Annotated in this window: 44 protein-coding genes (2 of these 44 running past the window's edge); 37 read left to right on the forward strand and 7 right to left on the reverse strand. The window is 33.6% G+C overall.

Annotated elements, in window-relative coordinates:
• The 29 genes from ACXX80_RS08365 to ACXX80_RS08505 all read left to right on the forward strand — a co-directional run.
• Window positions 1–571 carry the 3' portion of a hypothetical protein gene (locus tag ACXX80_RS08365; protein ID WP_458552782.1) on the forward strand. It extends 701 nt beyond the left edge of the window, so the window shows 571 of its 1,272 coding nt (coding positions 702–1,272); its start codon lies beyond the left edge, outside the window; it ends in the stop codon at window positions 569–571.
• A gap of 6 nt (window positions 572–577) precedes the next feature.
• Complete coding sequence (locus tag ACXX80_RS08370; RefSeq protein WP_458552783.1) at window positions 578–1,747, forward strand: glycosyltransferase; 1,170 nt, start codon at window positions 578–580, stop codon at window positions 1,745–1,747.
• Between the two features lie 30 nt (window positions 1,748–1,777).
• Entirely contained in the window at window positions 1,778–2,950 is a 1,173-nt protein-coding gene (locus ACXX80_RS08375) for a glycosyltransferase (protein ID WP_458552784.1), read from the forward strand.
• Window positions 2,950–3,492 (forward strand): LbetaH domain-containing protein, encoded by a 543-nt coding sequence (locus tag ACXX80_RS08380; RefSeq protein ID WP_458552785.1) that lies wholly within the window; start codon window positions 2,950–2,952, stop codon window positions 3,490–3,492. The genes ACXX80_RS08375 and ACXX80_RS08380 overlap by 1 nt, the downstream gene beginning before the upstream one ends.
• A 42-nt stretch (window positions 3,493–3,534) precedes the next feature.
• On the forward strand, window positions 3,535–4,377 hold the full coding sequence (locus ACXX80_RS08385) for a glycosyltransferase family 2 protein (RefSeq protein WP_458552786.1): 843 nt from the start codon (window positions 3,535–3,537) through the stop codon (window positions 4,375–4,377).
• Window positions 4,378–4,453: 76 nt separating this feature from the next.
• Entirely contained in the window at window positions 4,454–5,395 is a 942-nt protein-coding gene (locus tag ACXX80_RS08390; RefSeq protein WP_458552787.1) for a UDP-glucuronic acid decarboxylase family protein, read from the forward strand.
• A gap of 59 nt (window positions 5,396–5,454) precedes the next feature.
• Window positions 5,455–6,201 carry a glycosyltransferase family 2 protein gene (locus tag ACXX80_RS08395; RefSeq protein ID WP_458552788.1) on the forward strand — a complete coding sequence of 249 codons (747 nt, stop codon included), beginning with the start codon at window positions 5,455–5,457 and terminating at the stop codon, window positions 6,199–6,201.
• 175 nt (window positions 6,202–6,376) lie between these two features.
• Window positions 6,377–7,732: an undecaprenyl-phosphate glucose phosphotransferase gene (locus ACXX80_RS08400; protein WP_458552789.1), complete on the forward strand. Its 1,356-nt coding sequence runs from the start codon at window positions 6,377–6,379 to the stop codon at window positions 7,730–7,732.
• Between the two features lie 187 nt (window positions 7,733–7,919).
• Window positions 7,920–8,699, forward strand: coding sequence for a polysaccharide biosynthesis/export family protein (locus tag ACXX80_RS08405; RefSeq protein WP_458552790.1), 780 nt, complete (start codon window positions 7,920–7,922; stop codon window positions 8,697–8,699).
• 7 nt (window positions 8,700–8,706) lie between these two features.
• Entirely contained in the window at window positions 8,707–11,085 is a 2,379-nt protein-coding gene (locus tag ACXX80_RS08410) for a GumC family protein (protein WP_458552791.1), read from the forward strand.
• Window positions 11,086–11,492: 407 nt separating this feature from the next.
• Window positions 11,493–13,919, forward strand: coding sequence for an SLBB domain-containing protein (locus tag ACXX80_RS08415; protein ID WP_458552792.1), 2,427 nt, complete (start codon window positions 11,493–11,495; stop codon window positions 13,917–13,919).
• Between the two features lie 123 nt (window positions 13,920–14,042).
• Complete coding sequence (locus ACXX80_RS08420; protein WP_458552793.1) at window positions 14,043–15,110, forward strand: Wzz/FepE/Etk N-terminal domain-containing protein; 1,068 nt, start codon at window positions 14,043–14,045, stop codon at window positions 15,108–15,110.
• Window positions 15,111–15,649: 539 nt separating this feature from the next.
• Window positions 15,650–17,002: an oligosaccharide flippase family protein gene (locus ACXX80_RS08425; RefSeq protein WP_458552794.1), complete on the forward strand. Its 1,353-nt coding sequence runs from the start codon at window positions 15,650–15,652 to the stop codon at window positions 17,000–17,002.
• A gap of 107 nt (window positions 17,003–17,109) precedes the next feature.
• A complete protein-coding gene (locus ACXX80_RS08430) occupies window positions 17,110–17,997 on the forward strand; it encodes a glycosyltransferase family 2 protein (protein ID WP_458552795.1) in 888 nt (295 codons plus the stop codon).
• A gap of 101 nt (window positions 17,998–18,098) precedes the next feature.
• A complete protein-coding gene (locus ACXX80_RS08435; RefSeq protein ID WP_458552796.1) occupies window positions 18,099–19,070 on the forward strand; it encodes a WaaS/CpsH family glycosyltransferase in 972 nt (323 codons plus the stop codon).
• A 548-nt stretch (window positions 19,071–19,618) separates the two neighbouring features.
• Window positions 19,619–20,254 carry a hypothetical protein gene (locus ACXX80_RS08440; RefSeq protein WP_458552797.1) on the forward strand — a complete coding sequence of 212 codons (636 nt, stop codon included), beginning with the start codon at window positions 19,619–19,621 and terminating at the stop codon, window positions 20,252–20,254.
• Window positions 20,255–20,262: 8 nt separating this feature from the next.
• Window positions 20,263–21,282: a glycosyltransferase gene (locus ACXX80_RS08445; protein WP_458552798.1), complete on the forward strand. Its 1,020-nt coding sequence runs from the start codon at window positions 20,263–20,265 to the stop codon at window positions 21,280–21,282.
• On the forward strand, window positions 21,279–21,875 hold the full coding sequence (locus tag ACXX80_RS08450) for a DapH/DapD/GlmU-related protein (RefSeq protein ID WP_458552799.1): 597 nt from the start codon (window positions 21,279–21,281) through the stop codon (window positions 21,873–21,875). The genes ACXX80_RS08445 and ACXX80_RS08450 overlap by 4 nt, the downstream gene beginning before the upstream one ends.
• Window positions 21,876–21,882: 7 nt before the next feature.
• Window positions 21,883–23,016 carry an NAD-dependent epimerase/dehydratase family protein gene (locus ACXX80_RS08455; protein ID WP_458552800.1) on the forward strand — a complete coding sequence of 378 codons (1,134 nt, stop codon included), beginning with the start codon at window positions 21,883–21,885 and terminating at the stop codon, window positions 23,014–23,016.
• A 1-nt stretch (window position 23,017) separates the two neighbouring features.
• Window positions 23,018–24,037: a WaaS/CpsH family glycosyltransferase gene (locus ACXX80_RS08460; RefSeq protein ID WP_458552801.1), complete on the forward strand. Its 1,020-nt coding sequence runs from the start codon at window positions 23,018–23,020 to the stop codon at window positions 24,035–24,037.
• 7 nt (window positions 24,038–24,044) lie between these two features.
• Window positions 24,045–24,953: an NAD-dependent epimerase/dehydratase family protein gene (locus ACXX80_RS08465; protein WP_458552802.1), complete on the forward strand. Its 909-nt coding sequence runs from the start codon at window positions 24,045–24,047 to the stop codon at window positions 24,951–24,953.
• 104 nt (window positions 24,954–25,057) lie between these two features.
• Entirely contained in the window at window positions 25,058–25,609 is a 552-nt protein-coding gene (rfbC, locus tag ACXX80_RS08470) for a dTDP-4-dehydrorhamnose 3,5-epimerase (RefSeq protein WP_458552803.1), read from the forward strand.
• The gene (gene rfbD, locus ACXX80_RS08475; RefSeq protein WP_458552804.1) at window positions 25,602–26,462 is read left to right on the forward strand and encodes a dTDP-4-dehydrorhamnose reductase; all 861 of its coding nucleotides are present in this window, start codon (window positions 25,602–25,604) and stop codon (window positions 26,460–26,462) included. The genes rfbC and rfbD overlap by 8 nt, the downstream gene beginning before the upstream one ends.
• Before the next feature lies 1 nt (window position 26,463).
• Window positions 26,464–27,510, forward strand: coding sequence for a dTDP-glucose 4,6-dehydratase (gene rfbB, locus ACXX80_RS08480; RefSeq protein ID WP_458552805.1), 1,047 nt, complete (start codon window positions 26,464–26,466; stop codon window positions 27,508–27,510).
• A gap of 110 nt (window positions 27,511–27,620) precedes the next feature.
• Window positions 27,621–28,490, forward strand: coding sequence for a glucose-1-phosphate thymidylyltransferase RfbA (gene rfbA, locus ACXX80_RS08485; protein WP_458552806.1), 870 nt, complete (start codon window positions 27,621–27,623; stop codon window positions 28,488–28,490).
• Between the two features lie 78 nt (window positions 28,491–28,568).
• Entirely contained in the window at window positions 28,569–29,522 is a 954-nt protein-coding gene (locus ACXX80_RS08490) for an MraY family glycosyltransferase (protein WP_458552807.1), read from the forward strand.
• 138 nt (window positions 29,523–29,660) lie between these two features.
• Entirely contained in the window at window positions 29,661–30,152 is a 492-nt protein-coding gene (locus ACXX80_RS08495; protein ID WP_458552808.1) for a sugar transferase, read from the forward strand.
• Window positions 30,153–30,244: 92 nt separating this feature from the next.
• Window positions 30,245–31,384 carry a DegT/DnrJ/EryC1/StrS family aminotransferase gene (locus tag ACXX80_RS08500; protein ID WP_458552809.1) on the forward strand — a complete coding sequence of 380 codons (1,140 nt, stop codon included), beginning with the start codon at window positions 30,245–30,247 and terminating at the stop codon, window positions 31,382–31,384.
• Window positions 31,385–31,533: 149 nt separating this feature from the next.
• A complete protein-coding gene (locus ACXX80_RS08505; protein ID WP_458552810.1) occupies window positions 31,534–33,501 on the forward strand; it encodes a polysaccharide biosynthesis protein in 1,968 nt (655 codons plus the stop codon).
• 76 nt (window positions 33,502–33,577) lie between these two features.
• On the opposite strand, the gene ACXX80_RS08510 is transcribed toward ACXX80_RS08505, so the two are convergent.
• On the reverse strand, window positions 33,578–34,318 hold the full coding sequence (locus ACXX80_RS08510; protein ID WP_458552811.1) for a tyrosine-protein phosphatase: 741 nt from the start codon (window positions 34,316–34,318) through the stop codon (window positions 33,578–33,580).
• A gap of 110 nt (window positions 34,319–34,428) precedes the next feature.
• Window positions 34,429–35,067, reverse strand: coding sequence for a sugar-binding protein (locus tag ACXX80_RS08515; RefSeq protein ID WP_458552812.1), 639 nt, complete (start codon window positions 35,065–35,067; stop codon window positions 34,429–34,431).
• Between the two features lie 841 nt (window positions 35,068–35,908).
• On the opposite strand from ACXX80_RS08515, the gene ACXX80_RS08520 reads away from it, so the two are divergent.
• From ACXX80_RS08520 to ACXX80_RS08550, 7 genes are all read left to right on the forward strand, one after another.
• Complete coding sequence (locus tag ACXX80_RS08520) at window positions 35,909–39,238, forward strand: SusC/RagA family TonB-linked outer membrane protein (RefSeq protein WP_458552813.1); 3,330 nt, start codon at window positions 35,909–35,911, stop codon at window positions 39,236–39,238.
• Window positions 39,239–39,249: 11 nt separating this feature from the next.
• Window positions 39,250–40,788: a RagB/SusD family nutrient uptake outer membrane protein gene (locus tag ACXX80_RS08525; protein WP_458552814.1), complete on the forward strand. Its 1,539-nt coding sequence runs from the start codon at window positions 39,250–39,252 to the stop codon at window positions 40,786–40,788.
• Between the two features lie 30 nt (window positions 40,789–40,818).
• Window positions 40,819–41,475 carry a fasciclin domain-containing protein gene (locus ACXX80_RS08530; protein ID WP_458552815.1) on the forward strand — a complete coding sequence of 219 codons (657 nt, stop codon included), beginning with the start codon at window positions 40,819–40,821 and terminating at the stop codon, window positions 41,473–41,475.
• Window positions 41,476–41,589: 114 nt separating this feature from the next.
• The gene (locus ACXX80_RS08535) at window positions 41,590–42,687 is read left to right on the forward strand and encodes a hypothetical protein (RefSeq protein WP_458552816.1); all 1,098 of its coding nucleotides are present in this window, start codon (window positions 41,590–41,592) and stop codon (window positions 42,685–42,687) included.
• 696 nt (window positions 42,688–43,383) lie between these two features.
• Complete coding sequence (locus ACXX80_RS08540) at window positions 43,384–44,685, forward strand: DUF3472 domain-containing protein (protein ID WP_458552817.1); 1,302 nt, start codon at window positions 43,384–43,386, stop codon at window positions 44,683–44,685.
• Window positions 44,686–44,784: 99 nt separating this feature from the next.
• Window positions 44,785–46,164: a Gfo/Idh/MocA family protein gene (locus ACXX80_RS08545; RefSeq protein ID WP_417951956.1), complete on the forward strand. Its 1,380-nt coding sequence runs from the start codon at window positions 44,785–44,787 to the stop codon at window positions 46,162–46,164.
• Between the two features lie 362 nt (window positions 46,165–46,526).
• The gene (locus ACXX80_RS08550; RefSeq protein WP_458552818.1) at window positions 46,527–48,164 is read left to right on the forward strand and encodes a beta-N-acetylhexosaminidase; all 1,638 of its coding nucleotides are present in this window, start codon (window positions 46,527–46,529) and stop codon (window positions 48,162–48,164) included.
• A gap of 312 nt (window positions 48,165–48,476) precedes the next feature.
• On the opposite strand, the gene ACXX80_RS08555 is transcribed toward ACXX80_RS08550, so the two are convergent.
• The 5 genes from ACXX80_RS08555 to ACXX80_RS08575 form a co-directional block, all read right to left on the reverse strand.
• Window positions 48,477–51,470 (reverse strand): endo-alpha-N-acetylgalactosaminidase family protein, encoded by a 2,994-nt coding sequence (locus ACXX80_RS08555; protein ID WP_458552819.1) that lies wholly within the window; start codon window positions 51,468–51,470, stop codon window positions 48,477–48,479.
• Between the two features lie 97 nt (window positions 51,471–51,567).
• Window positions 51,568–53,496 (reverse strand): glucosamine-6-phosphate deaminase, encoded by a 1,929-nt coding sequence (gene nagB / locus ACXX80_RS08560; RefSeq protein WP_458552820.1) that lies wholly within the window; start codon window positions 53,494–53,496, stop codon window positions 51,568–51,570.
• Between the two features lie 43 nt (window positions 53,497–53,539).
• Window positions 53,540–54,922, reverse strand: coding sequence for a sugar MFS transporter (locus ACXX80_RS08565; RefSeq protein ID WP_458552821.1), 1,383 nt, complete (start codon window positions 54,920–54,922; stop codon window positions 53,540–53,542).
• 18 nt (window positions 54,923–54,940) lie between these two features.
• Window positions 54,941–55,816, reverse strand: a complete 876-nt coding sequence (locus ACXX80_RS08570; RefSeq protein WP_458552822.1) for a sugar phosphate nucleotidyltransferase — start codon at window positions 55,814–55,816, stop codon at window positions 54,941–54,943.
• A 2-nt stretch (window positions 55,817–55,818) separates the two neighbouring features.
• A complete protein-coding gene (locus ACXX80_RS08575; protein WP_458552823.1) occupies window positions 55,819–56,919 on the reverse strand; it encodes a mevalonate kinase family protein in 1,101 nt (366 codons plus the stop codon).
• A gap of 311 nt (window positions 56,920–57,230) precedes the next feature.
• On the opposite strand from ACXX80_RS08575, the gene ACXX80_RS08580 reads away from it, so the two are divergent.
• Window positions 57,231–57,671 carry the 5' end (the start) of a LacI family DNA-binding transcriptional regulator gene (locus tag ACXX80_RS08580; RefSeq protein ID WP_417953226.1) on the forward strand. It continues 600 nt past the right edge of the window, so the window shows 441 of its 1,041 coding nt (coding positions 1–441); its start codon is at window positions 57,231–57,233; its stop codon lies beyond the right edge, outside the window.

Raw genomic sequence — 57,671 nt, forward strand, 5'->3', positions numbered from 1 at the left:
AAGTCAGCCCGGTTTTATAAAACGAATGACCCAATTATTGGCTGGATTTGTAGCACTGTTTATAGTACTTTCAAATGTAGATTCATTAAATACCCAAATTGAGACATTTACGGATCGATTTACCAATGCAAATGAATCAGAAGGAGGCTTGAATGGTGTTTTAATAGATCGTTTTTTAGGAGGAATGGTAGGTGCATTCGAAAATATTGATGATTCTCACGCAGTTTTTGGACAAGGCATAGGAATGGGTACCAATGTGGGATCACAGTTGCTTTCAGGGAAAGTTATTTTTTTAATTGCAGAAGAAGAATGGGGAAGAGTAATTGGAGAGAGTGGCATTCTATTTGGGTTGTTTATTATTTTAATTCGAATCGGTATGACCTTCAAGATCACTGCTTTGTGTTATAACCGTTTCAAACTTGGCGATGCTTTACCGTGGATGTTATTGAGTTTTGGTTTTTTAATATTGTTACAAGGTGGTTGGTCGCAACCTACTCTTTTAGGATTTTATGTATTAATAGGCGGATTAATTTTGGCTTCCTTAAACGAACCCGAAGAAATCATAGATTAAATATAAATGGAAATTATACTATTTCTTCATCCCTCTTTTTTAGGTTCACAAAGTATGCCTCGCTATGCTACTATGCTGGCAGAGGGTATGAAACAAAGAGGGCATCATGTTCAACTATGGACGCCTAAATCCCGTTTTTATAACCTACCGCTAAAAGGAGCTTTTAAAAAATGGTTAGGGTATGTAGATCAATATATCGTGTTTCCATTGGAAGTAAAATTTAAGTTAAAACATTGTGGAACCGATACGCTTTTTGTATTTGCCGATCAAGCCTTGGGGCCTTGGGTACCTTTAGTTCGTAATAAGCCTCATGTGGTACATTGTCATGATTTTCTCGCTTTAAATTCGGCTATAGGAAAAATACCAGAAAATCCCACAAGTTTTACCGGTAAAATGTACCAGAATTTCATCAGAAAGGGTTTTTCGAAAGGAAAGAATTTTATCTCGATATCGCAAAAGACAAAGCATGATTTGGATTTGCTTCATCAAAGAAATATTGAAACTTCAGTAGTTTGTTATAACGGACTGAACCGACCGTTTAAAGTACTCGATAGCGATTTAGCTCGTACTGTTTTTGGGAGCGAAATAAATCTTAACCTTGTAAATGGCTATTTGCTGCATGTTGGTGGCAATCAATTTTATAAAAACCGGAAGGGTGTGATTGAAATTTACACAGCCTGGCGATCTAATACGACAGTCAATTTACCGCTGTTACTCATTGGTTCTGTTCCTTCCGAAGAATTGGAGGCGACATATCAAAATTCTGCCTTCAAAAAAGACATTCATTTTATTACAGGTCTGCCTGATGCTTTTATCAATGAAGCCTACTCAGGTGCCAGTTGTTTATTGTTTCCTTCCTTGGATGAGGGTTTTGGCTGGCCCATTGCCGAAGCGATGGCATGTGGCTGTCCAGTAATTACAACTGATGCAGCTCCAATGACAGAAGTTGTAGGCGATGCTGACTTTTTTTTGATACCGAGAAGACCATTTGACGATTTGTTGGTGCAGGAATGGGCTGTGGATGCGTCCCAAAAAATTTCAAAAATTGTCCAACTATCGGATGAACAAAAAAAAGTTTGTTTAGAAGCTGGATTTGAAAATATAAAACGATTTGATGCTAATCTTTCATTGGATAATATAGAAAAAGTGTACCAATCAATTTTACCTATTAAATAAAAAAATAAAAATTTCACCCCTTTACTTTATATGAAAATATTACACGTCATCACCTCCATGGATCCTAAAACAGGAGGACCATCACAAGGCTTACGTAATTTAAGTTCCTTTAATCTTAAATTAGGGCTAGACGTTGAGGTTGTTTGTCTGGATGATGTTAACCAGGATTATGGCATAGATGAAAAAGTTTTTATTAATAAATTAGGGAATGGGAAGACTTCTTTTCAATACAGCTCTGTTCTTTTAAGATGGCTACTCTTACATTTAGAAAGATTTGATTTTGTGAGTGTTCATGGGATATGGCAGTATCATAATTATGCTGTATATCGAGCGGTTAAAATTCTTAAAAAGAACCATAAAAAAGTTCCCAAAGTGGTCATAATGCCGCACGGAATGCTGGATCCTTATTTTCAGAAAGCGACTGACCGGAAAATGAAAGCGCTGCGTAATGAAGTTGTTTGGCGCCTGACTGAAAAAAGAGCGATTAATGCTGCTGATGCCGTTTTTTTTACCTGTGAGGAGGAATTGTTGCTGGCCAGAACTACCTTTAAGGGATACCAGCCCAAAAAAGATATCAATGTAGGGTATGGTATTCAGAGACCACCCGTTTATTGTACTGACATGAAAACCGCTTTTGAAAAACTATGTCCACCAATAAAAGCTAAAAAATATTGGCTCTTTCTCAGCAGAATTGATTCTAAAAAAGGAATCGATGTATTGATTGATGCGTATAATCAATTGATTGCTGAGAACCATTTGTTACCGGAACTTGTTGTTGCCGGTCCTACTGACAGTGGGTATGCGAAAAAAATGATACAAAAAGCGAGTACGAACAGCCATATTCATTTTACGGGAATGCTGACGGGAGACAGTAAATGGGGCGCTTTTTATGGGTCTGAAGCCTATTTGTTACCCAGTCATCAGGAAAATTTCGGGATCGCCATTGTGGAGGCTATGGCCTGTGAAAAACCAGTTCTTATCACCAAAAACATTAATATCTGGAGGGAAATTGAAGACGGAAATGGGGGATGGATACTCGATGAGGTTAGTGAGCGCTACATTAAAAAAGAACTTTTAAGTATGGTTGGTTTAACGGATAACGCGCTTAAAATTAAAGGAAAACATGCTTTTACTACTTATGAAAATAAATTTGATGTTGAATTGCGGGCACATGTATTCATAGATACTTTAAAAAACTTGTAATGCAAACCGATATTCCCAAATACATAGATACTATCCCTAAATCAGATAAATTGTATCGTCTGAGTTGGAGGATCATTTCCTTGTTTTTTTTTAAACCTTTCTCTTTGCCTTTTTTTAATAGTTGGCGCATTTTTTTATTAAAATGTTTTGGTGCTGAGCTAAAAGACAATTGTACTATTTATGCTTCAGCTTATATTCCATCTCCAAGAAATTTAACGATGGGAAGGCATTCGACCTTAGGACCGGAAGTAAAGTTGCATTTTGGAAAAACAAGTATTGGAAATAAGGTGACAGTATCCCAAAGAACCTATTTGTGTAGTGCCACGCATGAGACTGGTTCTATAAATATTCCTTTTATTGCAGGAGAAATAGTAATAAAAGATTTTGCTTGGATTGCAGCAGAAGCCTTTATTATGACTAATGTCATTATTGGGGAAGGTGCTGTGGTTGGTGCTAGGGCAGCAGTCTTTAAAGATGTTGACGATTGGACCATTGTTGGAGGTAATCCCGCAAAATTCTTAAAAAAAAGAAAAATAAACTAATAAATTTTACTTCTAAGTAAAGAATAGTTAAAAATTATAATAATGAAATTACCCCTTAATATCACCATCGCTATCCCAATTAAAAATGAAGCTACGCTTTTGCAAGGTTGTATTGATGCCATTGGAACTGACTTTGCAGAAAAGATCATTATCCTTGATTCCGGCAGTACGGATGGTTCTATAGAAATTGCTAGAAACAATAATATTGAGGTATTGGATTTTAAATGGAATGGACAATTTCCTAAAAAAAGAAACTGGTATTTACAAAATCATACCCCAAAAACAAAATGGATTCTTTTTTTGGATGCTGATGAATATTTAAGTGAGCCATTTAAAAACGAAGTAAGAAATAAAATTGAGGATGAAAGTTTAGTAGGATTTTGGTTGAGTTATACCCGCTATTTTCTCGGTAAAGAATTAAAGGGCGGTTATCCTTTACGTAAACTAGCTTTATTTAAAGTAGGTGCGGGGGAATACGAAAGGATTGAAGAAAACAATTGGAGTAAACTCGATATGGAAATTCATGAGCACCCTATTCTTGAAGGTAAAATGGGGGTTGTCAAAAGTGAAATCGATCACCTTGATTTTAGAGGTATTTCTCATTATGTAACTAAACATAATGAATACTCCAGCTGGGAAGCAGAACGGTTTGTAAAAACAAGCACGAATCCTGAGGTAAAAAAAATGTGGACTTGGAAACAAAAAGTTAAATATAAATTAATACGAAGTTCTTTTATGGGGCCAGTTTATTTCTTAGGTAATTATATACTATTGGGTGGTTTTCGTGATGGTTCCAGAGGATTGGCTTTTTCTATCTTGAAAGCCTCTTACTTTACGCAGGTTACTTGTAAAATAAAAGAGCTTATGCTTAATGAAAGGAAATAATAAATTAAATTCTTGATTTCATCGCTACTTAAAAATCCAATTTTTAAGTGCTATAATAAATTATAAAATAGGCATAATGAAAAAAATTCTAATTACAGGTGGTGCCGGTTTTGTGGGGTCTCATTTATCTAAAAGATTATTAAACGAAGGTAACGAGGTCATTTGTCTCGATAATTATTTTACAGGAAATAAAAACAATATTATCCAATTGTTGGACAACCCGCACTTTGAGATGGTAAGGCACGACATCACTGAGCCCTATTATGCTGAAGTAGATGAAATTTATAATTTAGCCTGTCCCGCTTCCCCGGTTCACTATCAATACAACCCCATAAAGACAATTAAGACCTCTGTAATGGGAGCCATTAATACATTGGGTTTAGCCAAAAGAGTTAATGCTAAAATTCTTCAGGCCAGTACCAGTGAAGTCTATGGGGATCCACAGGTACATCCACAGCCTGAAAGTTATTGGGGGCATGTGAATCCTATAGGGATACGTTCCTGTTATGATGAAGGAAAGCGTTGTGCGGAAACTTTATTTATGGACTATTATAACCAAAATAATGTAGCCATTAAAATTATTAGAATTTTTAATACGTATGGACCTAATATGAATCCTGCTGATGGAAGAGTGGTTTCTAATTTTATCGTGCAAGCTTTAAAAGGGGAGAATATTACTATTTTCGGCGATGGATTGCAAACGCGTTCTTTTCAATACGTAGATGATTTGGTTGAAGGGATGATCCGCATGATGAATAGCGATCGCTCTTTTTTGGGGCCGGTAAACATTGGGAACCCTAATGAGTTCACGATGCTCGAATTAGCGCAGGCCGTTATTGAATTAACAGGTTCCAATTCTAAAATTATTCATCTTCCTTTGCCGCAAGATGATCCTAAACAACGTCAGCCCGATATTTCTCTGGCTAAAGAAAAATTGCAGGGTTGGGAACCAAAGGTGCAATTAAGAGAAGGGTTACTTACAACGATTAGTTATTTTGATGATTTATTAAAAGATTAAAATAGATAACCAATTTTTTTAAATTTTTACTTTTCATATTTTTTAAATTTCGTCAATACATGCTTGTTTCTATTATTACTATTTGTTACAATCGCAAAGCCACTATTGCAAAAGCAATAGAAAGTGTTTTGAATCAGGACTATCCCAATATAGAATATATTGTAATTGATGGAAATTCTAACGATGGGACCAAGGATATTATTGAAACCTATTCAGGAAAAATTGTGAATTATATTTCTGAACCAGACAGTGGCATGTATGATGCTCTTAATAAAGGATTGAAATTAGCTACTGGACATATAGTAGGTTTGATGCATTCTGATGACGAGTTTTATGATACCACTACAGTCTCAAAAATTGTTGACGCTTTTACAAAGACTCCAAATACGGATGCTGTCTATGGTAATGGGGTGTATATCAGTAATGATGAAAAAGAAAAAGTTGTTAGAAATCGAATAGGAGGGGCGTATGATTTCGAAAAATTAAAATCAGGATGGTTGCCATTGCATCCAACTGTTTATATAAAGAAATCAGTAATGGATAAATTAGGCTATTATGATTTATCATTCAAGATAGCATCAGATACCGAGTTTCTACTCCGCTATTTATATAAACATAAAATAAAGATGACTTACCTCAATGCGTATATTGTAAAAATGAGAATGGGAGGATTAAGCACCAGTTATAAAAGGGCTTTCGAAGTATTGTATGAGGATTATCGAATTTATAGATATCATCATCTTTCGGGAATACGAACTGTTTTCCTTAAAAAAATACAAGCAATAGCTCAATATATAAATAAATAATAAAAGCCACTGAACAGTCTAGTACCTATTATTATTAGTAAATATAAACATTCTCTTATTTTACCTAATTTCAATTAAACTCTAAAAATAAAACAAATATGTTATTTTTTATATGTCACTTTTAAAAGAACTTGCCGCTTACCGATTTTCGCGTTATTTTAAACTTTGTTTTCTTATGTGGGACATCGTTTTATTGAATGCAGCTATTATTTTTTCCTTTTTATGTCGTTATGATAGTTTGAATCGATTGGACTTGCAAGAAGTACGTACTATTTCATTATTGTCCAATCTTTTTTGGATTATATTGTTACTTTATAAGGATTCCTACAGGATTATAAGAATTGAACGCATTGAAACTATACTGATGCGAACCATTCGGATGATACTGATCCATGTTGCTCTAATTGTTGGGTTTATAGTTCTTTTAAAATATTCTGAAATTTCCCGTTTACGCCTGTTGTATTTTTATTTACTATTTTTTGTATTTCTTTTTGTTTCACGTGTGCTTTTCATGAAAGTCTTAAAGTACATTCGGTTTCAAGGATACAATTTTAAGAATGTAATTATTGTAGGAGCGAACGATACGGGGGAACATATGCGCAAGATTTTGTCGAAAGATCTTACCTATGGCTACAGAGTGTTGGGATTTTTTGATGATAAGGTGGATCCTTTTGCCTTTATATCGTCTCCTCTATTAGGCGGGTTTGATGCTATTCCCGATTATATCATCAATGAAAATGTTGACGAAATGTATATTGCTTTGCATATTGATAATATAAAAATAATCAATCAACTGACCGAGCTCTGTGAGCGCTATATGGTGCGTATTAAATTTATTCCTGATTTTCAGTTGTACACGAAGTCGCGTAAGGTTGAGATTAGTTTCTACGAAAATACTCCCATCTTAATGCTTAGGAAGGAACCTTTAGAGGTCACCTTCAATCTTTTGATGAAAAAAGTGTTTGATTTAGGTTTTTCTATCCTCGTGATTGTACTAATTTTTCCATGGCTTTTTCCAATCTTGATGATTTTAATTAAGTTTGACTCCCCTGGGCCAGTTTTTTTTATGCAAGAGCGTTCCGGTAGAGACAATCGTGCATTTGGCTGTTTGAAATTTAGAACAATGCGAGTAAATGCCTCAGCCGATAAATTACAGGCTACACTAGGCGATAAACGGGTTACTAAAATTGGAGCGTTTATGCGCCGAACCAATATGGACGAATTGCCACAGTTTTTAAATGTCTTTTGGGGTAATATGTCAGTAGTGGGACCACGTCCACATATGTTGATGCATACAGAACAATACTCGGAATTGATTAATAATTATCTTGTGCGTCATTATGCCAAACCAGGAATTACAGGCTGGGCACAAGTGAATGGTTTTCGAGGTGAAACCAAAGAATTGATCCACATGAAAGACCGTGTGGATTATGATATTTGGTATATTGAAAATTGGAGTTTGTTACTGGATTTGAAAATTATTTATAAAACGATTCTTAATGTATTCAAGGGAGAAAAAAATGCATATTAATCTTTAAATCATTTTCAATCGAAATCTCAGTACTGCTGATTAAATATAGAATATTATAAACGCTTCTTTCAATTCCGTTATTTGTTAATGCTGATAAATATTGGATTAAGTTTATCAGTGCTTCTAGTTTTTAAACCTTAATGAGACTTTTAATCTCTATATTTGCAACTTTTAAAATTTAATTCTTATGAAATGTTTTTCTTTACTAAAAAAAATAGTGCCTTTATTTATAGCAATCATGCTATTTTCTTGTGCTTCAAGAACGGATGTGGTTTATTATCAAAACATTGACACTATTAATTCGCAAGAAAAATCCAGTTCCTATGAAATTAAAATTCAACCCGATGATTTATTAAGTATTACAGTTTCTGCAGAAGATCCAGAAGTAGCTATACCTTTTAATTTGGGTTCAACTTCCGGTTCTAATGTATCTTCGGGGCAGCAATCAGTACAGTCTTATTTGGTAGATTCTAATGGTGCTATTGATTTTCCAATTTTAGGGCAATTAAAAGTAAGTGGTTTAACCCGCTCTGAGGTTCTGAAAATGTTACAAGATAAAATTTCTGTTTATGTTAAAAAACCAATTATTAATCTTCGCATCATGAATTTTAAAGTTTCTGTACAAGGTGAGGTTAATTCTCCGGGTACTTATAATGTACCATCAGATAGAATCACGTTGATTGAGGCCATAACGATGGCAAAGGATTTAACTATTTATGGTAAAAGGAATAATATTTTAATAATACGAGAAATTGACGGTGTGAAATCCTATAACCGAGTAGATATTACTAAAGCTGATTTCATTCATTCCTCTTTCTATTACTTGGCACAAAATGATGTGATTTATGTTGAACCAAACAAAAGTAGAATCAGCTCAGCGGCTGTAGGAGCAAGTACAGGGTTAATTTTGTCTGCTACTTCTATTTTGATTACTTTGATTACATTAATAATTACGACTACAAAATAAATTTCGAATGAAAAATAATAGATTTGACGACGGTTTGCAGAAAGATTTTGAATTAAAAGCCTTTCTTGATAAATACTTATTCCATTGGAAATGGTTCGTATTAGTAACTTGTACTTGTTTATTTGGTGCTTATCTATATTTAAAATACACTTTGCCTCAATATCAGGCTACCACCACAATTCTAGTGAAAGATGAAAGCAAGGGAGGGATGCTTTCTGAGTTATCTGTTTTTGAGGATATGGGCCTGGGAACGGGTATGAAGAGTAATTTAGATAATGAAATTGAAATACTAAAATCTAGATCTTTAGTTGAGAATACTGTGAAAAAGTTAGATCTAAACACGAGCTTAATCGTTAAAGGAAAAATAGTTGACAGGGAAATTTATCAGAATACTCCAATTGAAGTGTTTTTTACTGAAAAAACAAATCGCTTTTACGAAAGTTCTATTGCTTTAAACTTTACTGTATTAAGCGAAAATTCTTTTAGGTTAGAAGACATATCAAGCCCCGATTCTTCATCTGTAATTTTAAGTACTAAAAATGAGTTTAGGTATGGAGAGCAAATACCAACTAAATATGGTGATTTGATTATTAATAAAGCAAAATTAAAAGAGAATCAATTTCAGAACGGTTCACAGAAGATGCTTACTATATTAGTGCGTCCTCTTGATAATGTTGTTTCTAGTTTTAGAGCTCGTTTAAAGGTGGAGCCAGTTAATAAATCAAGCAGTGTAGTTGGGATTTCTATTACAGATCCTTTAACGAATAAATCTGAAATTTTCTTAGATAATTTGGTTCAGATTTATAATCAGAACGCAGCAACCGATAAAAACTTTATATCAGAAAATACTTCTGTATTTATAGCCAACAGATTAAAACTAATTACGCAAGAACTGGATGGAGTAGAACAAGACGTAGAGAGTTTTAAAAAGTCTAATAAGGTAACTGATATTGAATCAGAAGCTAAGATTTACATAGAGGGTTCTAATGAGTATGATAAACAAAGTGTGGAAGCTGAAATTCAATTGAATGTTGTTTCTTCGATGTTGGATTTTATCAAGAAAAGTACTAATTCTGATTTATTGCCAACAAATATTATTTCGGGTGAAGGAGATGCTTCTGGATTAATTAATTCGTATAATCAATTGGTCTTAGATCGTAACCGAATTTTGAAATCAGCTACAGTGTCTAACCCTTCTGTAGTTAAAATGGATCAGCAAATTCTATCCTTAAAAAATACTGTAGTTTCCAGTCTTAAACGAATGCAATCCAGTTTGACTATTCAAAAAAGGGATTTTAATAGAAATGAAGGGATCTTAAACACTAAAATTGGTAAAATTCCAGTACAGGAACGACAGTTTAGAGTAATTGCCAGACAGCAGAAAGTAAAAGAGGAGTTGTATTTGTACTTGTTACAAAAAAGAGAGGAAACAGCTATTTCTTTGTCGGCTACAGAGCCCAATGCCAGAGTTGTTGATCCAGCAAAAACTAACAAAAGTCCTATTTTCCCCAAAAAAAACACTACTTATTTAGTTTCATTATTGATGGGTCTATTACTTCCTTTTGTAGTTATATACACAAATGATTTATTAGATACAAAAATTAAAAGTAGATTGGATTTAGATGAAAAAACAAATATTCCTTTTATTGGGGATGTACCTACTTCTGAAACCCCATCAGAAATTATCAAATCAGAGAGCAGAAACAGCTCAGCTGAGGCTTTACGAATTATAAGAACAAACCTGGAATTTATGTTAAGTAAAGTGCCAGATGGTGTTGCTAAAACCATATTTTTGACTTCCACTTTTCCTAAGGAAGGGAAGACCTTTGTTTCAGCAAATTTAGCTGCTACTTTTGCATTGTCCGGTAAAAAAGTATTATTGATAGGAATGGATATCAGGAATCCAAGGTTGGATGAATACTTGACTTTGCCAGATCGTGGGGTTACTAATTTTTTGTCTTCTAAAGATTTAGTTTTGGAAGATTTAATCGTTAAATATGACGGTTATGAAGATTTTCATGTTTTACCTGCGGGTGTTATTCCTCCTAATCCAGCTGAGCTATTGATGAATAAAAGAGTTGATGTTCTTTTTAAAAATATTAAGGCGCAATATGATTATATCATTGTTGATACTGCTCCAGTGAGTTTAGTTGCTGATACTTTGTTGATAGCTAATAATGCTGATTGTTTTATTTATGTTGCTCGTGCTAATTTTTTAGAAAAACGTATGCTTACTATTCCAAATACATTATTTAAAGAACAAAAATTACCAAACATGTGTATGCTTTTGAATGATACAGATTCAACAAAAGGTTATGGTTATGGTTATGGTTATGGAGTAAAGGTAGAAAAAGAGCCTTGGCATAAAAAAATATGGAAGTTGTAATATTATAATTGTTGCATTAAATAGAAAAAAGTTTGCCTGATATTTTTATTTTGTAAACTTTTTTTTATTTAATATCATTTATTCTTATGGAATTCACGGATTTTTGCCATTTAAAAGCATTTGTTCTTATTTTCGCAAAAGAAAGCAAGATTGTTGTGCGGTACTTTAGTTAAAATCAATCAAATGACTTTTTTGATTTATATTTCCTACCGAAACTATAGATTTTACTATAATTTTACTCTAGCTTTGTAGAAATTTTAAAAAAAGAAGGGTAGGTCTATTATGTGACTTACTCTTGCGTAGCTGTGCGTACTTTTTAATACTAACAGATTGTATATATTTTGATTTAAAAAATAATATACAGTTAACAGATTAAGAATTGAATACAATTTAATTTTATAATAGACATGAAAAAAATAATTATTGCTCTTGTATTGTTTGTAGCTCTTTTTCAATCGTCAACCTTGATGGCGCAAGATTTACTTAAAAGTTCTGATTTAAGTACTCTGAAAGTAGATTATTTGTCAGATAGTGATATTGCAAAAATAAAAGCACAGTTATTAACAAATAATATGACAATTGAGCAAGCAGAACCTATGGCCTTAGCCAAAGGAATGCCTGCACGCGAATTTACTAAGTTAAAATTACGTTTACAGGGTAATTCAAGCTTGTCAAATCCTGATAAAAAAGAAGACTTAAATGGTGAAATTGAAACAAAAGAGCTCACCAGAAAGCAGGAGAAAGTAGTCAATGCTAAAGTAAAAGATACTATTAATGCCTTAATTTTTGGGTCCGAACTTTTTGATAATCCCACTTTAAATTTTGAGCCCAATTTAAAATTAGCAACACCAGTGAACTATGTTTTAGGTCCTGGAGATGAATTACAGATTAGTGTATATGGTATACAGGAGTTTAATGCCAGTGTGCCTGTCACCATGGAAGGTAAAGTGAATATTCAATATGTTGGTCAAATTCCAGTATCCGGAATGACAATCGAAGCGGCTACACAGAAAATAAAAGGTGCTATAGCTAGAGTGTATAGTACAGTAGCTTCAGGGCAATCTCAAGTTGGCGTAAGTTTGAGTCGCATTAGAACTATTAGAGTGACTATAATTGGTAGCAGACAACCGGGTAATTATTCGATATCTTCATTGGCAACAGTTTATAATGCTTTGTTTTTAGGAGGAGGTCCGGGTAAAAATGGGAGTTATAGAAATATAGAATTGTTAAGAGATAATAAAGTATACAGAAACATTGATATTTATCGATTCCTTGTGAATGGAAACCAATCAGATAATGTGGGTTTGAAGGATAATGATGTTATTAGAATTCCGGCATACAACCAACGCGTTACTGTTGAAGGGCAGGTAAAACGTCCTGGTATTTTTGAGATGAAAAAAGGGGAAACATTTTCTGATCTGTTATCCTTTGCCTCAGGTTTTAACGAATCAGCTTATACTGCTTCTGTAAATGTATTGCAAAAAACGGATAAAGAATTTAAAGTAATAGACATTAATAGTTCAGCGTTTACTTCTTATAAACCACTTTCTGGGGATGTTTTTAGAGTATCTAAAATTTTAAATAGATTTGAAAACCGTATTAAAATTGAAGGAGCTGTTTTTAGACCTGATACCTATTCCTTTTATGAAGGTATGCGTATTTCTGATTTGATTACTAAGGCTGATGGCTTGAAAGAAGATGCTTATAGTAATAGAGCTAGAATCATTAGATTACAATCTGATTTGACTACGGAAATTGTTAACGTGAATTTAGGGAAAGCTTTAAATGGTGATCTTGAAGCAGATGTGCCTCTAAAAAAAGAAGATATTGTAACAGTATATTCTGTTTTAGATTTTGTTGAAGATTATAAAATAACTATTGACGGAGAGATCAAAAAACCGGGAGAATATCCTTATTATGAAAATTTAACTTTGAATGATTTGTTGGTTCAAGCAGGTGGTTTGACTGGTTCAGCCTCGAAAAGAGTTGAGATAGCCCGAATGATTATGTCAGAAGAGATTGATGATGCTAACCCTAGTAAAGCATTATTATTTGATATTGAAATTACGGCTAATAATAATGAGCAATTGAAAAATTTTGAATTGCAGCCTTTTGATGTAGTAAATATCCGTAAAATGGCAGTTTATGAAAAACCAGAATCGGTTACTATAACCGGTGCTGTTAATTATGCAGGAAAATATGTTTTAGCAAATAAAAAGGATAGGGTCTATGATATTGTTCAAAGAGCTGGTGGTTTGACTTCTTTGGCTAACATTGAAGGAGTTAAAATTAAGCGTCCTATTCTAGCAAAGCAAATTGAAGATCTTGAAAATGTAAATCTGAACTTGGGTACAAAAGATAGTGTTCAAAATAAATTGAAAAAAAAATTAAAAGAGGATTTGAAATTTGCTACAATACCTGTAGATTGGAAATCTATAGTTAATAATCCAAAAAGCAATACTAATGTCACTTTGTTTCCAGGAGATGAAATTGAAGTCGTTGCCTTCAATGAAGGGGTTAAAGTGACTGGAAATGTGTTGTTGACTTCGGAGATTCCATATGACCGCAACAAAGGATTCCGTTATTATATTAATGCTGCCGGTGGTATTGATGCAAAAGGTTGGAAGAAGAAAGCGTATGTTATTTATCCAAATGGAAAAGCGGATGTTGCGAGTTCTTTCTTGTTTTTCAAAAATTACCCAAAGGTGACTCCGGGGTCTCAGATTATTGTTCCTGAAAAACCAGAGACCAAAAAGATGAGTACAGGAGAATTTGTAAGCATAGCGGGAGTTTTAGCGAGTTTGGCTGGAGTTATTATTGCAATATTGAGATAGGATAAAATAAACTGTGCTCAGTGAGGGGTTACTAGTAGATTTTTCGTCTTGTGTCCTATTATCTATCGCCCAGCGAAAAGTGATGCCGAACAATGAACATTGACTATCGAATAATAAAAATATATGAACGAAAAATATACTAACGACGAAATATCGTTAAAAGAACTTATTGAAAAAGGAAGGGAATGGTTTTCTTATTTACTTTCGCAATGGAAGATTATTGTTTTGGCGGTGATTGTAGGCGCCGGATTGGGTCTGGCCTATTCATTTCTGAAAAAACCTGAATATACGGCTACTTTATCTTTTGCTTTAGAAGATGAAAAAAGTGGTGGTGGTTTAGGTGGTGCACTTGGTTTGGCCAGTTCGCTTGGCTTGGATCTAGGAGGCGGCGGTGGAAGCATATTTACTGGCTCTAATTTGACAGAATTGTTCAAATCCCGTGCGATGGTTGAAAACACTTTATTAAGTAGTATAATCGATACTGATGGTAAGCCGATTACTCTAGCGGAATTATATATCCTTAACAACGAGTGGAGAGATAAATGGGAAGGAAAACCCAAATTAGCTAAGATTCAATTTTTGCCTAATGTCAAGCGCACCTATTTCACTCGTGTACACGATAGTATTTTAGGAGAGATCTATGATGAACTGTCCAAAACTGGTTTATCGGTGGCACAAAAAGACAAAAAAATTGCAATCATAAACATAGATGTGAAAGATAAAAATGAGCTCTTTGCCAAACATCTTTGTGAAAATCTGGTCAAAACAGTTTCTGATTTTTACGTTACCACTAAAAGCAAGAAAGCTAAAATGAATATGGATATATTGGTTCGTCAAACTGATTCAATTCGTAGGGAATTGAATGGCGCCATTACGGGTGTTGCTGTTGCTAATGACAATACTTTTGGATTAAATCCAGCAATGAATGTACGTCGTGCGCCTTCAGCACGCAGACAGGTCGATGTACAAGCGAATACCGCCATATTAACCGAGTTGGTGAAACAAACCGAACTAGCTAAGGTAACTTTGCGCAAAGAAACGCCATTAATTCAAGTTATTGACAGGCCTATTTTACCTTTAAAGAAAGAAAAGTTTGGGAAGGCAAAAGGGATAATGATGGGAGGTTTTTTAGCAGGGTTTTTGATTCTAATCTTTTTAATAGTAAGAAAAATTTTAAAACAATTGATGTAGATAGGGAGTGTAAAACAATATGAGTTGGAATAACATTTAGTACCTTCAAGTTGTTTAATGCGGGGCATTCGAAAAAAAAACCTGAAAGAAGTTAATAGACACTGTTATCATTTAATTGTTGCTTTACAAACTCATCCTAGCTTGGATAAGACTACTAAAAACCAACGGGCACATACTATAGTTGAGCGATTCATACAAGTGAAAGGTTGTAGTTTGTAGGTGAAATAGTTCCGTAAGCCATCCAGCAGATTTTAGAAGATATTTTACGAACTTTAATTTATTGTTCGAATTGTAGGTGATTAATATCGATATCAAATTTTTACCAGTAGAATATACTGCGAAGGCAAAGGCATTTTGTAGTACTTTAATACCACTGACCATCGGTTTTCGGGTGCGGGGCTTGAGGAGAGAAGTGTATCAGAAAGATATGAAAATTGGTAAATTGGTAGCTGCGTTTTCTAGTAATAGTTTTAGACGTAAAGTATGACGCCACCATTTTAAATTTAGTTGGGGGAAATTTATTAATTTTGAAGTTACATATGCATTTTAGTAAATTATTAAATAAGTTCAAAGGAGGAGATGAAAGAACAATCATTGCTAAGAAAAATGTTTTTTATTCTTTTTTTATCAAAGGATTTGGTATTTTAATATCGTTGTTAATTATTCCTTTGACTATTAATTACTTAAATCCTACTGAATATGGCATATGGCTAACACTTAATTCAATTTTGATGTGGGTAAATACTTTCGATATAGGGTTAGGTAATGGACTTAGAAATAAATTGTCGGAATCGCTTGCTCAAGGCGATTATGTTAAAGCCAAAATTTACGTATCAACATCTTATTGCGTTGTATTTGTGCTAATGATAGTAATTTTTTTACTTTTTCAAATTATTAACATGTACCTAGATTGGCACGATATTTTGAATATAAATATTGATTTAGTTCCCAATTTAAATGCAATAGTATTAATGTCCTTTGCTTTATTTTGTTTAAATTTTGTTCTTAAACTTATTGGAAATATACTATTGGCAATTCATAAAACAGCTTTAGAAAATTTATTAATATTGTCTGGACAATTGTTATCATTAATTGTGATTTATGTTTTAACATTTTTTTCGAAGGGTGATTTATTTAAAGTTGCATTAGTTTATTCTGTTTCACCTGTGATTGTTTACGCAATTTCTTACCCTTTTGTTTTTAGGAATCAATATCAGGCAATTACCCCTAATTTTAATTTTTTTAGAAAAGAATATGTTAAATCATTAATAGGATTGGGAAGTAAATTTTTTGTCTTGCAAATTGCGGGTCTTGTCATTTTTTCAACTGCAAACTTGTTAATTTCTAATATGTTCGGGCCAGAAAAGGTTACTACTTATAATGTTGCAGCAAGATATTTTAATATCATACCCATGCTTTTCTCCATCGTCCTAGCGCCGATATGGTCAGCAACAACAGATGCTTATGTAAAACAAGACTACGAATGGATTAAGAAAAGTTTGAAAAAAGTCAATAGATTGTTAATAATTGCTTTTTTTGTCTTGCTCGTTATGGTTTTATGTTCAAATTTTGTGTACCATATTTGGATTGGTAATTTGATAGTTGTGCCTAAAGAATTATCAGTGTTAATGGCTATTTATGTGTTTGTTCTTGTTGCAAGTATGAGCTACTCCTCATTTCTTAATGGAATCGGAAAATTACGGATTCAAATGCTTAATATTTTGTTTTGTTCAATCATTTTTTTACCCTTAACTTATTTTTTTGCAGGTAAGTTTGGAATAAATGGAATAGTAGGAGCTCTTATTTTAGTGAATCTTTCAGGCTTGGTCTTAAATTACATTCAATTTAATTTTTTGATAAATACCAAAGTAAGAGGGATTTGGAACAAGTGATCAATATTAAATACTTTGTAGTAAAAGATTTGTTAAGAATGTAGTTTTAATATGACTTTTTTATTAGATATCCAATAGTAATTAAGTTTTTACATAATTGAAGAAAAATGTCAGAAAATAAAAATAAAGTTAGTGTTGTACTCTGTACGTATAATGGGAGTAGATATTTAGAAAAACAGTTAAATTCCATACTAAATCAAACCTATGATATTGAAGAAATAATTATAGTTGATGATTGTTCAACAGATTCAACAAGAGAAATTCTTAATAAATATCATGATAAATACAATAAAATTAAGCTCTTTTTTAACGATAAGAATTTAGGGTCAAATAAATCATTTAAATATGCAGTTTCATTAGCCAATAATGATTATATGGCTTTGTGTGATCAGGATGATATATGGTATACAAATAAAATTGAAATTCAAATGAATTCTATTTTGAATTCTAATTTTTATGGAGATGAAAAGCCTTTAGTAGCTTTTCATGATTTATGTTTGATTGATCAGAATGGTATTGTTACTAATAAATCATTTTGGGAATTACATAAATTTAATCCTCATGAATTCAATTTTAAAAAGTCGCTTATTTTTAATATTGTAACAGGATGCACGTGTATCATTAATAAAAAGATGATGCAAGAAATGATTAAATCTGATATGAAAGACATCATTATGCATGATTATCTTATTGCATTAATAGGATATGGTTTTGGGAACACCATTTATTTAAACGAACCATTAATGTATTATCGTAGCCATATTGGTACTGTTACCGAAAAAGAAAGTATTTCTATTGCAAATAGACTTAAAAGTTTTATATATAGAGTAAAGAACGGTAATTATTTAATGCCTAATATCCTTCAAATTCAAAAATTCAATGAGCTTTATGGAAATTATCTTGATGACGGTAAAAAAAAATTAGTGGATAATTTAATTGAATTGAAGGATAAAAAAATAATTCATAGGATGATTTATAAATGGCTAATAAATTAATGTTTATAACTAAGTAATTTCAATGGTTAGTAATGTATTTGTTCAGATGCAGACAGTTTTTTTGAATATATGTCTCTAAATATGTAAGTTAAAGTAACAAAATGAATTTTAAAGAAAAAAAAATTTTATTTATCGGCCCTAAATTTCATAATTATGAAATCATGATTAAAGAACAACTTGAGGCGATGGGTGCTTCTGTTGATTTTTTTTCTGAAAGATCTTATAAGTTTGATTTCAATATAGTTAATAATTTTTGTAGTTCTTACATGAGTGAGTTCCAAAATAAACATTATAATAAAATATTAAAATCTATAGCAAACAAAACGTACGACTATCTATTCGTCATTAGAGGTTATATGATGCCTATTTCTTTTTTGAAAAGTTTTAAAAAACATAATCCTGATAGTAAGGCTATTATGTATCAATGGGATTCACAACGTACCAATCCTTTTAACCATCTTATTGAGTCATTTGACAACGTCAAGACATTTGATTTTGAAGACAGTAAAAACTTGAAATTGAAATATATTCCTTTATTCTACACTCATGATGTCGAGCATTACCGGAGTACTAATAAATCATATGAATACGATTTCTTTTTCATGGGATTTTTCTTCGAAGAAAGGTATGAAGGGGTATTAAAATTCAAAGAATTCTGCATCCAAAATGGATTTAAACTAAAGCCTTTTTTATATATGCCGTTTACTACCCGAGTTAAGTATTATTTACAAAGAAAAAAATTAGATAAAACTATAGTGTCCTTTAAGCATATGGATAGACCTGAATACTTAAACATTCTATCTAAGAGTCGTATAATGGTAGATGTTAGTAATCCGAGGCAAACAGGTTTGGCAATGCGGGTTATTGAGTCTTTGGCATGTAATACTAAGGTGGCAACAAATAACGTTTTTTTTGAAAATGATGAACTTATTGCGAATTCCGGGATGGTTTGCCTATTTGATTTGAATAATATATCTATTAAACAGGATTTTTTTGATTTTGAATCAAAGCAAAATGAACAAATAGTATTTTCTTTGGAAGAGTGGTTAAAACAGATTTTCTCTGAAGGATGAAGCATAAAATATTATACCTTCCTTGCTTTGTATATGCAATTTCTTTTGCTTCAATTTTATTGTTGTATCAAATAGGTTGGTCAGATTTATATCCAAAATTGAATGGATTCTTGATGTTTTTTTTATTTTGGACGATTATTTTATCATTAATTTTATCGTTTTTGCAAAATAGATATTTAGTGATTAGAACTGCTGATGTTGATCTCAAGCCAACATTTATAAACAGGTCAATGTATTTTCTTTGTATTGGTTATCTATTGGAGTTTTTATACGAATTTAGTGTACCCATTGTAAGTACTTTTTTAAATCCGTCATACTCTTACGACGACTTTAATGGGATACCTACTTTTCATGTAATATTAGGAACGTTTAATATTTTTTTTTCCATATTAATGTTTAATTTTTATTTGACAAGTAAAAACAGAAAAAAACTGATCCTGTTTATTTTAACCTTAATTCCTTATATTTTGGTTATGAACCGTGGTGCTTTTATGATTGTTTTTTCTGCAATGATTTTTTTATATCTAATGAAGTTAAAGTCAATTACGGTGAAAACAATTTTTATGCCTTTTGCAGTTTTAGGAATTGTATTATATTTATTTGGTGTAGTAGGCAATATCAGACAAGAGCAAACTAAAGATGATAAGGAATATCTATTGCGAGTAGCTGGTGCTACAGATAATTTTATAAAAAGTGGTGTTCCGAATGAGTTTTATTGGAGTTATATTTATCTCATTTCTCCAATGGGAAACCTTCAGAATTTGGTTCTTGAAAAAGAAGATACATTTGATATAAATAATGTAGGATTATTTGCAACTACTCAATTGTTTCCAGATTTTATAAGCAAAAGATTAGTGTCTCTATTTGGCTATGAAGAGATCGTTGCAAGAAATGATTATGCAAATTACTATGTGACTCCATTACTGAATGCACCAACATTTTATTATGTTTCCTATTTTTTAATAGGTTCAGCTGGTTTAATAATAATGTATGTAGTGCTAATGTTCAGTGCATTAATTTATCCTTATTTAGTAAAAAAAAACAGCAAATATTATTTAACTTCAATTGCCTCACTAAACGCAATAATTCTTCTGAGTACTTTTAATAATATGTGGTATGCAACTGGAACAATTTTGTTATGGCCTATTATTTTTAGTGTAATTGATAGAGTCAAAATTAGATAAAATTTAATATGAGTAAAGATCGAATTCAAATTAGTATTATTGTTCCTTTTTATGATGTGGAGTCATATTTCCGTCAGTTTCTTGATAGTTTATTACCAATAGGAAATAATTGTGAAGTATTATTAGTAGATGATGGATCAAAAGATTTTTCCATTAATATTGCAACTGAATTTTCTGATAGATTTAATAATGTGGAAATATTAAGAAAAACAAATGGAGGATTAAGTTCAGCTAGGAATTATGGATTGCAATTTGCAAAAGGAGATTATGTGATTTTCTTTGATAGCGATGATTACATAGAAAACAAAACATTAATAACTAAAATGGCAGAAACTGCAAATAGTAATGACTCTGACATTGTTGTAGCTCCTTATTATGAGTTCTTAAATCTCGATAAAAAGAAATTTAGATTTGATAAAGTTAATTTTGATGGAGACTTGCTTACTTTAGATGAAAGAATGAATAAGTTATTTAAAAATGATATATCCTTTGCTGTCTGGAACAAAATGTATAAGCTTGATTTTTTAAAAAATAATAATCTGCAATTTAAAGAAGGTGTATGGTTTGAAGATTTAGATTTTATCTTCAAAGCATTTTTTTATGCAAATAAAATTTCAAAAGTTGAAAATGTTTTAATGGGTTATAGACAGCGTGATGGATCTATCATGAGGACTATATCTCCAAAGGTTTTAGATAAGATTTACGTTTTAGATGAGTTGTATCTTTTTCTAGAAAAAAATAATAAATTGAGTATTTTTTACGAAAAGTTTAAAATACTTTACCTTAGAATGGTTTTTTCCGTTATCTATAGTGTTGTCATCAATCGAGGAGATAAATTAGTCAAGCGAGAAATTTTGAATAAAGTTTTTGAATTCCCTTTTTTTAATAAAATCATTAAAGAGAATTTAATTTTTACAAGTTTTCTTTCCAAAGCAGAAAAATTTCTATTTTATTTTATTAAGTATAAAATTATCAATAGAAGAAATGTAGTTTTTATGGTTTATTTTAATCGATTTAGGAAATTTTGAAAAAATATAGTTTACTTGGAATGTTGAAGATGGCACTCTTTATAATGAGGACTAAGTTTGTATTTAAAAAAGCAAGACTAATAAGGTTTCCAATAGATATTAGAGGAAAGCGTTTTATAGAGATTTCAAGAGGATTCACCACAGGCTATGGGTGTCGTTTAGAAGCATACCCAGTAAATGATAATAAGGTTTTATTCATTGGTGAAAATTTTCAGATGAATGATTACGTGCATATCACAGCTATGGAAAGTGTAAAAATAGGTGATAATGTGCTTTTTGCTAGTAAAATATATATATCAGACTGTTCTCATGGAAGTTACTCAGGTAATCAATTTGATAGTCATCCAGATTCAATACCTAAGGACAGGGCAATGTATTCTAAGCCTGTACTGATAGAAGATAATGTTTGGCTTGGTGAATTTGTTTCGGTTCTTCCTGGTGTTAAAATAGGGAAAGGTACAATCGTTGGTGCTAATTCCGTTGTTTCAAAAAGTTTGCCGGCTTATGTTATTGCAGTAGGTATTCCTGCAAAACCGATTAAAAAATTTAATTTTCAAACCCAAAAATGGGAAAAAATACAAGAATTAAAATAAAAAATAAATGAAAAACGTATTAATTACTGGAGGAGCTGGATTTATAGGGTCAAATCTTGCATTAAAATTAATTGCAAAAGGGTATAAAGTAACAGTTTTGGATAACTTATCGCCACAAATTCATGGTGAAAATCCAAAACAAAGTTCGCCTTTGTTTATAAGTATCAAAGATAGTGTTAAGTTTATCGCAGGGACGGTCACTTCCAAAGAAGATTGGATCAAAGCCCTAGAGGGACAAGATACAATTGTGCATTATGCGGCTGAAACAGGAACTGGGCAGTCTATGTATGAAATACAAAAATATGTAGATGTTAATGTCAATGGTACAGCAATTATGCTGGATTTATTAGCTAATACACCACATCAAGTAAAAAAAGTGGTAATTGCATCCTCACGATCGATATATGGGGAAGGAAAATATATCAATGAAAGAGGCGAAAGTGTTTACCCACAACACCGTACATCAGAGTATATGGATGGTGGTGATTTTGAGGTTAAATTTTCGGGTTCTGAAATTTTAAAATTAGTGGGGACGGACGAGGAATCTAAAATTCATCCATCATCAGTATATGGTATCACTAAGCAAAATCAGGAACAAATGATTATGACTGTTTGTCCTACATTAGGAATTGCACCAGTTGCTTTTAGATACCAAAATGTTTATGGACCAGGACAATCACTAAAAAATCCTTATACTGGTATCTTATCTATTTTTTCTACACAAATTAAAAATGGGAATGGCATTAATATCTTTGAAGATGGAAAAGAAACACGTGATTTTGTGTATATAGACGATGTTGTAGATGCAACAATTTTAGGAATTGAAAAGGAAGAAGCAAATAATGAAGTTTTTAATGTAGGTACAGGTGTTGCTACTGATGTAATAAGCGTTGCAACTAATCTAATAAAAAACTATGGAGTTGATGTTCCAGTAGCAGTTAGTGGGAATTACCGTTTAGGAGATATCCGTCATAATTATGCCGATTTGACTAAAATAAATTCTAAATTAGGTTTTACACCTAAATATTCATTTGAAGATGGATTAAAAGAATTTACAAATTGGGTAAATACTCAAGAGGTCGAGAAAGATAATTATCAAAAATCGATTGACGAAATGAAAGCAAAAGGACTTTATAAATAATATGAAAGTATTAGAAAACAAGAATGTTTTTATGCTTTCAGTTAGCTTTTTTAATTACGAAAATTTAATTAAAGAAGAAATGGTTGCTATGGGAGCAGAAGTTGATTTGTATGATGAAAGGCCATCCAACTCGTTTTACAGTAAAGCTATTATAAGACTGAAGCGTAGTTTTTACCAAGTAAATATTGATAAACACTATAAAAACATAATTGAAAAGATAAAAAGTAAAAGGTACGACTTCTTCTTACAGATTAAAGGAGAGGTAGTTCCTGCTTTTTTTCTTGAATTTTTAAGAAAAGAAAATCCAAAAATCGTGTTTATTTATTATACGTATGATTCTTTCAAGAATAACCCGAATGGGCTGAGTATTTTATCTTATTTTGATAGGAAATTTACTTTTGATAGAGAAGATGCTATAAAATATAATTTAAGTTTTAGACCCTTATTTTATGCTTCGGAATATACAACTGTCAATCAACAAGAAGGTAATACCTATAAATACGATTTATCATTTATAGGTACAGCACATTCAGATCGATATAGTATTTCGCAAAAACTTAATGATTGGTGTAAAAAATATAACTTAAAAATGTTTAATTTTTATTTTTCTCCAAGCGAAACCTTGTTTAAGTTTAAAAAGCTAACGGATAAAAATTTTAAAAACTTTGACGAACAAAAAATTTCTTTCAAGAGTTTAAGTCATAAACAAATTGTAGAAATTTATAAAGATTCAAAAGCTATTTTAGATATAAATCACCCAGGTCAAAATGGTTTAACCATGCGCACATTTGAAACACTTGGTGCAGGAAGAAAACTTGTAACTACTAATGCAGATATTAAGTCATACCCATTTTACAATGAAAATAATATCTATATAATTGATAGACAAAACCCAGAATTAGTCAAGCAATTTTTTGAAAAAGAGTTTGAAGAAATTGAAAACACAGTTTATTTTTCAATGTCTTTGAAAGGTTGGATAAAGGAGTTGTTTGAAATTGAATCAAATATTTGGAAAAAATAGCATATTGATGAATATATTAGTAACGGGTTCCAATGGCTTTTTAGGAAAAACTATTGTTGAAATTTTAAAAAAAGAACATAAAATAACCACTTTAGCAAGAAGTTCCGGAGATTATCAATTGTCTTTAGACAAGCAAGTTCCGAATTTTGAGGAGAAATTCAATTTAATAATACACTCTGCAGGCAAAGCTCACAGTATTCCGAAAACAGAAATTGAAAAAAAACAATTTTATCAGGTTAATGTAATTGGGACTCAAAATTTACTTAAAGGTTTAGAGAAATCAACTCTTCCTCAACAATTTGTTTTTATTAGTTCTGTAGCTGTTTATGGCAAAGAAAAAGGAACAAATATTACTGAAGAATCACCTTTGAATGCTAAGGATCCTTACGGCATGAGTAAGATCGAAGCTGAAAAATTTATTTTTGACTGGTGTCAGAAGAACAATGTAATTTGCACTATTTTACGATTACCATTATTAGTGGGACCTAATCCCCCAGGAAATTTAGGAGCAATGGTTAAAGCGATAAATAAAGGATATTATTTTAATATAGGAGGAGGTTTTGCTAAAAAAAGTATGGTTTTGACTGAAGATGTCGCAAAAATTATTCCCTTTGCTTGTCAGTTAGGTGGTGTTTTTAATTTAACAGATGGTAATCATCCAAATTTCAGTGAATTAAGTAATATTTTAGCAATTAATCAGAAAAAAAACAAACCTTTAAACATGCCTTTATTTATGGCGAAAGGGATTGGCTTTATCGGGGATTTAATAGGGGATAAATTCCCAATTAATACTAATAAAGTAAACAAAATAACAGCAGATTTAATATTCGATGATAGTAAAGCAAGGGAGGTTTTGGGATGGGAACCTAAAGAGGTTTTGAAGTTTATTGAAACAAATGAAATTTTGAATTTGTGATTGTATATTTTAGAATGGATTGGATAAGGAGTTTGCATTGTCTCTTTAAAACAGATACCTGATATATAAAATTAAAAAATTTAATATAAAATATTATAAATATTATGAAAGTAGTTACTACTCCGATAGCAGATTTAGTTATTGTAGAGCCTAGAGTTTTTGAAGACTCGCGAGGTTATTTTTTTGAGGCTTACAACCACGCTCAATTTCATGAAAATGAAATAAAATATCAGTTCATTCAAGACAATCAGTCCTTCTCTACAAGAGGAGTGATTCGAGGATTGCATTTGCAAATCAATCCTTTCGCACAGGCCAAATTAGTACGGGTGCTGCAAGGTGAAATCCTTGATGTAGCGGTAGACTTACGAAAAAATTCACCTACTTATGGGCAGCATTTCAGTGTGGTTTTGAGTGCCGAAAATAAAAAACAGTTGATGGTGCCCCATGGCTTTGCTCATGGTTTTTCGGTTTTGAGTGAAACTGCCTCAGTGATGTATAAAGTAGATCAACTTTATCATAAAGAAAGTGAGAGAGGAATTCGTTATGATGACCCGACTCTTGCCATAGATTGGCAATTAGATTCTAAGGAAGTTATTGTTTCAGAAAAGGATCTGATTTTGCCTAGTTTTAATGAAATAGATTGGAGTTTTGAATAATAAGGAAAAAATTTTAGTTACGGGATCTAAAGGACAATTGGGTTCTGAATTAGCTGTATTGTCAAAAAAGTATACTCAGTTTGAATGGGTTTTTACTGATAGAGAAGAACTGGATCTGTGTAATTTAGTAGCTTTAGAAACTAGATTAGCCACTATAAGGCCTAGATTTATTATCAATTGTGCTGCACATACTGCCGTAGACAGGGCAGAGTCTGAGCTAGAATTGTCAGATGTTTTAAACCATCAAGCCGTTGCAGTGTTTGCAAAATGGAGTTACATCAATGACTGTAAATTGATTCATGTTTCTACGGATTATGTTTTTGATGGTACTGCAGCTACTGCATTGACTGAAACGGCTCCGACGAATCCTATTAATGTTTATGGTATGACTAAATTGGCAGGAGAAAAGGCTTGTTTGCAAGAAAATCCAAATTCAATTATAATCAGGACTTCTTGGGTATATTCCAGTTTTGGAAATAATTTTGTAAAAACGATGTCCCGATTAATGCACGAAAGAGACAGCTTAAATGTTGTAAATGATCAGATAGGAAGCCCAACTTATGCCGCTGATTTGGCTCAGGCTATCATGACAATATTGATAAATGCTCATTGGCAGGCAGGTATTTATAATTTTTCTAATGAGGGAGAAATCAGTTGGTATGAATTTGCATTAGCAATTAAAGAATTAGGAAATTTTGATTGTGAAGTTAGTGGAATCCCCTCTTCTAATTATCCTACACCAGCAAAACGCCCTCAATATTCTTTATTGGATAAAACTAAAATAAAAGATACATTTGGAGTTGTTGTACCGAATTATAAAGATAGTTTGGAAAAATGTTTAAAAATCATATAAAATGAAAAAAATAGTAATCACCGGTGGTGCAGGTTTTATAGGGTCTCACGTAGTACGACTTTTCGTTAATAAATATCCTCAATATCAAATTTTTAATTTGGATGCCCTTACCTATGCTGGAAATCTTGAAAATATTGTTGATATAGAAGCAGCCCCTAATTATACTTTCATAAAAGGAGATATCGTTGATGCTACATTTATAGATCAACTATTTGCCGAGCATCAGTTTGATGGGGTTTTGCATTTAGCTGCTGAATCACATGTGGATCGCTCCATAACTGATCCGTTATCTTTTGTGAAAACAAATGTGATAGGAACAATGAATCTATTGAATGCCGCCAAAACAATATGGAACGGCAATTATGAAGGAAAGCGTTTTTATCACATAAGCACTGATGAGGTTTATGGAAGTTTGGGTGCCGAAGGATTGTTTACTGAAACAACGGCCTACGATCCTAACTCTCCTTACTCTGCTTCAAAAGCGAGTTCGGATCATTTTGTTCGAGCGTATGGAGAAACATATGGTTTGCCTTATGTATTGACTAATTGTTCCAATAATTATGGGCCTTTTCATTTTCCTGAAAAACTGATTCCATTGTTTATTAATAATATCATTCAAAACAAACCGTTACCTGTTTATGGTGATGGGAAATACACCCGCGACTGGCTTTTTGTTGAAGATCATGCGGTAGCCATTGATTTAGTTTTTCATGAAGGCAAAAATCACGATACTTATAATATTGGTGGCTTTAATGAATGGCAAAATATTGATTTGGTTAAATTGCTTTGCAAAATAATGGATGATAAGTTAGGAAGAGCTGCAGGGGCCTCTGAACAGCTGATTTCCTATGTAAAAGACCGTCCAGGACATGATTTGCGCTATGCCATTGACGCCGGTAAGATAAATAGAGAGTTGGGATGGAAGCCATCGGTTACGTTTGAGCAAGGACTGGAACGAACCGTAAATTGGTATCTGGAAAATCAAACCTGGTTAAATAATATTACTTCCGGGGAGTATGCAACCTATTACGAAAAACAATATAATTAGTCAAAAGTCAAAAACAATATAAAATCGCCATTAAAATTTTTTGCGTAAGCAAACACCAATAAATAAAAAGCGATTCCATAAATGACCAATAATAAATAAATTTAAAATTTATGAAAGGAATTATATTAGCCGGAGGCTCTGGAACTCGGTTGCATCCGTTAACGCTTGCTATGAGCAAACAAATGATGCCTGTATATGATAAGCCGATGATTTATTATCCGTTGTCTACTTTGATGATGGCTGGAATTAATGAAATATTAATTATTTCTACGCCTCATGATTTGCCTCATTTTAAAAAATTATTAGGTGATGGAGCATCAATAGGCTGTCAATTCAGTTATGCGGAACAGGCTATTCCGAATGGTTTGGCGCAAGCTTTTGTTATTGGAGAAGAATTCATAGGAAAAGATAGTGTCGCATTGGTTTTAGGTGATAATATTTTCTTTGGGGCTAATATGCATGAATTATTGCAATCTAACACTAATCCTGAAGGCGGAGTTGTTTTCGCGTATCATGTTTCTGATCCGGAGCGTTACGGTGTAGTTGAGTTTGATTCTAATTTTAAAGCACTTTCGATAGAAGAAAAACCTTTGGAACCCAAATCAAATTATGCAGTACCCGGTTTGTATTTTTATGATAATTCAGTAGTTGAAATTGCTAAAAACATCATGCCAAGTGCTCGTGGAGAATATGAAATCACTGACGTAAACAAAGTATATCTCGAAAAAGGAGCGTTGAAAGTAGGCATTCTAAGCAGAGGTACTGCTTGGTTGGACACAGGAACTTTTAACAGCTTAATGCAAGCGGGACAATTTGTTCAGGTTATTGAAGAGCGTCAAGGATTGAAAGTAGGGTGTATCGAAGAAATTGCTTGGAGACAAGGATTCATTAGTGAACAACAATTGAAAGATCTTGCCGAGCCTTTGAAAAAATCAGGGTACGGGGAGTATCTTTTGGGATTGCTGAAGCATACTTTATAGTGTGTTGTCAGTGACAAGGGATTAGTTCTTATTTATCATTATTATCATTCGTTTAACAGCATAGACATAGTTTATAACATGACATATATTGCATTAATTATTGTATTAATTGGTATTGAACTTATTTATTTTAAAATAGCGGATACTTACAATATCATTGATAAACCCAATAGTAGATCATCCCATACTTCTATTACATTAAGAGGTGGTGGTATTATTTTTCCAATAGCTATAAGCATTGCTTTTTTACTGGGTTATGTTTCTTGGGCTGTTACGCTTGCTGTAATATTAGTGGCTGTAGTTAGTTTTATTGATGATATCAAACCACTGTCTCAATTGCCTCGTTTTATTTCACACTTCATAGCTGTTGGTTTGGTTTTTTATGAGTTGAATTTGTTTTATGAACCTTTGTGGTTGCTTCCTATTGTGTTTGTACTCCTTATAGGTTGGGTGAATGCTTTTAATTTTATGGATGGTATCAATGGGATAACCGTGTTGTACGCTTTAACAGCTATCGCTTCTTTTTCTTTTTTACCAATCAACGAAGCCAGTTTACCCTTGCTGATTACTATGGGATTGTCCTGTTTGGCTTTTGGGATATTTAATGTTCGAAAAAAAGCAAAAAGCTTTGCAGGTGATGTTGGTAGTATTAGTATGGCACTCTTTTTGGGCTATTTGATGATAAAGACCATTATTGACTCAGGCCAATTGGGGTACATTCTTTTCTTTTCGGTTTATGGAATTGATGCCATCATTACTATCATTAGCAGATTACTTAGAAAAGAAAATATATTTCAGCCACACCGATCTCACTTGTATCAATATCTAGCCAATGAAATGGGCTATTCCCATATTTTAGTCGCTTTTATTTATGCAGGATTTCAATTGGGTATAAATGCATTGGTTATTTATCTTGATTCCAATGGGTATTTAACACTACTTTTTATGGGCGGATTTTTACTGCTACTGACCTTGATTTATTTACTTGTTCGAAATTTTGTTACTCGTAAAATGGTTCTCGGGAATTCTTAATCTGTTTTTTTGATTGTATTTTTATCTCGAATTAAATACTTCGAAAGGTATGGCAAAACGTCTTTTTGATATTGTTTTCTCCTTCTTCACACTTCTACTATTTTTTGGGTTCTATTAATTTCATGGCTGCTTGCTGCTATGGGTACGCATACCAATGGTATCTTTCTCCAAGAAAGCATTGGTCAATTTGGTGTTTCATTTAAAATATATAAACTGCGTACAATTCGGACTGAATCTCACACAGGTGAAAAGTATATTTCGAGAATAGGCCAGTTCTTGCGACGCTTTAAATTGGATGAAATGCCGCAGTTTTTTAGTGTTCTTAAAGGAGAAATGAGTATTGTGGGGGCAAGACCCGATGTGCCGGGTTATTATAATTTGTTAACAGGTGAAAATCGTACAATACTAGAATTAAAGCCAGGATTAACTAATTTAGCTTCCATAAAATATAATAAAGAGGAATTCATGTTGCAGAAGCACGAACTACCTTTAGTTTATAATGATAGTGTTATTTTTCCGGATAAAGTACGAATAAATCTAGCGTATTACTACAATCGAAGTTTTAGTAGGGATATGCTACTTATTTTGAAGACTGTTTGGTTTACTTTTTTTAAAAAATATAATAGCTAATACTAAATAGAATATAGTTTTGCAATCAGAATAATGGCGGTGTTTTTTATTACTTTAGCAGAATAAACCCCCATGGATTTTATTTCTAGAAGATGGAAAAAAACAAAATTTGGCTTTCACCTCCTCACATGGGAGGCAATGAACAGAAATACATCCAAGAAGCATTTGATTCGAATTGGATTGCTCCTGTTGGGTCAAACATAGATTATTTTGAACAAAATTTAGAAACCTATTTAGGTTCAAATCATGTTGCAGTTTTAAATTCAGGAACTGCTGCGATTCATTTGGGATTAATACTTTTAGGAGTTCAGGCGGGTGATGTTGTAATTTGTCAAAGTATGACTTTTTCAGCATCTGCTAATCCTATTTTATATCAAGGTGCAACTCCTGTTTTTATTGATAGTGAGCTTGAAACTTGGAATTTATGTCCCATTGCTCTTGAAGAAGCCATTGTAGACAGTATTTCTAAAGACATTACTCCAAAAGTAATTATTGCTGTACAATTATACGGCACTCCGTATCAAATAGAAGTCATAAGAGCAGTCGCTGATAAATACGGTATTCCCATTCTTGAAGATAGTGCTGAAGCCTTGGGAAGCCGTTATAAGGGGCAAAAGTGTGGTACTTTTGGCGATATAGCCGTTTTATCTTTTAATGGAAGTAAAATTATAACTACCTCCACAGGTGGAGCTATTATAACTACTTCTGAGGCATTAAAAAACAGAGCTATTTTTTTGGCGACACAAGCTAAAGATGATGCACCACATTATCAGCACAGTGAAATAGGATATAATTATAGAATGAGCAATATATGTGCAGGTATCGGTCGCGGGCAAATGGAAGTGTTGGACCATCATATCGGTTTAAAAAGAGCGATACATGATTTTTATGTAGCATTATTTAGGGATATAAAAGGAGTAACCGTTTTTGAAGTGCCTAATAGCAATTATGAAGCTAATTATTGGTTAAATACTATACTAATAGATCCAATAGAAACGAATGGAATCACTAGGGAGTCTTTACGATTAGCGCTGAGAGAGGAAAATATTGAATCCCGACCTTTATGGAAACCGATGCATTTACAAACTGTTTTTTGTAACTACCCCTTTTATGGAAGCGGTATTGCGTCAACACTTTTCGATAATGGACTTTGTTTGCCATCAGGTTGTAATCTGACTGAAGCGGATTGTGAGAGGATAAAAAGTGTTGTTTTAAAATTATTTGTAAAATAGAAAGTAACTAGTTTGGAAATAGACTATTACTTTGTAGTTTATTTTTTTTATTAATCAATTTTAAAATTGAATTGATTGTTTGCTTTTTTCAATTTATTAATCGTTATTTTTGCTTTAATAAAAGCAGGAAAGTTAAAAATATATCTATTTTGAATACTACTAAAAACACGGGTTCGTCATCAGTAAACCCAAATTTTTTTTCAAGAGAAAACTTGAAGTTCAGCATTCATAATTTGCGCTATCTTCCCAGATGGATCATTGTTATGATGGATTTTTCGGTTTTGGTACTGTCGTTCTTTTTTACCATTCTTATTTTTAAAGGAACGGGTTTGAATTATATTATTACGCCAGATAGCTTTGCATTTATAGTTGCTTTATTTAGTGTAAATATTTTCTTTTTCTGGTTGTTTAGGACCTATTCTGGTATTATCAGGCACTCTTCTTATATTGATGCCGTAAAGCTTTTGTTTTCGCAAATGGCAGTTTTAGTCCTGTTTCTTTTTTTTAACTTTGCATACGAGTTGTTGTATGGAGAGAAAGCATTTTTAAATACCGCTTTTTTCATAAACATAGTACTTTCCTTTTGTGGATTATTTTTATACAGGGTAATAATAAAACAAACTTTTGAGATCTATTTTTCAGAACAAGGGACGAATAAATTAATCAGAACCATAATTTATGGTACAGATGCCAATGCTATATCGGTAGCTAATGCTTTAAAATTTGAAACACCCTCCCGATTTAAAATTGTTGGGTTTGTTGATAAAAATAATCAAAATGCAACAAAACGTATGCTGGATTTGCCAATTTTGATTAAAAAGAAAAAATTGCCGCCATTAATGCGTTCCGTAAACGCTCAAGCTGTTATCATTGCTGATAAAAGTTTGTCAAAAGAGGAGCAATTAATCATCGTAGATCAGTGTTTGGAATTTAATTATAATGTGTTTACTGTACCATTAATTTCCGATTGGGAGAACCAAAAAGAGATTAGCCAAAAAGTAAAAAATATTCAAATTGAAGATTTACTGGAAAGAAAACCTATCGTATTAGATAACAAATCGATTTCTAAACAATTAAAAGATAAAACCGTTTTAATTACTGGTGCTGCAGGATCCATAGGTAGTGAAATTGTACGGCAGGTATTAGGTTTTAGTCCTAAGGTTGTTATTATTTTAGATCAGGCAGAAACGCCACTGCATCACATGTGTCTTGAAATGAGTGGTTTAGATTCTAGTTCTAAAATGCATGCCGTAATCGCTGACGTAAGAAATAAAGAAGCTATGAATAGCGTTTTTAAAAAATATGAGCCTCAAGTAGTTTTTCACGCAGCAGCTTATAAGCATGTCCCTTTGATGGAAGAAAATCCTTCTCAAGCTATTCTTACCAATATAGAGGGTACTAAAAATATTGCCGATTTGTCGTGCCTTTACAAAGTCAAAAAATTTGTAATGGTATCTACTGACAAAGCAGTAAATCCTAGTAATGTCATGGGAGCCAGCAAAAGAATTGCTGAAAAGTATGTACAATCCTTACAATTGAAAAATAAGAATAACGGTGAAAAGAATGCTACTAAATTTATTACTACTCGTTTTGGAAATGTTTTAGGATCTAACGGATCTGTTGTTCCTTTGTTTACTAAGCAAATTGCAAATGGTGGACCTATTACGATTACACATCCAGATATTATAAGGTATTTTATGACGATACCTGAGGCTTGTCAGTTAGTTTTAGAGGCCGGTGCCATGGGTAATGGTGGAGAGATTTATATTTTTGATATGGGTAAACCAGTTAAAATTATTGATTTGGCTAGGAAGATGATTAAGTTAGCCGGTTTTATTCCCGACAAGGATATCAAAATACAAATTGTAGGATTGAGACCAGGAGAGAAATTATATGAAGAATTATTGAATGATACCTCAAAAACACTTCCAACGTATCATGAAAAAATTATGATTTCTGAAGAAATTTTAGACGAGTTTGTGATTTTAAACACACATATTGACGAGCTTATAAGTATTGCAAATCATTTTGATAACGACCAAATTGTACTAAAAATGAAACAAATTGTACCTGAGTTTAAAAGTATGAATTCGACTTTTGAATTGTTGGATAAGTAACAAAGACATTTAATAGATTAAAAAAGGGCCCAAAGTAATATTACTTTGGGCCCTTTTTTTATTTATAAAACAACGATTATCCCAATTTGAAAAATTGATTATTGGCTATTACTTCTTTAAGTGGAGTACTGTCTTTCAGATTTATTTTTTGTTTGAAGGCAGCAACATGATTATCATGGTGTACATCAGAACCTACGTAGGTATACATTCCTTTTTGTAATAATTGATCTGCAATTTTAGTGATTGCAGCGCCATAATATCCAACTACCGATAATAAATTCAGCTGGAATAAACAGCCAGCTCTTTTTAGTTTAAGGTATTCGTTAAAATTATTATGATAAAATAAGTACCGTTCCGGATGTGCCAATACGGGAATATATCCAGCGACCTGTAAATCAAATAGTATAGAGTACAACTGAATTGGCGGGTTTATATACGACATTTCTACCAGAACGTAGTTGTCTTTTAAAGTCAATAAATTATGAGATTGGAACAGTTGGACAAACTGATCGTCCATAAGATATTCAGCAGCCGCATTAAAAGGAACTGTAATGTTGTTCTTTTCTAGTTCTAAAACTGTTGTGGCTTTTTTTTCCAGAATTTGTTCATGTGTGTTGTCCCAAACATGTTGAATAATGTGCGGGGTCGTAATAACCTCCGAAATCCCTATTTCCTGAAGCGCTTGAGTTAGTCTTAGCGTATCTCCAAAATTTTTTGCACCATCATCTATACCTGGTAACAAATGAGAGTGGATATCAATATGATTATCTGGAATTAAATCTTTAAGTATGGGTTTTGATTTGAAGAATGTTAACATACTGCAAAGTTAATGAAAAGTGTTCGGTTTTGAGTGTTTAGAAAATAGTTCTTTTACTTATTGATGCTGTAGATATTGATGATTCTGTGTTTTCGATAGGTAGTATTATTCTATTCTTTTAAGATAAAGACACCGAAGGAAGAAGCAATATGAAAATTTGGAGTTTCTGTATTTGGGTTTATCCAAGTAATCCAGTTAGGTTCAAAACATTCATTTTGGGTCTTTATATACTTAGCTCGAAAAACACCGGTTTCAAGCCTGTTGTTTTTTACTAGATTAAAACTTTTCAAAGATTCAATACTAATTGATCCTTCTACAATAAAAGAATTCGCTTTTGCAGATGATTTAACTACTAAATCATTCTTGGGCCAGTTCCAATTGAAATCAAAATTCTTATTGGGATACGCTATAAAATCCATTATTCGACCAGAAGTGTCTATCTCTAAACAATAATAGGGATTCAGTGCATCATCACTTCTGAAAAAGAGTTCAACTCTATCGGAGTTTCCAATACTCTCAAAACTGTCATCCTTTTTTTCTATGTGGATTTCGGTATCTAAAACAGTAAAATTAAAAAATAAATTTTCTCGATCCCAAAGTGCTTTAAATGTAATTTCCGTTCCTTTTTTGTTATTCCATGGGGAACAAAAATCAGTTAAAATCTGGGCATTATCCCATGCTGTATCATCTCCATTTCCAGAGATAGTCAGTTGTTTGTTTTCGATTAAATGTACTTCATATTCTTTCATTTCTGGAATTATTTTATGGGTTATTTAGTGTTTCTGTAAAACTGTGTTTGAACAATTTTTTTCGAAATATAGTTAAAAGAAATTTCAATGAATCTCTTTGTCAATTTTTTTCTTTTCTCCTAACCTAATTTGAAGGCTTAAATGCATCTGTTTTGTGTTTAATTCAAGACCAAATAACGTAAAATTAAAATTAAATGTTAATTCTATATCATAGAACTACTGTTGAATTTTTAAATTTTGGATTTAAAAATTCCGAATTTCTTATTATTTAATCAGCATGTCCTGTTTTACTTAAAAAAAGAGATAAAATTGAGACGTACTCTATTATTAAAAAATTAGAATTTTATTATTAAAAAAACGTTTTATGCAATTTTTATGTGCTCGAGAACATAAATATTATGTGTTCGAGCACATTTTTTGTGTTTTTCCTTGTTTAATAAAAATATAATCTATAGTTTCGTCATGTTTAAGATTTGAAATGATGGATTCTAAGCTTAAAAAGTATTGCTTTTTACTGTTTTATCTATTAAAATTCTTATAAAATAATTTATTATTTTATGAATACAAATAGTCCTAAAAAATAAAGAATAGTACAAAAGTGTTTGACTTTTTTTTGAAAAAAAAATATTTGTTGCCCATACTCAAAAACCAACCAAGAATTGAATTTTAATTTAATTGGATTTTGGAAAATGGAAATAAAAAAGCAAGTGAAAAGTAAAGGGTAAAAGACTTCTAAATTTATGTCTTTTGAAAATGATCAGCAGTAGTATTGATTTACAATAAGCATAAAATATAAAACACTAGATAACAACTTTTATTAACCATTAACCAAACTAAATTTATGAAAAGAGAATTACACTCGAAAGAATTTGAGAAATTTACAAGGCAAAAGAAGATAATTCCCAGGACAACAAAAAAAGCGGCATTTTTATGTACTATATTTTTTTGCATCACTGCCTTCGCAAACAATGAAGATTTTTCTCTTAACCACGGAAAAATCAACAGTAAAGATTGTTTTGAAAGAATAAAAGTATTACAAGACATCACCATTACTGGTAAAGTAATTGGAGAATTAGGCGAGAGCTTGCCTGGAGCTTCGGTTAAAATTAAAGGAACAAATAGGGGAGTGAATACGAATGTTGATGGAAGTTTTTCCATCGTAGCTAAAAATACGGATGTTTTGGTGGTTTCATTTATTGGATATTCCAACGAAGAAATAACTGTAGGTAATCAAAAAGAAATCAAAATTAGACTTAAACCAGAGCAAAACGAATTAAATGGCATTGTCGTTATTGGATACCAAAAGGCGCATAAAAAAAATGTGAATGCTGCAGTTACCACTATAAGTAGTAAACAATTAGAATCCATACCTGTATTGAGTGTATCTGCTTTGATAGCTAGTTTATCTACAGGAGTTCAGACTCCGAGTCAAAGTGGAGCTCCCGGAGGAAGAGGTTCTGTTGTTATTCGTGGTAACACGAATATGTCTGGAAGTGTTGATGGTACAGGGTATAGTAATCCGTTATATGTAATTGATGGAGTGCAAACTTCTTTGGAAGATTTAGCTGGATATAACACCTCTAATACAGACTTTTTGGCATCATTAAATCCAAATGATATTGAAAGTATCGATTTATTGAAGGATGCCTCGGCTGCTGCAATTTATGGATCACGTGGTGCTAATGGGGTAATTATTATTACAACTAAAAAAGGTACTGCTTTAGATAAGCCAGAATTCAATTTTTCGATAAATACAGGTATTTCTCCAATTCCTAAACTGGTTCCTATGTTGTTAGGCTCAGCAGAAAGAAACGCAAAAATGGGTATGATTGACAAATGGTGGAAAAAACAATATGCACAAGGTATAGAGGTGCCAATGGTATTGTCTGATAGTTTGAATCCTGCATTCAATAACAATGTGGATTATCAAGGGATGTTTTATAGAACTGGACTTACTCAAAAATACAATTTAAATGTGAGGGGTGGATCTGAAACTTCTAATTATAGAGTTTCATTAGGGTATGATAATGCAGAAGGAGTGGTGCAAAATTCTGGATTTAAGCGCTATACTTTGGCTACGAATTTAAATTCAAAGGTTGGAAAAAGTTTTGAAAACCAACTTCGAATAAATTTGACTTTTACAGACAACCGAACTGGGCAAGGGAATCCTGCTGGGGGAAATTTTAATTTTAACTCCACTTTACCAACGGATCCGGCTAACTTAAATTCCTCTTTATTTTATATTTCGGATGCAAAAAAGGAGGCAATAAGAGGAGAATTGAACGAGAAATTGAATACTGATGAAGCTATACTAACTACGATTTCGAACTTTTCTAGGTTTAATCTTTATGATGGACTTACTTTTAACACCCAATTTAATTTTGTGTACAGTACTGAAAAGAAAAATTTTTACGAACCTTCAATACTTCGTGAAGAAGGGGATGGTTTAGCCAGCTATGCTTTATATAGCCGTAAAAATTTATCGTCGGATGTTTATTTAAGTTATTACAAAACAGTTAATAACCATGCTTTTACTGGTATTTTAGGTACTAAAACAGATTATAATAAATACGAAGACATGGGGATTTCCGCCCAAGGTTTTGGTAGTGATGCAATCCAAGTAATCAATGATCGATATACCCAAGAACAAATATATGGGTATACAAGTATCGAATCTAATGCATTACTTTCATATTTCGGACGTTTCGGATACCGATTCAAAGAGCGTTATATGATTGATGGTAGTTATAGTATCGACGGATCTTCTCGTTTTGGTAAAGATGTACGTTGGGCAAAATTCCCATCTGTATCTGTGGGCTGGATATTTTCTGAAGAGCCCTTCATCAAACGTAATATTTCAAATATTGTAAGTTATGGTAAGCTAAGAGCCAGTTATGGTATAAATGGGAAACAATTTGACGCTAATTTTTTAAGATACGGGTCTTACAATCTAGGATATGGTGGAAATCCATTATGGTCAAACACAATGAATGTTTCTACTTATGGCGGAGTGACAGGTGTAAAGCCTAATTATGATGCCATTGGAAACTCTAAACTATCTTGGGAAAATTCAAAACAATGGGATTTAGGAGTGGATTTGGATTTGTTCAACAATAGAGTAAACGTGACCTTTGATGCTTATAACAAAAAAACGGATAAGTTATTTTTTGATATCCTTTTCCCAGCCTATTCGGGTTACAATAGTGCTAAAGCAAACGTTGCTGGGGTGATGAATTACGGATGGGAAACCATGATTAAATGGCAAGTTTTCCCAAGAATAAATGATTGGAATCTGGAGTTAACTGCTGGTTTTAGCCAAAACAAAAATTTTGTTACCAAACTTCCTAACGGAAACAAAGATTACTACGGAGTTGATGCAAACTATAGAGAGTATGGTTATGTTGTAGGCCAACCACTTAACCTTCCAGTATTATTCAGGAATGACTATATATTGGATAACATGAGCCAATTGCCGGTAAATCCTTATACAGGAGAACCACTTCAAGGTAAAGAGTCTTGGGCAGCTATAGCTCCAGGTTTCCCTATCTGGAAAGATTATAATGGTGATTACATTTTAAATGATGAGATAGGGGTAAAGGACAATATATTGGATACTAAATTTAAACCTACGCCTGATTTTATAGGTTCGTTTAATGTGAACTTAAAATACAAAGGATGGTATTTGCAGGCCTATAGTCAATTCTCGTTTGGATCAGATATTTTGAACTCTGTTCTAAATAGTTATATGGATCGATACGATAGAGGAGGAACATCTTGGGCTGAACATGGACTAGCTGATTTAAGCAACCTAGGTTTCTGGCAACAACCGGGCGATGGTGCTGCGGGAGTACGATTCCCAGCAATGTACCCATCTACAACAGGATTGCCTTCTTATTATAGATTTAGAGCAGGTCAATCTTTGTGGATAGAAAGCGGTGATTTTTGGAAAATTTCCAATGCTTCCTTAGGATACACTTTTGATAAAGGGCCAATTTTAGACAAATTAAATTTATCTCGTGTTCGTATTTACGGCTCGGTATTAAATCCGTACCAATGGCAACGTTCTAAAACGGTTACAGATGCTTCTCAGGTAGATGAACACGGATATACCTATGGCAATGGGTATCCACAAGCAAAAACGATTTCTTTTGGATTGGATGTTAAATTTTAAATGAATTGAAAATGAAAAAAAATATAAAAATTAAAATTGGAGCTATGGTTTTGGGTTTGTTCAGCATGATAGGCTGTACAGACATATTAGACCAAGAACCTTTAAGTATTGCAACTCCGGATAATTTTTGGGTTTCTCAACCTAATGCTGAGTCGGCTGTGGCCGGTTGTTACGGATTGTTAAAAAATACGCTAACGGATAATGCCGCCTTTCTTTATTGGGGAGAGTTCCCCGGAATGACCTTTATGAATAGTAAAAATTGGATTACGAATTATATTGAAGACAGTGGGAACTATGTATTAGCCTATAGAGACAATACCCGGAACTGGAAAGGTTTTTACAGATCTGCTAACTGGGCGCTTGCTATTGAAAAACATGTAAGCGAAATGCCAGATAGTAAATTTAAATCGGTTGCTGAGAAAAACAGACTTATAGGTGAGGCAGCATTCATCAGATCGTTGTCTTATTTCTATATGGCGCGTATTTGGGGTGATGTGCCTATTGTTGATGAAGTTATTGAGTCTTCAGATCAGTTAGTAGGTGGTGACGGTTATATCTTTACAAAACCTAGAGTAGAGGAGAAGAAAGTTTTGGATTATTCTCTGGCAGCGGCTAATAAAGCCATCAGTTTATTGCAATATTCATCACCTGGAGATCCTAAATGGGCCATTACTGCCAATAAGGCGAGCGCAGAGGCCTTGAAAGCACATATCACCTTATGGTACGCTAGTAGGGATAATGACAATCCACAAATGGTTGCTCAAGCTGTTGCAGCTGCCACTTCGGTAATCAACAACAGTAATGCATCGCTTATTGATTATGTAAATGAAGGGAAAGATGGATTTAATAAAATGTGTATAGGACAATCAAAAACAGGTCTTTTTGAAATCAATATTAGTTCTGAGATGAATGAGTCTTTCAGAGTTTCCGATGACGATAACACGCATACCGGATTAACATTGAATTATCCTGTTTTTAAAACAGCTAGCGGATCGTCTCCTTACATTGATCCTGCATTTTACGGATCTCAAATGATGGATTCTGACAGTGATAGAGACAATGACGTACGTAAAGACTATTTTTTCTCTGATTATAACAGATCAGATAAATCCTATCTTACGAAATATTCGCAACGTTCAAAAGATCCAAGTGCGAGTGATGCTTATGCCAATTTTTCGGAATCCAATATTTTGATTTTTAGATTGGCAGATATTTATCTTCTTAGAGCAGAAGCAAATATGAAATTGAATAATCCTTCTGCAGCAGTTGCGGATATCAATATGATCAGAAGCAAAGCCAATGTTTCCGATTATACAGGAGCAACAGATCGAACGTCACTTACCAAAACTATTTTTGACGAGCGTGCTATTGAATTGGTGGGAGAAGCGCAATCAGGATTTGATAGGATTCGGATGAATTATTTTAAAGGAGTGAACTGGACGAATCCTGCCAGAAATGCAAAGCAAGGCTATTTTTGGCCCGTTGATCCCTCAATTATCTCAATTAATGCTGCAATTATCCAGACAGATTACTGGAAAGGAAAATTGTAAATTATTTAATAACCTAATAAGGATTAAAACATGAAAAATCTATTAATACTAATCATACTATTTGGCTTGTATTCATGCTCTAACGACGATTATCTCGTTGATGGGGGTATAGCCAATCAAAATGTAAATATGAGTACCTATGACTTTTTAAAGTCGAACAAACAGTTAGACACTTTAGCACTTTTGATTAAAAGAGCGGGTATGATTGACGTGGTGAATGCCAAATCAACTACTCTCTTTGCTCCGAATAACGCATCTATCAAAAAATATGTCAATATAATTTGGGACGAAAAGCTAAAATTAGACCCTACGGCAACCTTTACGATAAATGATATTCCCGAAGCGGATTTAAAAGTGATGTTGGGAAATTATATTTTCGACCAAACTCTGGATCGTAGTAAATTGGTAAAAGCAGGAAAAGTATATATTACCCATAATGGAGAGGAAAGATTACTTTCACTGGAACCTGTTGAGCAATATAAAGATCAACTGGATAATTTCCCGGAATACGTGTACTACACTTTCAAAGTGGGTGACAATTGGGATCCTACTGATGCGATTTCTGATGACGTGAATGAGGCTGACAGGAAAACAGTGGTTAGAACCTCTAATTTACTTTCTACCAATGGGGTCATTCATGTGCTCCAAGGCGACCATATTTTTTCAAATTATATACCAATACAATAAATTGAAATTGTAAGCTAATCTAATAACCAAAAAGAAATAAGAAATAGACCGGATTGAAGTTATTTACTCATGGTTTATTTCATAAAATCTTTAAAAAATATAAAAATATTAAATATGAAAAAGACAATCTATTTTTTAATGATTGCTGCATTTGTATCATCATGTGAACAGCCCGAAGTAGGCTACATCAGTGATAGTATACATTCGTTGCAAGATACCATAACCGTTCCGCGTGGCGTGTTTATGTCTATAATGCCTCCGGCTATCGAAGGATCAACATATCCGATGGAATGGAAGATCACTGGTATTACTGATAAAGATGGGAAACCAACCACTGAATTACAAGACGAACAAGAGATTTTAACTTGGAAACAGTCTTTTGATCCTACTACGGATACTTCGCTTGAATTGGCTATGAAAAAATTGGAATTGACAAAACAACCACCACTTCTAATGAATCCGGTGAGTGGGCAATTTGTATTTACTCAAGCTACAGTAAAGGTTGTAAATAGTGATTTTGATATTAGCGTGAGCGCTAAAAATGTTCGGGGAGAACGCCAATTAAATAAATTTGCACACATAAAAATGGGACCGTTTAAAGCGGTTGAATTCCCTAATACGACTCGTTGTATGACACAATTTGTAAATCAAACTACTGGAGCTACTACTATTGCCCTAGATTATAGAATTGAAAATAATTTTGATCTAAAAATTCCAAATATTATGAATGGTACGGACAAATATCTTTCTATTAAGAAGATAAGCAATGAACCAAAATTAGGGATAAAAGTAAAAATGATTGTTGCGGATAGTAAAGGCACTACAATAGCTCCTTCCAAAGTTGTCTTTTTTGTCAACGGCGGTAATGTTTTAGCTAATTTTCATGACAATACGATCACACCTGAAGTAAGCGCAGACGGAACCACATTTGGGCTTCCTGCTCCACCGTTTCCACAATATTCCAGAACGTATAGAAATCCAGATGATTTGAATAGATTTCTAATGTATTATTTAACTACAAATGATTCCTATACTTTTGATAGAGCAGCTTACGAAGCGGAAAAGGGAGTGAAACCAGATTCATTTTATGCGCCTTTTAAAGATGTTAATGGGAATATCGTTGTACGAGGTTATATCAGATGGGCTGTCAAAATCAATGATTCGGGTACTTATGAACTTACAATGAGAAATCCCTATACAATTAAGAAATAGTGAAACTCCTAATGAAATAATATTTTTTTTTGATTAGTTGAAAAGGTATCATCGTCTTCATTTATGATGGTACCTTTTTTTATATGTTGTTGAGCAAATTCAAGTAACATGTTTCGTTATGACTTAAAATTAGATAAAGAACTGACCAGCTTTGCTCTTTAGAAATAGAATAACTGTGTAGCTGTTACTCCCAACTGTATGAAGAGTTCTGACACATTTGTTATCTCATAACTCAATTGAACAGCTTTTTCTTTAAAAGGTTTGTAATAAATTGCGAACTTGTTTTATAGGTTGGAATTAAGATGATTTTAACTTTCTGTGATTGCTAAGTTAGCATGTAAAGCGCACATTCTGGCTTTAGAAAACATAAAACACAATAATATTATATTATAAAATTAGAATTTTAATTTTTGAAAAGTACAGTAATCTTCTAAATGTATTCTATAATATAAAAAAAATGTGTTCGAGCACATTTTTTATCTTTTTCCTTGTTTTATCAAAATGAATTATATAGTTTCGTAGTATATAATGATATTAAAAATAATTATAAAGGAGCATCAGATAATTTTAAGTGTTTCTTTATTATATTTTGGAGTCTTGAAAATAGGTGATTCAGGGCAAAGAAATAGGTGCTAAACAGCAAAAAAAAAAGAAACTATAGCTATTAAAAAATTAGCAAATCAATATTTTAATAATATGAAATTCCTAAAACACATTCTTTATTTCTTTATATTTATTCATGGGTCATGTTTATTTTCCCAAGGTTTTTCAAATGTATTTTCTTTGCCTCTTGGCGGAAATGCTTTTAGTTCAACTCTCTTTGCAGAAGTTGAAACCATTACAAAAGATGGAATCGAGTATTGGAGCAATTCTGAAGAATATTTTATTGCTTATTTTCGAATTTCTGAACCAGGAGTATTCCAATTATCAATAGATAAGGAGTCATTGGTAGTTCTTGGGAAATCAACTTTAGAATTCACCATTAACAATGAATCCAAGAGAGTTGAATTCAACGACACCAAAAAAGATTCTTACCAAATAGGACGTTGGGAAATTACAGAACCGGGTTATGTTGCTTTAAAAATAAAAGGAATCAGCAAGAATAAAAGTAATTTTCCTTCTATTTCAAGTGTAACAATTAACAGTTCGATAGCTAAAGATAAAATTGCATTTGTTCAAAATGACGAAGGTAGTTTTTATCATTGGGGAAGAAGAGGACCTTCCGTACACTTAAATTATCAAGTGCCAACAGATGCAACTATTGAATGGTATTACAACGAAGTTACTGTGCCAACAGGTCAAGATATTATAGGGTCTTATTATATGGCAAATGGATTTGCAGAAGGCTATTTTGGTATTCAAGTTAATTCTGATACAGAGCGTAGAGTATTATTCTCTGTTTGGAGCCCATTTGTAACGGATGATCCAGCAACTATTCCAGATTCTAAAAAAATTAAACTTCTTAAAAAAGGAGCAGGAGTAACAACAGGAGAATTTGGCAATGAGGGTTCCGGTGGACAAAGTTATTTGAAGTACAATTGGATCGCTGGAAACACGTATAAATTTTTACTCCGTGGAATTCCTCAAAACGATAATTCAACGACCTATACCGCTTACTTTTTTGCACCCGAATTAAACCAATGGCAATTAATAGCCAGCTTTAATCGTCCGGAAACTAGTACTTATTTAAAACGATTTCATTCGTTCTTAGAAAATTTTTCTCCGGAACAAGGAAATAAATCTCGCGAAGTATTATTCAGTAATCAATGGTATTGTGACGCTAACGGAAATTGGACAGAGATAAACTCCGCAAAATTCACAACAGACAACACTGGCACTATAGGATACCGTATGGATTATTCCGGTGGCCTGCTAAATAACGAATCATTCTATTTGAAGAACGGAGGCTTTTTTAATAATTTTACCAAAGCACAAAGCGTTTTTACAAGACCATTACATCAGAAAAGACCTGATATTGATTTTAACGCATTACCGTAAAGAGTACTAACGGTTTAAACTAAAAATAATAATTGAGTATTGCAGAATGGATAATCTACAGCTTGATTATCTTCCTTTTTTTAATAAATAAATAAAATTATGAAAACTAGTATTTTTAAAGTGCTACTTATTTCCTTTCTTTTTTTAGGATGGGCAAATGTATCGGCTCAAATGATTAAAACCCCAGCTCCAAAACGTGCTAAAGGGCAAACGGATGTTTTGCGTCTTGCTACAGCTCCCATTCCTACGGTTCGTATCGCCTTCATCGGTTTAGGAATGCGTGGTCCGGGTGCGGTAGAACGTATGACCCATATTCCGGGTGTTGAGATTATAGCATTGTGCGATATGCTAGAAACCAACACCAAATCGGCAAATGAAATTCTTACTAAAGCGGGACTTCCTAAAGCGAAAGAATTTTTTGGAGATGAAAATGCTTGGAGAAAAGTAACAGCACTTCCTAATGTAGATCTTGTATATGTAGCAACCGATTGGAAAAACCATGCAAAAATTGGCGTTCAAGCCATGAAAGATGGCAAAAACGTAGCCATTGAAGTTCCAGGAGCCATGACAATGGAGGAAATTTGGGATTTGATTAATACTTCCGAAAAAACGCGTAAGCATTGCATGCAGCTTGAAAATTGTGTGTATGACTTCTTCGAATTGACGACATTAAATATGGCTCAACAAGGATTGTTTGGAGAAATTATGCATGCCGAAGGGGCTTATATCCACGGACTTCAGCCTTTCTGGGGCGAGTACTGGAATAACTGGCGTATGGATTACAATAGAAAACACCGTGGTGATATTTATGCAACCCATGGAATGGGACCAGCGTGTCAAGCATTGAATATTCATCGTGGTGACAAAATGAATTTTTTGGTTTCTATGGATACTAAAGCCGTTGGTAATCCTGCTTACATTAAAGAAAAATCAGGAATAGAAGTTACTGACTTTAGAAATGGCGACCACACGATGACTATGATTCGTACCGAAAAAGGAAAAACAATCCAAATTCAGCATGATGTGACTTCACCGCGTCCGTACAGCCGTATGTATCAACTTAGCGGAACAAAAGGTTTTGCCAATAAATATCCTTTAGAAGGTTATGCTTTGGATTCTAAATCTGTAGGTTCAGATATTACACCAAATCATGAAAAATTGAATGCTCACAGTTTTGTTCCTGCTGATGTGAAAAAAGCTTTAATGGAAAAATACAAACACCCAATTGTAGCTGGAATAGAGGAAAAAGCCAAAAAAGTTGGCGGTCATGGCGGGATGGACTTTATAATGGATTACCGTTTGATTTATTGTTTACAAAACGGACTTCCATTGGATATGGATGTGTATGATTTGGCGGAATGGTCCTGTCTTGCTCCTCTAACCGAAATTTCTTTGGATAACAATTCTGCACCAGTTGAAATTCCTGATTTCACTCGTGGAGGTTGGCAAAAATTAAAAGGATTAGAGTTCTCTAAATAAGAAATAAATACCGATTAGTTAAAAAAAAAGAGAGTAGTACATTAAGTTTTACTCTCTTTTGTACGTTAAATAAATACTTTTATATCTGTCTTAAGTTTCAATTTTAGCTATTAATAACTTTAAAAAAGATAGTGCTGTAGTTTAAGATAAATTACCCTCTTAAAACTAAAATTATACAAATCTATAGCATTGTATAATTGTATAAAGGTAAGGAAGGGTTGAAATAAAAAATATTCATCTAGTTTTTTGCTAATTTGCTAACAATAAACTAATTTAGAAATTGGTCCTTAAACATAAGCAGGTAAGGGTTTTGTGAAATTTGAAAGAATAAAAATAATTAATATTAATTGAAAAACGTAAATATGATAAAGTCATTTTTCTTTTCGCTTCTTTTATGTAGCACATTCTCATTTGCTCAAGAAGTAAAAATCATTCCTCAGCCAGCTGAAGTAATTACTAACACGGGCAGTTTTGTTATTGGCCCTAAAACAAGCTTGGTGGTTGCTAGCAAAGGAGATAAAGCTACGGCAGCGTTCTTCAATACATATTTATTAGAGTATTATGGATTTGAATTAGCAGTAGTTCAAAAAGCTTCTAAGAATAGTATTGTTTTGAAAAGTATTCAAAATATTGATGGGCTTAAAGGGGAAGGTTATAGTTTAAAATCAGATAAGGACGGCGTATTGATTGAAGGGAATTCAAATCAAGGAACTTTTTATGGCATGCAAACACTAATTCAACTGCTTCCTACAGAGAAAAGCAATAGTCTAAAGATTGCTTCGGTGCAGGTAAAAGATGAACCACGTTTTGGCTATAGAGGTTCGATGTTGGATGTAAGCCGTCATTTTTTCCCGGTTTCATTCGTTAAAAAGTATATTGATTACCTAGCCTTACATAAAATGAATTATTTCCATTGGCACCTGACCGAAGATCAAGGTTGGAGAATCGAAATAAAAAAATATCCCAGACTTACTGAAGTAGGCTCTAAAAGAAATGGATCTATCATAGGAAGGTATCCGGGTAAAGGAAGTGATAATACACCCGAAGAAGGTTTTTATACCCAAGAGGAAGTAAAAGATATTGTGAAGTATGCTTCTGACCGATTTGTTACGGTAATTCCAGAAATTGAAATGCCGGGACATAGTAGTGCCGCTATTGCCGCTTATCCGATGTTGAGTTGTTTTCCAAATGAAAAAACAGTTATACCAGATGCTATGATTTCTGAAAAAAGTAAGCAGGAATTAGCAAATGGCAGGGTAAAATTGGTTCAAGAAACTTGGGGTGTTTTTACCGATGTGTATGCTCCAACGGAATATACTTTCAACTTTCTTGAAGATGTTCTTGATGAGGTAATGGCGTTGTTTCCTTCAAAATATATCCATGTTGGTGGGGATGAATCTCCTAAAGATGCCTGGAAAAGAAGCGAATTTTGTCAGCAGCTGATAAAAGAAAAAGGCTTGAAGGATGAGCACGAACTTCAAAGCTATTTTATCCAACGCATGGAAAAATACATTAATAAAAACGGAAGAACCTTAATAGGTTGGGACGAAATATTAGAAGGAGGTCTGGCTCCAAATGCAATTGTTATGAGCTGGAGAGGTGAAGCTGGCGGAATAGCTGCAGCCAAAGAAAACCATCAAGTGATTATGACTCCGGGAAGCCACGTTTATCTGGATCATTCCCAAACAAAAAACGAAAAAGAAGTTACTATTGGAGGTTTTACCTCATTGGAAAAAATATACAGTTATGAGCCTATTCCTAAAGAATTGAATGCGCAACAAGCTAAATATGTAATGGGTGCCCAAGGAAATGTGTGGACAGAATATATGGAAAATCCTGCCAAAGTGGAATATATGATATTCCCACGTTTGAGTGCTCTTAGCGAAGTATTATGGTCTCCAAAGGAAAATAAAAATTGGCCTTCTTTTCAAACTAAAATTGAGACCATGAAAAAAAGATATGATATGTGGGGCGCTAATTATTTTAAAGAAAAAGAGTAATATTTAATCCTTTGGGTGTGATTATTCATAATGTGAGTTCTGACACTTCGTGATTTTGTATAATAAAACGGAACAAAACTTCTCGATACGCTTCGCACTCGAAGTGAGGTATATCGAGAACCGTTTTTAGTGATAAGTTTCTAGTTATCCATATCATTTCTTCCTAAGGTTTTGGGAGATAATTACTCGAATTGACGAAGATTTTATCAAAAACTAATTGTACCCACCAGGTGATGTTTAATAATTAGATGATATAAAAATGGCTGTATTTTTTAATAAAAATACAGCCATTTTTCTTTTTTTAATGTCTTATTATTTCTCCGTAATTACCAAATCATCCAAAACGAAATCGGAGTCTTTTCCATTAAGTTTTTCGATTCCAAACCAAGAATTACCGTTTTCGGAACCTAAGAAACTGAAAGTAGCTATAGTAGGTGTGTTTGCTTCGTTTAAGGCAATTGCCATTTTTGTAGTGGCTCCGTCGCCTATTATTAATGCATAATCAGCTCCTGAAGCTTCGTAACTAAAGGCCACAGTATACGTTTTACCTGCTTTAAATCGAACCGTTTGCGGAATTGTTTGCAGTAAAAGGCCTTGTTCTTCGCTGTGGGCTTTTAGTGACCAATTTCCGTTTATAACATCATCAATTGGCTTTCCGTTCCAGCCTTTTTGAGTGTAGGGAGCATGTAATTCAGATAAATGCGTTCTTGGGTCGTTAACTCCTCCAGCAATCCCTTTGATAAATGGATACAAGCCATCAGGGATATTTTCGAAATTCTCCTTGAAAAATACATTTGATGGTTTTGATTCCTGTTGTATAGCTACAACACGAATGTCATCAAATACAACTGTTTCTGTACCTTCGTCAGCATGTAAAAATAATTTTGCAGTAGTTTGACCTTCAGCTACTTTGAAATAAATATACATGCGTTGTAGGTTGGTGTCGTGTTTTGAATCGGCAGAGATGTAGTTTTTCCATAAAGAACTATTGGCGTAATTGCTTACTTCTTGTCCGCCGTATTCTTTTATTCCCAAATAAGCTCTTCTGTTGCCCTCGGTGGCTACATATACAGATGCGTAATAAGATCCTGCCGTTAATCCGGAAAGTGTTTGACTCACCGTTGCTGGTGTGGAACCGTTTATTACCAGTTCGTATTGACCAATTTTATTTCTTACTACAGAAACTCCAGAGCCGTCAACTGCCCAGCTCTTCAAATTACCGCTATTAAATCCAGGGTCTTTTATAAAAGTTCCTTCTCCCCAAGTAACAGCAGAATTTGGAGTGCTTTTGGTCTTGGATATAACATAAGGTGTATTTGCTTCAGCAGTAAGTGTCACTTGACCATTTTTGATTTCTAGTAGTTTGACCAACTCTCTTCCTTGATCGGTTAGTTTGTAGAAGGCAACAGTTTTTAGATTTTTCCAGCTTTGTGGCAAATCCCATGTGGTTGTTCCGCCTGCTGCGTTCCAATGATAAAGCTTTTTTTCGGTAACGGGATTCCAAGGCAAAAGATAGGTATCACCGTTTAAAACGATTCGACCTTCTTTGCTAATGATTCTTTTTTCCGAAACCATTTTTACAGTTACGTTTCTCTCTAATGAAATAGTGTTTTTCTCCCAAGTAAGGATTGGGAAATGTTGTAAGTATTTTGTTGGAAGACCGGTGCCAAAAGTCATCGTAATACAATCATCAATATTATTTCTTCCTTGCCATCCTTCAAAATCTTTCATTTCATTTCCACCAAGCAAAGGATTTCTGGCTATCCAAGTGTCTTTTTGATGGTTACGAATGAATCGAACGATTTGGCTGTTAAATCCTTTGATGTCTTTTCCTCCATAATCATAATCCACAGCCCAATGGTTCCAAACGGCATCGGATTCATGGTCGTTTGGGAATTCGGTAGTTAGGGTTAAACCTAGTGAATGAATTTCACGACCTAATTTTTTACTGTCCCAGCTTCCTTTTGCATACCAAACATCACAATAAATAAAACCAAGTGAAGGAACTTGGTCCTTTAGTGATTTAAGTCTCATCATCCTGTTGTTGGTACTAGCATCATAGCGCTTGTTGATGTAGTAGGAAGGATCAAGCCAATCCCAGCCTTTTTTTGTTTTGTCAACCAATGAGTCGTCAAAGGCAGTCGCTTCAGGATACGATTCCGTACCATTGATATGCACGCCCATAAACGCGTTGTATTTAAGTGCTTGCTTGCAAAGCATCTCCATATCTTTGGCACTGCCTTGTCTTTTTCCAATATCTCCATAGTCGGGATGTTTGGAATCATGGCCTTCGGATCCGTATCCTTTTAGAATAACATATTGACCCAAGCCATCTGTATTTAGGAAAATTCTTTTGGTCTCGTCTAATGTTTTTGTAAACGGATTGGTCGCTTGGCTGGCAAAGTTCATCGGAATGCGCTGTACTACCAAATTAGGTATTTTGTCGCTTCCAATAGGATTATGCATGATTGTTCTGAAGGCTATGGCACCATCTTGCCAATCTACTTTTTTATCATTGTTGGTATCATCAGTGATGACAATTTTGGCAACAGGAAGTGGATCAGTAGCCTTCATTCCTTTGGCACGATAAATCCAAGAGCCACTCCATATTCCGGTTCTGGAATAGTCTTCTTTTTTAATAGTTTGTTTCAAAACGCGATCTTCATCTGATTTTTCTCCAGTCGAGTTGCTCCATAGACTTGCCGCCAATTGGTCGTTATTTACAATGCCATAAAGATAGCCTATTGCAATACTGTCTTTTGCAACGGTCGCAGTAAGTGGTACATGTACATCACCAGTTCCATTGATGGCTGTAAACATTTTTGCTCCGGAAAAAGATGCGCCTTTTTGGGTGCTTCTCACCGAAAGTATGTTGTGGTTGGGAATTTCAAAAGTGCTTACCTCAAAAGTTCCCTTTTCTGCGATTTGGGTTACATTAAATTCGACACTATTGGCAACTACCTTTATTTGAATTTTTACTGTAATACTAATTTCTGGAATGTCTAATGTATAGTTTGCCTCGCTTTTTGATATCGAAAACGAACTTTTAGGGGTGTATAGTTTACCGTTAATCATCACTTGTGATAATTGGTCCTCCTGTCCATAAAAAATAGTTCCGTTTGCAATCCAATTGTATTGGATTATTCTTGGAAAATCAGCATCCAGAGTGATTCTTAGCTTTTTGGATTCGATGGTCTTAATTCCGTCTTTTTTAATAGAAAAACCGTTGCTTTTTGCTGCATAGGATTCCATTGGAAGGAATTGAAAAAAGAGTACGAAAAGAGCACCAAGGCAGAATGATTTCATTAGGTTATGGTTAAGTTGTTAATTTTTTCCCTTTTAAATTTGTTGTTCTTTAGAGGGTTTCAAAATTTTGTGAGAATAGTAGAAATTAAGATAGATTCTAATATTTCCATCTGACAAAAGCCTCCATCGCAGCATAATTTGACAATCCTAATTGTACATATAACGCTGCTGTTTCTCCATTTCTATCTTCTGCTCTTTGCCAAAATTCTCTAGCATCAGACCCTTGGAATACAACGCCGTCTTTTTGAGATTGATGCTTGAAAATTCCGTGTCTTTTATCTAATACCTGATCTGGACTCATGGGTACAGCCATTTCAACTTCGTCTATTCCCCATTCCTGCCAAGCGCCTCTGTACAACCAAACCCAGCAATCTTTCATGAAATCTTTTGATTTCAATCGTTTTACTGCTTCAAAAATGGCATCCAAACATACTTTATGCGTTCCATGCGGATCCGCTAAATCACCTGCGGCATATATTTGATGCGGTTGTATTTTCTGGATAAGGTCCATGGTTAATTGGATGTCTATTTCTCCCAAAGGTTTTTTCTCAATCGTTCCTGTTTCATAGAAAGGCAGTTCCATAAAGTGAATTTGCTCATCTGACAAACCAACGAAATTACTGGTAGATCGCGCTTCTCCTTTTCGAATCAACCCTTTCAAATAGCGCACTTCATGAATGTCTATTTCACTCGCTTTTTTGTTTTTAAGAAAAGCTATCGATTTTTTATAAATATCCTCAGCTTCACTATTTCTTATTCCAAATTTTTCATTGTAATCACAAACAAATCTGGCAAATCGTAGTGCCTCATCATCAGCAACAGCAATATTTCCTGAGGTTTGGTAGGCCACATGCACTTCATGTCCTTGTTGTTGCAATCGCATAAAAGTTCCTCCCATACTGATAATATCATCATCTGGATGCGGACTAAAAATCAGCACTCTCTTTCTAGCTGGTTCCGCTCTTTCAGGTCTATTTGAGTCGTCAGCATTTGGTTTTCCTCCCGGCCATCCGGTAATTGTATTTTGTAATTTATTGAATATTTTGATGTTGATGTCGTACGCTGGACCTGAATCAGCCAATAAATCGCTCATTCCGTTCTCAATATAATCCGCATCGGTAAGCATCAAGATGGGTTTCTTTAAATCAAGTGCTAACCCTAATACTGCTTTTCTGGTCAATCGATCTGTCCAAACAATTTTCTCCACCAACCAAGGAGTATTAATTCGTGTTAGTTTTGAAGAAGCTTCTTTATCTAAAACAAAAACAGCATTATTATGCTCTTGCAAAAAGGACGCAGGAATTTGATTGGTTACCGTTCCTTCTACAGAAGCTTTAATGATATTCGATTTTCCTTCACCCCAAGCCATTAGGATCACTTGTTTGGCTTCCATTATTTTTTTAACTCCAAGCGTGATTGCTGTTCTAGGTGTATTGCCCAATCCAGAAAAATCGCCACTTGCCGCCACTCTGGTAATGTGATCTAATGCCACCAATCTTGTTTTTGAATTCTGTAAAGAACCAGATTCATTGAACCCAATATGTCCGTTTCCACCAATTCCCAAAATCTGTAAATCAATACCACCCAAAGCTTCTATCTTAGCTTCATAATTAGCACAATAATCAGCAATTTCTTCTTTTGATAACGTTCCATCTGGAATATGATAATTTTCTGGTAGGATATCTACTTGATCCAACAGCAATTCTTTCATAAATCGCACATAGCTGTTTATAGAATCCGGTTCCATTGGGTAATATTCGTCTAAGTTGAATGTAATTACATTTTTGAAACTCAGACCTTCTTCTTTATGCAGGCGTACTAATTCAGCATACAATCCTTTGGGCGAAGACCCTGTTGCCAAGCCTAATATGCAGGATTCCTGATTCTCTTGTTTTGACTTGATAAGCGTTGCTATTTGTTGCGCTACCGCCTTAGATGCCACAGTTGAATTTTCAAAAACTACTGTGCCAATATTTTCGAATCTTTTTTCGAAACCTGTCGCCTTATCTATACTACTTTTTAACATTGTCAGTTATTTTTAAAAAAAATTATTTATCACTTAATTCGTATTATCTTCTGGACCAGCTTCGGTATTTGTGCCCTTTAAAAGCATAAAATATAATCATCAAATAAGAAGGCACTAAAATTAAATAAGCAATTTGATTCCCACTTTTTGCTGTTTCTGCAACATCATTGACTTCATTTGCCAAGTTGATGGTTTCTACCAAATAACCATAAAGCAATGGGAAAATTGCACCTCCGATGATACCCATAATCAATATGGCACTGGCTATTTTAGTATATCCGCCCAAATCTTGAAGTGCCATTGGCCATATTGCAGGCCAACAAAGTGCATTTGCAAGTCCCAATAATGCGACTAAAATAATAACCAAAGGCAAAGCCGGTATCCCAGGGAACTGAATCATTACAGAAGGGGAAATCGAGACAATTATTAAAACTAAAATTAATCCCAGAATCCCAGAGGCTTTTAATGCCGTCACCTGTGAAACATATTTTGGGATTAACGTAATTCCTAAAATATATCCTATTACCATTGCGGTCATGGTAAATGAAGTTAGTTTTAAATAAAAATTACCATCTTCACCATAAACGCCTAATTGTTTTCCGAAACCACCAATTGAATCTCCCGCTAAAACCTCAGCAGCCATATACAGCAGCAAGGTGATTACACCTAAAACTAATTGAGGATATTTAAAAGCATTTACGATTTGTTTAAAAACGCTTTGATGTAATACTTTCCCATCTTCATCCAGATCAATTTCCGGTAACGGAGATAGTTTGACTAAAGCGGCCAAGACAAGAATAATAGCTCCCATATACAAATACGGAGTTTGTAATTGTAGCGCAAGGGAATCTAAAACGGCAGATTTAGTGGCGAAATCCAGCACGGCAATTTTATCAGCCGTGTACTCTTGCATGTTTGACAGCACCAAAGCTGTCAACACCAGCGGCGCAATAAATCCTGCTAATTTATTGGCAATCCCTAACACACTAATTCGTGCTGCAGCACTTTCTCTGGGACCAATAACAACTACATAAGGATTTGCCGCCGTTTGCAAAATTGCCAAACCAGTTCCCATAACAAATAAAGCAATCAGAAACAGGAGGAAAGTGCGTGCTTCGGCTGCAGGGTAAAACATAAATGCTCCAAAAGCAATTACAACTAATCCTACCGAAACGCCGTTTTTATAGCCTACTATTTCTATGACCCAAGAGGAAGGAATCGCCATTACAAAATATGCAATGTAAAAGGCAAAAGCCACAAAATAAGCCTGAGATGGAGACAGTTCACACGCTAATTCAAAAAACGGAATTAGTGGACCATTCAACCAAGTTACGAATCCTAAAATGAAAAATAATGAGGTTAAAATAACCATCGGAATTAATGTATTCCCCGGTTTATTATTTATGGTGCTTTTACTTTGTGACATGTTAATTGTTTATAGGTTTTACAATTCCCAGTTGAGTACTGGATAGTGTTTTTTTAAATAGGCTTTTACCTCTGCGATGTCTTCTTTTGCTGTTAAATCTGGAACATGTTCAGAGAACGGAATTCCTAATGTGGTCTCAGGATGCTCTTTTAGTGCGTTCAAAAGTACTGTTGGTAATTCCTTTTCGTCTCTTTCCGGATGAACGGGACAGTTTTTTAGATACGGATATAAAAGCGCTCCGTTAAATTTAAAAGCGTTCATGCTCACTCTCAATTTTCCTTCGGCGTCTTTGTAGTTTTCTAAAACGTCTGCAGTTGGTTTTTCTAGAATATCTAATAATTGATTGTTTTCACTGAGCTTTGCAATTGCAAAACGAGAAATTCGCTCTAACGGAAACTCCAATGCATCCCGGTTATAACTGATAAATGCATTTGGACTAGTGGTTTTCCTAAGGGCATATAAGGCTTCGGTAGAATATAAATTATCGCTATTGCAAACCGTATATTCTTGAGAATTCAATTCAGGATATTGCTCAGTAGCTTGGAATAAGGCATCAGCGGTACCAAAAGGTTTTATTCTCCCTTCGGGAATGTATTGCGTTGCAAAGGAAATCGTTAAGCCATTGAAATCATTGTTGCTGTTTTTGCTTCCGTAAAACTCTTTGAATAAGTCTCCTTGTTCCCCAATAATAATATAAATGTTTTTATACCCTGCTTTTTTAGCATTTAATAAAAGGAAATCCAATAATGGTCTTCCGTTTGGTCCAACGCCAATTAATCCTTTACTTCTTTCATTTGCTTGCGCAATTTCTTCTTCACTCAAATTAGCCACTGTAACTTGTTTTTTCATTCTGGAAGAGGCACCGCCTGCCAAAATAATTAGATTGTCATGCATACTTAATTCTTTAAAATTTTACTGTTTTCTAGTATTCTCACGCCAGGATCAACGGTTACGGTATAGGCTTCTATTGCGCCTGCTGCAAGTATTGCTGCCACTACAGGAGCTTCATTTCCCGGTTCAGCCAGTACTACAATACTTCCTCCGCCACCTGAACCCACTATTTTTGCCCCGTAAGCTCCAGCTTTTAATGCGGCATTGATCATCGCGTCAATTTTAGGGACTGTTATTTTTAATAAATCTCTTAAAACAGCGTGATGTTGATTCATTAAAGCACCTATCTTCTTTAAGTCTGGGGTTGGTTTTTCAAATTCTTTTAAAGCCTCTTTTGTATAGTGGTAATTCTTGATGGCCCCTTCAAAATAAGGAACCAATCGATCCGGTAAGTAATTGTGATATTTATCTAAATCTTCTATTTTGGATGTGTTTAAATCAAAATCTTTGAAATTTTGTTTAATAATAGCAATAGCTATTAAGGCATTTCCTTTTAATTCTCCAATCAAACCAATTGTTTCTTTGGGTACTCCGGAAACACCAGTTATTAAGCCTTTTAGCTCGGTTCCAATGATGGTGTATGAAAAAGGATCTTTGGTATTGATGTGCACAATATTGCCCACTCCGATGCTGTAATGATCCATCATTCCGCCGGGTTCTCCATGCTCTAAAACTTCAGATGCATACCCCATTTTTGCAATAAATTCCGGAGTAACTTCCGCATCGACTCCAAAAGCAGTTATCAAAAAATTAATCCAAGCCATTAGCAAAGCGGATGAACTTGAAGTTCCGGAATTGATAGGAATATCTCCTTTTATGGTAATGTCGTATCCTACAGTTGGGATGCAGCCCTGTCTTCTCAAAACCCTTAGGGAAGAGGCAAAATAATCCCGAGGCGCTAATTCCGAAAAGGTAGCGTGAATATCAATGACTCTAACTTCATTTATATCGTCCATGTTTAGTCTAAAAACTTCAGTGTCATTTTGCACTGCGGTTAATTTTATATTTCTATTAATCGCACATGCAATCACGGGTAATCCTAAATAATCTTGATGATCTCCAAAGAGACATGTTCGTCCAGGAGCTAATGATATAATTTCTTTCACTTTTTATAGGTATTAAAACACTGTAATATTGAACTTTACAGTGAATTTTATTTGTAATGCTAATTATTTATTTGGTTTTGATTTTACGAAACTATAGATTAAATTCTTATAAAACAAGTAAAAAACAATAAATGTGCTCGAACACACTTTGTTTGTGTTGTCGAGCACATTTTTAAATTATATAAAAAAGAGACTCTTGTAAACAGATTGTGATTTAAAATAAAAGAATATCGCTCCTTTAACTACATTCTCTTTTGTTGATTAAGTCTTACAAAAAAAAATAAACCAAAGTTTTTATATATTTGCTCATTATGGATAAAAAATATACAATAAAGGATATTGCTAAATTAGCCGGCGTTTCAAAAGGAACTGTTGACAGAGTCTTGCATAAAAGAGGAAAAGTGTCACCAGCAGCTTTAGATAAAGTTAACGAAGTTTTAAAAGTAATTGACTACGAACCAAATCTTATTGCCAGGAATTTAAAGAACAATAAAATTTATCGCATTTGTATTGTACTTCCAGATCCCGAAATTGATCCGTATTGGCGTCCTTGTCTGAATGGTATTGATGATGCGGTGAAAGAATTCAAAGCCTATAATTTGGTTATTGAAACCTTTTATTTTAATCCGGAAAAAAAGAAATCCTTTTTAAAAACGAATGAAGCCGTATTAAATTTATCTCCTGATGCGGTTTTGTTAGCGCCATTATTCCATAAAGAAACTGTAGATGTTATTGAAGAATACAATTCGTTA

It is taken from the genome of Flavobacterium sp. GNP002 (assembly GCF_054343795.1).

Coding starts and splice junctions, on each gene's coding strand:
- ACXX80_RS08445 (WP_458552798.1), top strand. CDS start 20,263: ATGAGTAAAGATCGAATTCAAATTAGTATTATTGTTCCTTTTTATGAT.
- ACXX80_RS08415 (WP_458552792.1), top strand. CDS start 11,493: ATGAAAAAAATAATTATTGCTCTTGTATTGTTTGTAGCTCTTTTTCAA.
- ACXX80_RS08420 (WP_458552793.1), top strand. CDS start 14,043: ATGAACGAAAAATATACTAACGACGAAATATCGTTAAAAGAACTTATT.
- nagB (WP_458552820.1), bottom strand. CDS start 53,496: ATGTTAAAAAGTAGTATAGATAAGGCGACAGGTTTCGAAAAAAGATTC.
- ACXX80_RS08565 (WP_458552821.1), bottom strand. CDS start 54,922: ATGTCACAAAGTAAAAGCACCATAAATAATAAACCGGGGAATACATTA.
- ACXX80_RS08555 (WP_458552819.1), bottom strand. CDS start 51,470: ATGAAATCATTCTGCCTTGGTGCTCTTTTCGTACTCTTTTTTCAATTC.
- ACXX80_RS08460 (WP_458552801.1), top strand. CDS start 23,018: ATGAAAGTATTAGAAAACAAGAATGTTTTTATGCTTTCAGTTAGCTTT.
- rfbC (WP_458552803.1), top strand. CDS start 25,058: ATGAAAGTAGTTACTACTCCGATAGCAGATTTAGTTATTGTAGAGCCT.
- ACXX80_RS08540 (WP_458552817.1), top strand. CDS start 43,384: ATGAAATTCCTAAAACACATTCTTTATTTCTTTATATTTATTCATGGG.
- ACXX80_RS08395 (WP_458552788.1), top strand. CDS start 5,455: ATGCTTGTTTCTATTATTACTATTTGTTACAATCGCAAAGCCACTATT.
- ACXX80_RS08455 (WP_458552800.1), top strand. CDS start 21,883: ATGAAAAACGTATTAATTACTGGAGGAGCTGGATTTATAGGGTCAAAT.
- ACXX80_RS08405 (WP_458552790.1), top strand. CDS start 7,920: ATGAAATGTTTTTCTTTACTAAAAAAAATAGTGCCTTTATTTATAGCA.
- ACXX80_RS08515 (WP_458552812.1), bottom strand. CDS start 35,067: ATGAAAGAATATGAAGTACATTTAATCGAAAACAAACAACTGACTATC.
- ACXX80_RS08410 (WP_458552791.1), top strand. CDS start 8,707: ATGAAAAATAATAGATTTGACGACGGTTTGCAGAAAGATTTTGAATTA.
- ACXX80_RS08370 (WP_458552783.1), top strand. CDS start 578: ATGGAAATTATACTATTTCTTCATCCCTCTTTTTTAGGTTCACAAAGT.
- ACXX80_RS08375 (WP_458552784.1), top strand. CDS start 1,778: ATGAAAATATTACACGTCATCACCTCCATGGATCCTAAAACAGGAGGA.
- ACXX80_RS08510 (WP_458552811.1), bottom strand. CDS start 34,318: ATGTTAACATTCTTCAAATCAAAACCCATACTTAAAGATTTAATTCCA.
- ACXX80_RS08535 (WP_458552816.1), top strand. CDS start 41,590: ATGAAAAAGACAATCTATTTTTTAATGATTGCTGCATTTGTATCATCA.
- ACXX80_RS08390 (WP_458552787.1), top strand. CDS start 4,454: ATGAAAAAAATTCTAATTACAGGTGGTGCCGGTTTTGTGGGGTCTCAT.
- ACXX80_RS08525 (WP_458552814.1), top strand. CDS start 39,250: ATGAAAAAAAATATAAAAATTAAAATTGGAGCTATGGTTTTGGGTTTG.
- ACXX80_RS08430 (WP_458552795.1), top strand. CDS start 17,110: ATGTCAGAAAATAAAAATAAAGTTAGTGTTGTACTCTGTACGTATAAT.
- ACXX80_RS08545 (WP_417951956.1), top strand. CDS start 44,785: ATGAAAACTAGTATTTTTAAAGTGCTACTTATTTCCTTTCTTTTTTTA.
- ACXX80_RS08490 (WP_458552807.1), top strand. CDS start 28,569: ATGACATATATTGCATTAATTATTGTATTAATTGGTATTGAACTTATT.
- ACXX80_RS08530 (WP_458552815.1), top strand. CDS start 40,819: ATGAAAAATCTATTAATACTAATCATACTATTTGGCTTGTATTCATGC.
- ACXX80_RS08550 (WP_458552818.1), top strand. CDS start 46,527: ATGATAAAGTCATTTTTCTTTTCGCTTCTTTTATGTAGCACATTCTCA.
- rfbA (WP_458552806.1), top strand. CDS start 27,621: ATGAAAGGAATTATATTAGCCGGAGGCTCTGGAACTCGGTTGCATCCG.
- ACXX80_RS08465 (WP_458552802.1), top strand. CDS start 24,045: ATGAATATATTAGTAACGGGTTCCAATGGCTTTTTAGGAAAAACTATT.
- ACXX80_RS08570 (WP_458552822.1), bottom strand. CDS start 55,816: ATGCATGACAATCTAATTATTTTGGCAGGCGGTGCCTCTTCCAGAATG.
- ACXX80_RS08500 (WP_458552809.1), top strand. CDS start 30,245: ATGGAAAAAAACAAAATTTGGCTTTCACCTCCTCACATGGGAGGCAAT.
- ACXX80_RS08380 (WP_458552785.1), top strand. CDS start 2,950: ATGCAAACCGATATTCCCAAATACATAGATACTATCCCTAAATCAGAT.
- rfbB (WP_458552805.1), top strand. CDS start 26,464: ATGAAAAAAATAGTAATCACCGGTGGTGCAGGTTTTATAGGGTCTCAC.
- ACXX80_RS08520 (WP_458552813.1), top strand. CDS start 35,909: ATGAAAAGAGAATTACACTCGAAAGAATTTGAGAAATTTACAAGGCAA.
- ACXX80_RS08435 (WP_458552796.1), top strand. CDS start 18,099: ATGAATTTTAAAGAAAAAAAAATTTTATTTATCGGCCCTAAATTTCAT.
- ACXX80_RS08495 (WP_458552808.1), top strand. CDS start 29,661: ATGGGTACGCATACCAATGGTATCTTTCTCCAAGAAAGCATTGGTCAA.
- ACXX80_RS08400 (WP_458552789.1), top strand. CDS start 6,377: ATGTGGGACATCGTTTTATTGAATGCAGCTATTATTTTTTCCTTTTTA.
- ACXX80_RS08425 (WP_458552794.1), top strand. CDS start 15,650: ATGCATTTTAGTAAATTATTAAATAAGTTCAAAGGAGGAGATGAAAGA.
- ACXX80_RS08385 (WP_458552786.1), top strand. CDS start 3,535: ATGAAATTACCCCTTAATATCACCATCGCTATCCCAATTAAAAATGAA.